General features: G+C 65.4%; 55 protein-coding genes (2 of these 55 cut by a window edge). 31 read left to right on the top strand and 24 right to left on the bottom strand.

Translation table 11 applies throughout. From position 1 onward, the window contains the following. The 9 genes from DSM100688_RS06630 to DSM100688_RS06670 form a co-directional block, all read left to right on the top strand. Positions 1–610, top strand: partial view of an HAD family hydrolase gene (locus tag DSM100688_RS06630; protein ID WP_152358354.1) — the 3' portion only. The gene continues 62 nt to the left of window position 1, outside the view; the window shows 610 of its 672 coding nt (coding positions 63–672); its start codon lies beyond the left edge, outside the window; the stop codon is at positions 608–610. A gap of 200 nt (positions 611–810) precedes the next feature. Beyond that, positions 811–2,430, top strand: coding sequence for an ABC transporter substrate-binding protein (locus DSM100688_RS06635; RefSeq protein ID WP_152358355.1), 1,620 nt, complete (start codon positions 811–813; stop codon positions 2,428–2,430). 6 nt (positions 2,431–2,436) lie between these two features. Continuing rightward, positions 2,437–3,414 carry an ABC transporter permease gene (locus DSM100688_RS06640; RefSeq protein WP_152358356.1) on the top strand — a complete coding sequence of 326 codons (978 nt, stop codon included), beginning with the start codon at positions 2,437–2,439 and terminating at the stop codon, positions 3,412–3,414. Further along, on the top strand, positions 3,411–4,265 hold the full coding sequence (locus tag DSM100688_RS06645) for an ABC transporter permease (RefSeq protein ID WP_152358357.1): 855 nt from the start codon (positions 3,411–3,413) through the stop codon (positions 4,263–4,265). Before DSM100688_RS06640 ends, DSM100688_RS06645 begins: the two co-directional genes overlap by 4 nt. Continuing rightward, positions 4,262–5,095, top strand: coding sequence for an ABC transporter ATP-binding protein (locus DSM100688_RS06650; protein ID WP_152358358.1), 834 nt, complete (start codon positions 4,262–4,264; stop codon positions 5,093–5,095). The genes DSM100688_RS06645 and DSM100688_RS06650 overlap by 4 nt, the downstream gene beginning before the upstream one ends. An 11-nt stretch (positions 5,096–5,106) precedes the next feature. After that, entirely contained in the window at positions 5,107–5,850 is a 744-nt protein-coding gene (locus tag DSM100688_RS06655) for an ABC transporter ATP-binding protein (RefSeq protein ID WP_420837488.1), read from the top strand. 138 nt (positions 5,851–5,988) lie between these two features. Next, complete coding sequence (locus DSM100688_RS06660) at positions 5,989–6,357, top strand: GntR family transcriptional regulator (RefSeq protein WP_152358360.1); 369 nt, start codon at positions 5,989–5,991, stop codon at positions 6,355–6,357. Continuing rightward, a complete protein-coding gene (locus DSM100688_RS06665; protein ID WP_152358361.1) occupies positions 6,354–7,265 on the top strand; it encodes an ATP-binding cassette domain-containing protein in 912 nt (303 codons plus the stop codon). The genes DSM100688_RS06660 and DSM100688_RS06665 overlap by 4 nt, the downstream gene beginning before the upstream one ends. 3 nt (positions 7,266–7,268) lie before the next feature. Further along, entirely contained in the window at positions 7,269–8,216 is a 948-nt protein-coding gene (locus DSM100688_RS06670) for a hypothetical protein (RefSeq protein WP_152358362.1), read from the top strand. Positions 8,217–8,575: 359 nt separating this feature from the next. On the opposite strand, the gene DSM100688_RS06675 is transcribed toward DSM100688_RS06670, so the two are convergent. Beyond that, positions 8,576–9,589, bottom strand: a complete 1,014-nt coding sequence (locus DSM100688_RS06675; RefSeq protein ID WP_163146822.1) for a D-2-hydroxyacid dehydrogenase family protein — start codon at positions 9,587–9,589, stop codon at positions 8,576–8,578. A gap of 200 nt (positions 9,590–9,789) precedes the next feature. On the opposite strand from DSM100688_RS06675, the gene DSM100688_RS06680 reads away from it, so the two are divergent. Further along, the gene (locus tag DSM100688_RS06680; RefSeq protein ID WP_152358364.1) at positions 9,790–10,008 is read left to right on the top strand and encodes a helix-turn-helix transcriptional regulator; all 219 of its coding nucleotides are present in this window, start codon (positions 9,790–9,792) and stop codon (positions 10,006–10,008) included. Between the two features lie 2 nt (positions 10,009–10,010). Then, positions 10,011–10,463, top strand: a complete 453-nt coding sequence (locus DSM100688_RS06685; RefSeq protein WP_152358365.1) for a hypothetical protein — start codon at positions 10,011–10,013, stop codon at positions 10,461–10,463. Positions 10,464–10,652: 189 nt separating this feature from the next. Here the strand turns inward: DSM100688_RS06685 and DSM100688_RS06690 are convergent, their stop codons facing one another. Continuing rightward, positions 10,653–11,060, bottom strand: a complete 408-nt coding sequence (locus DSM100688_RS06690) for a GNAT family N-acetyltransferase (protein WP_152358366.1) — start codon at positions 11,058–11,060, stop codon at positions 10,653–10,655. A gap of 139 nt (positions 11,061–11,199) precedes the next feature. After that, positions 11,200–11,814: a sugar O-acetyltransferase gene (locus tag DSM100688_RS06695; RefSeq protein WP_152358367.1), complete on the bottom strand. Its 615-nt coding sequence runs from the start codon at positions 11,812–11,814 to the stop codon at positions 11,200–11,202. 253 nt (positions 11,815–12,067) lie between these two features. Between DSM100688_RS06695 and DSM100688_RS06700 the strand changes: the two genes are divergently transcribed. The 3 genes from DSM100688_RS06700 (at position 12,068) to DSM100688_RS06710 (ending at position 14,664) form a co-directional block, all read left to right on the top strand. Next, positions 12,068–13,018 carry an SPFH domain-containing protein gene (locus tag DSM100688_RS06700; RefSeq protein ID WP_152358368.1) on the top strand — a complete coding sequence of 317 codons (951 nt, stop codon included), beginning with the start codon at positions 12,068–12,070 and terminating at the stop codon, positions 13,016–13,018. A gap of 355 nt (positions 13,019–13,373) precedes the next feature. Further along, a complete protein-coding gene (locus tag DSM100688_RS06705) occupies positions 13,374–14,348 on the top strand; it encodes a D-2-hydroxyacid dehydrogenase (RefSeq protein ID WP_420837489.1) in 975 nt (324 codons plus the stop codon). 13 nt (positions 14,349–14,361) lie between these two features. Next, positions 14,362–14,664: an acylphosphatase gene (locus DSM100688_RS06710; protein ID WP_152358369.1), complete on the top strand. Its 303-nt coding sequence runs from the start codon at positions 14,362–14,364 to the stop codon at positions 14,662–14,664. A gap of 63 nt (positions 14,665–14,727) precedes the next feature. Here DSM100688_RS06710 and DSM100688_RS06715 read toward each other — a convergent pair whose 3' ends face one another. Then, positions 14,728–15,618: a patatin-like phospholipase family protein gene (locus tag DSM100688_RS06715; protein WP_152358370.1), complete on the bottom strand. Its 891-nt coding sequence runs from the start codon at positions 15,616–15,618 to the stop codon at positions 14,728–14,730. Between the two features lie 71 nt (positions 15,619–15,689). After that, positions 15,690–16,481 (bottom strand): glutamate racemase, encoded by a 792-nt coding sequence (gene murI / locus DSM100688_RS06720; protein WP_152358371.1) that lies wholly within the window; start codon positions 16,479–16,481, stop codon positions 15,690–15,692. Between the two features lie 78 nt (positions 16,482–16,559). On the opposite strand from murI, the gene dapF reads away from it, so the two are divergent. Next, the gene (gene dapF / locus DSM100688_RS06725; protein WP_152358372.1) at positions 16,560–17,459 is read left to right on the top strand and encodes a diaminopimelate epimerase; all 900 of its coding nucleotides are present in this window, start codon (positions 16,560–16,562) and stop codon (positions 17,457–17,459) included. Positions 17,460–17,733: 274 nt separating this feature from the next. On the opposite strand, the gene DSM100688_RS06730 is transcribed toward dapF, so the two are convergent. Next, complete coding sequence (locus DSM100688_RS06730; protein ID WP_152358373.1) at positions 17,734–18,420, bottom strand: vitamin K epoxide reductase family protein; 687 nt, start codon at positions 18,418–18,420, stop codon at positions 17,734–17,736. Positions 18,421–18,493: 73 nt separating this feature from the next. Between DSM100688_RS06730 and DSM100688_RS06735 the strand changes: the two genes are divergently transcribed. Further along, positions 18,494–19,378 carry a PHP domain-containing protein gene (locus tag DSM100688_RS06735; protein WP_152358374.1) on the top strand — a complete coding sequence of 295 codons (885 nt, stop codon included), beginning with the start codon at positions 18,494–18,496 and terminating at the stop codon, positions 19,376–19,378. Between the two features lie 100 nt (positions 19,379–19,478). Here the strand turns inward: DSM100688_RS06735 and DSM100688_RS06740 are convergent, their stop codons facing one another. Next, positions 19,479–19,703, bottom strand: coding sequence for a DUF3107 domain-containing protein (locus tag DSM100688_RS06740; protein WP_152358375.1), 225 nt, complete (start codon positions 19,701–19,703; stop codon positions 19,479–19,481). Between the two features lie 116 nt (positions 19,704–19,819). Continuing rightward, the gene (locus tag DSM100688_RS06745; protein ID WP_420837491.1) at positions 19,820–21,478 is read right to left on the bottom strand and encodes a phosphotransferase; all 1,659 of its coding nucleotides are present in this window, start codon (positions 21,476–21,478) and stop codon (positions 19,820–19,822) included. A 148-nt stretch (positions 21,479–21,626) separates the two neighbouring features. Here DSM100688_RS06745 and DSM100688_RS06750 point away from each other — a divergent pair, with 148 nt between their 5' ends. Then, a complete protein-coding gene (locus DSM100688_RS06750; protein WP_152358376.1) occupies positions 21,627–23,246 on the top strand; it encodes an ATP-dependent helicase in 1,620 nt (539 codons plus the stop codon). 375 nt (positions 23,247–23,621) lie between these two features. Here the strand turns inward: DSM100688_RS06750 and DSM100688_RS06755 are convergent, their stop codons facing one another. From DSM100688_RS06755 to purB, 3 genes are all read right to left on the bottom strand, one after another. Continuing rightward, positions 23,622–23,903, bottom strand: a complete 282-nt coding sequence (locus DSM100688_RS06755) for an HU family DNA-binding protein (protein ID WP_152358377.1) — start codon at positions 23,901–23,903, stop codon at positions 23,622–23,624. 193 nt (positions 23,904–24,096) lie between these two features. Next, complete coding sequence (locus DSM100688_RS06760; RefSeq protein ID WP_239519323.1) at positions 24,097–26,508, bottom strand: lysylphosphatidylglycerol synthase transmembrane domain-containing protein; 2,412 nt, start codon at positions 26,506–26,508, stop codon at positions 24,097–24,099. 226 nt (positions 26,509–26,734) lie between these two features. After that, positions 26,735–28,171: an adenylosuccinate lyase gene (purB, locus tag DSM100688_RS06765; protein WP_152358379.1), complete on the bottom strand. Its 1,437-nt coding sequence runs from the start codon at positions 28,169–28,171 to the stop codon at positions 26,735–26,737. 348 nt (positions 28,172–28,519) lie between these two features. Between purB and DSM100688_RS06770 the strand changes: the two genes are divergently transcribed. The 4 genes from DSM100688_RS06770 (at position 28,520) to DSM100688_RS06785 (ending at position 32,297) form a co-directional block, all read left to right on the top strand. Next, positions 28,520–29,281 carry a response regulator transcription factor gene (locus DSM100688_RS06770; RefSeq protein WP_152358380.1) on the top strand — a complete coding sequence of 254 codons (762 nt, stop codon included), beginning with the start codon at positions 28,520–28,522 and terminating at the stop codon, positions 29,279–29,281. A gap of 276 nt (positions 29,282–29,557) precedes the next feature. Then, a complete protein-coding gene (locus DSM100688_RS06775; RefSeq protein ID WP_152358381.1) occupies positions 29,558–30,505 on the top strand; it encodes an ATP-binding cassette domain-containing protein in 948 nt (315 codons plus the stop codon). Beyond that, complete coding sequence (locus DSM100688_RS06780) at positions 30,502–31,377, top strand: ABC transporter permease subunit (RefSeq protein ID WP_152358382.1); 876 nt, start codon at positions 30,502–30,504, stop codon at positions 31,375–31,377. Before DSM100688_RS06775 ends, DSM100688_RS06780 begins: the two co-directional genes overlap by 4 nt. A gap of 11 nt (positions 31,378–31,388) precedes the next feature. Continuing rightward, positions 31,389–32,297: a sensor histidine kinase gene (locus DSM100688_RS06785; protein WP_152358383.1), complete on the top strand. Its 909-nt coding sequence runs from the start codon at positions 31,389–31,391 to the stop codon at positions 32,295–32,297. On the opposite strand, the gene DSM100688_RS06790 is transcribed toward DSM100688_RS06785, so the two are convergent. The 11 genes from DSM100688_RS06790 to DSM100688_RS06840 form a co-directional block, all read right to left on the bottom strand. Beyond that, positions 32,279–32,557: a helix-turn-helix domain-containing protein gene (locus DSM100688_RS06790; protein WP_152358384.1), complete on the bottom strand. Its 279-nt coding sequence runs from the start codon at positions 32,555–32,557 to the stop codon at positions 32,279–32,281. The two genes, DSM100688_RS06785 and DSM100688_RS06790, sit on opposite strands and share 19 nt — an antisense overlap. Next, positions 32,538–32,903: a type II toxin-antitoxin system RelE/ParE family toxin gene (locus tag DSM100688_RS06795; protein ID WP_152358385.1), complete on the bottom strand. Its 366-nt coding sequence runs from the start codon at positions 32,901–32,903 to the stop codon at positions 32,538–32,540. Before DSM100688_RS06795 ends, DSM100688_RS06790 begins: the two co-directional genes overlap by 20 nt. 60 nt (positions 32,904–32,963) lie before the next feature. After that, positions 32,964–34,559, bottom strand: a complete 1,596-nt coding sequence (locus tag DSM100688_RS06800) for a PGAP1-like alpha/beta domain-containing protein (RefSeq protein ID WP_152358434.1) — start codon at positions 34,557–34,559, stop codon at positions 32,964–32,966. After that, positions 34,559–34,912 (bottom strand): hypothetical protein, encoded by a 354-nt coding sequence (locus DSM100688_RS06805; RefSeq protein WP_152358386.1) that lies wholly within the window; start codon positions 34,910–34,912, stop codon positions 34,559–34,561. Before DSM100688_RS06805 ends, DSM100688_RS06800 begins: the two co-directional genes overlap by 1 nt. A gap of 400 nt (positions 34,913–35,312) precedes the next feature. Next, positions 35,313–36,005 carry a DUF6466 family protein gene (locus DSM100688_RS06810; protein WP_152358387.1) on the bottom strand — a complete coding sequence of 231 codons (693 nt, stop codon included), beginning with the start codon at positions 36,003–36,005 and terminating at the stop codon, positions 35,313–35,315. Continuing rightward, entirely contained in the window at positions 36,002–37,036 is a 1,035-nt protein-coding gene (locus DSM100688_RS06815; protein ID WP_152358435.1) for a vWA domain-containing protein, read from the bottom strand. The genes DSM100688_RS06810 and DSM100688_RS06815 overlap by 4 nt, the downstream gene beginning before the upstream one ends. Positions 37,037–37,077: 41 nt before the next feature. Continuing rightward, positions 37,078–38,163: a vWA domain-containing protein gene (locus tag DSM100688_RS06820; RefSeq protein WP_152358436.1), complete on the bottom strand. Its 1,086-nt coding sequence runs from the start codon at positions 38,161–38,163 to the stop codon at positions 37,078–37,080. 2 nt (positions 38,164–38,165) lie between these two features. Continuing rightward, positions 38,166–38,705 carry a hypothetical protein gene (locus tag DSM100688_RS06825; RefSeq protein ID WP_152358388.1) on the bottom strand — a complete coding sequence of 180 codons (540 nt, stop codon included), beginning with the start codon at positions 38,703–38,705 and terminating at the stop codon, positions 38,166–38,168. Further along, a complete protein-coding gene (locus tag DSM100688_RS06830) occupies positions 38,702–39,700 on the bottom strand; it encodes a DUF58 domain-containing protein (RefSeq protein ID WP_152358437.1) in 999 nt (332 codons plus the stop codon). Before DSM100688_RS06830 ends, DSM100688_RS06825 begins: the two co-directional genes overlap by 4 nt. Positions 39,701–39,771: 71 nt before the next feature. Further along, a complete protein-coding gene (locus DSM100688_RS06835; protein ID WP_152358389.1) occupies positions 39,772–40,842 on the bottom strand; it encodes an AAA family ATPase in 1,071 nt (356 codons plus the stop codon). Positions 40,843–41,063: 221 nt separating this feature from the next. Further along, positions 41,064–41,780, bottom strand: coding sequence for a uracil-DNA glycosylase (locus DSM100688_RS06840; protein WP_152358390.1), 717 nt, complete (start codon positions 41,778–41,780; stop codon positions 41,064–41,066). 128 nt (positions 41,781–41,908) lie between these two features. Here DSM100688_RS06840 and DSM100688_RS06845 point away from each other — a divergent pair, with 128 nt between their 5' ends. From DSM100688_RS06845 to groL, 3 genes are all read left to right on the top strand, one after another. After that, on the top strand, positions 41,909–42,628 hold the full coding sequence (locus DSM100688_RS06845) for a LytR C-terminal domain-containing protein (RefSeq protein WP_152358391.1): 720 nt from the start codon (positions 41,909–41,911) through the stop codon (positions 42,626–42,628). Between the two features lie 177 nt (positions 42,629–42,805). Further along, entirely contained in the window at positions 42,806–43,009 is a 204-nt protein-coding gene (locus DSM100688_RS06850; protein ID WP_152358392.1) for a cold-shock protein, read from the top strand. A 234-nt stretch (positions 43,010–43,243) separates the two neighbouring features. Beyond that, positions 43,244–44,860, top strand: coding sequence for a chaperonin GroEL (gene groL / locus DSM100688_RS06860; protein WP_152358394.1), 1,617 nt, complete (start codon positions 43,244–43,246; stop codon positions 44,858–44,860). 367 nt (positions 44,861–45,227) lie between these two features. Here the strand turns inward: groL and DSM100688_RS06865 are convergent, their stop codons facing one another. Continuing rightward, the gene (locus DSM100688_RS06865; RefSeq protein ID WP_152358395.1) at positions 45,228–45,518 is read right to left on the bottom strand and encodes a WXG100 family type VII secretion target; all 291 of its coding nucleotides are present in this window, start codon (positions 45,516–45,518) and stop codon (positions 45,228–45,230) included. An 83-nt stretch (positions 45,519–45,601) separates the two neighbouring features. Here DSM100688_RS06865 and DSM100688_RS06870 point away from each other — a divergent pair, with 83 nt between their 5' ends. The 5 genes from DSM100688_RS06870 (at position 45,602) to DSM100688_RS06890 (ending at position 51,029) form a co-directional block, all read left to right on the top strand. Continuing rightward, a complete protein-coding gene (locus tag DSM100688_RS06870; protein ID WP_152358396.1) occupies positions 45,602–46,483 on the top strand; it encodes a TPM domain-containing protein in 882 nt (293 codons plus the stop codon). A 56-nt stretch (positions 46,484–46,539) separates the two neighbouring features. Beyond that, the gene (locus DSM100688_RS06875; protein WP_152358397.1) at positions 46,540–47,283 is read left to right on the top strand and encodes a response regulator transcription factor; all 744 of its coding nucleotides are present in this window, start codon (positions 46,540–46,542) and stop codon (positions 47,281–47,283) included. Beyond that, positions 47,280–49,385 (top strand): sensor histidine kinase, encoded by a 2,106-nt coding sequence (locus tag DSM100688_RS06880; protein ID WP_163146788.1) that lies wholly within the window; start codon positions 47,280–47,282, stop codon positions 49,383–49,385. Before DSM100688_RS06875 ends, DSM100688_RS06880 begins: the two co-directional genes overlap by 4 nt. A 92-nt stretch (positions 49,386–49,477) precedes the next feature. Further along, entirely contained in the window at positions 49,478–49,867 is a 390-nt protein-coding gene (locus DSM100688_RS06885) for a cold-shock protein (protein WP_152358398.1), read from the top strand. 1 nt (position 49,868) lies between these two features. Continuing rightward, on the top strand, positions 49,869–51,029 hold the full coding sequence (locus DSM100688_RS06890) for a DUF3027 domain-containing protein (protein ID WP_152358399.1): 1,161 nt from the start codon (positions 49,869–49,871) through the stop codon (positions 51,027–51,029). Between the two features lie 309 nt (positions 51,030–51,338). Here the strand turns inward: DSM100688_RS06890 and DSM100688_RS06895 are convergent, their stop codons facing one another. Continuing rightward, positions 51,339–52,304, bottom strand: a complete 966-nt coding sequence (locus DSM100688_RS06895) for a universal stress protein (protein ID WP_152358400.1) — start codon at positions 52,302–52,304, stop codon at positions 51,339–51,341. A gap of 146 nt (positions 52,305–52,450) precedes the next feature. On the opposite strand from DSM100688_RS06895, the gene DSM100688_RS06900 reads away from it, so the two are divergent. Both DSM100688_RS06900 and DSM100688_RS06905 read left to right on the top strand, forming a co-directional pair. Further along, entirely contained in the window at positions 52,451–55,081 is a 2,631-nt protein-coding gene (locus tag DSM100688_RS06900) for an ATP-dependent Clp protease ATP-binding subunit (protein ID WP_152358401.1), read from the top strand. Between the two features lie 151 nt (positions 55,082–55,232). Next, positions 55,233–56,560, top strand: partial view of an alpha-L-fucosidase gene (locus tag DSM100688_RS06905; RefSeq protein WP_239519309.1) — the 5' portion only. The gene runs 178 nt beyond the window's last position; only the first 1,328 of its 1,506 coding nucleotides appear in the window; it begins with the start codon at positions 55,233–55,235; the stop codon falls past the right edge of the window.

Genomic DNA, 56,560 nt, shown 5'->3' on the forward strand with positions numbered 1-56,560 from the left:
GCTCGTCGATTCCGATCCGCTGTGGGTGACCGCCGAACGGCATTGCGCCGAACGATGCGGCGTGCCGTGGAGCGACGACCTGAGCCTGAAGATGACGGCCGCGCCATTGCCGGTATGCGCGGCGGTACTGCAGGATGCCGGGGTGTCGCTTGACGCGGCGACGATCATCGACGGACTGGTGGCCGACGTCACGGCCATGTACGGCGACGACGTACCGTGGACGCCGGGCGCCTGGGACATGTTGACCGAACTGCGGTCGCGCGGCATCCCCTCGGTATTGGTCACCGGCTCGCCGCGATCATTGGCCGAACACGTCGTCGACGCCGCGCCGCATGCCTCCTTCGTCGGCATCGTCAGCGGTGACGACGACATCGCGCACAAACCGGACCCGGCGCCGTACCTGCGCGGCGCATGGCTCGCGGGAGCGTCGCCCCGGGAATGTCTGGTTTTCGAGGACTCGGTCAGCGGCATCACTGCGGCGCTTGCGGCAGGGGCGCATGCCGTCGGTGTTGATGCGTGCGCGCGCGTTCCGCTGTCGCATGACGCCGGGTATCCGGTGATCGCGTCGCTGCGGGAACTCCGCCGATGCGACGACACGCCGGCGGTGTGATCACGACACGCCTGATGCATTCGGGCAAACCCTCGAATCGGGCTGATCCGCTCAATGCATCAAGCGTGTCGTGATCACATCATCGGCGTGTCGCGCCGGTTCCGACACCCGGCGATACAATGACGGACGGCAGCCGACCCGCAGGCAGCGGGCGGCCAGCCGTTTGATCATATACAGTGCATAACTCAAGAGGAAGAACCATGGCAGACAACACTGGTGCGCACGGGCAGACCGGCGCAACCACCGACGCAAGTCTTGAAAACCGCGCGAAATCAACGAAACGTAACAGCCGTTGGTGGCTGTGGGCCATCGTGGCCGTCATCGCCGTCGTCGCGATCATCATCGGCGTAAATCTCGCCAAACCGAAGTCGTCAACCAATCCGTCCGTCGTCGGCAGCGGCGACAACACGGCCGACACCGTCACCATCGGCCTCAAACTCGCCCCCACGAACCTCGACATCCGCACCACGGCCGGCTCCGCGCTCGACCAGATCCTCATCGGCAACGTGTACGAGGGCATCGTCGCGCGCGACGAGCACAACCAGGTCGTGCCGGCCATCGCGAAAAGCTGGGACGAATCCAAGGACGGCCTGACCTACACGTTCCATCTCAACGAGCACATGACGTTCTCCAACGGCGACGCGCTCACCGCCGAGGACGTCAGCTGGTCGATCAACCAGCTCATCAAGAACCAGTACCACGACGCCGACAGCCTGAGCATGGTCAAGTCCGTCACCGCCGACGACGGCGCGAACACCGTGACGATCACGCTCGCGACGCCCAACTCGAACCTGCTGTGGACGCTCACCGGCCGCGCCGGCCTCGTCTTCGACAAGGACGCGAAGTACGACGCGAAAACCGAAGCGATCGGCTCCGGCCCGTACACCGTCGCCAAGTTCGTCGTCAACGATGCGATCACGCTCAAGGCCAATCCGAAGTACTGGGGCACGCACAAGGCCAAGACCGCGACCGTCGTCGTCAAGTACCTCGCCGACGACAACGCGGCCGTGAACGCGCTCAAGTCCGGCACCGTGCAGGTCCTCGCGCCGATCACCGAAACCCTCGCCGCGCCGTTCGCCAAGGACGCCGCGCACTACACCGTCAAGGCCGGCGACGACACTGACAAATACGTGCTGGCGTTCAACTCGAAGGGCAAGAACACCGCCGACAAGCGCGTGCGCCAGGCCATCCGCTACGCCATCGACCACGAGGAGCTCATCGCCTCGCGCGGCGGTTCCGACAAGGCGCTCGGCGGCCCGATCCCGTCGCTCGACCCCGGCTACGAGGACCTCACCGGCCTCTATCCGCACGATGAGGCCAAGGCCAAGGCGCTCATGTCCGAAGCTGGCTACAGCGAAGCCAAGCCGCTCACGCTCACCCTCACCTATGCGAACATCTACGGCACCGAACTCGGCGACCAGCTGCGCTCGCAGCTCGCCAAGATCGGCATTGACCTCAAGGTTAACGTCGTCGAGTTCTCCACGTGGCTGCAGGACGTGTACACGAACAAGGACTATGACCTTTCGCTCGTCGACCACAACGAAAGCCACGACTTCTACCAGTGGGCCGACTCGACGTACTACTACAACTACGACAACACCGAGGTACAGCGGCTGTACGCGCAGGCGATCGCCGCGACGAGCGACGACAGCCGCGACGAGTTGCTCGCCAAGGCCGCCAAACTCGTGTCCGAGGACGCGCCGGCCGACTGGCTGTTCAACTACCGCGTCACCACCGTCTGGGCGAAGGGCGTGGCCGGCTTCCCGGTCAACCTCAACCAGACGCTGCTGCCGCTGTACGACGTCACCTACGCGAAGTAGCCGCGCATGCGATTCGTCATCCATCGCCTTGCGCTGTTCGTCGCCGCGCTGTTCGGCGTGTCCGTCGTCGTGTTCGCGGCGCTCAGGATCCTGCCGGGCGACGTTGCGTCGGTGATGGCCGGTCTCAACTCGCCGGCGTCGCGCGTCGAGGCGTTGCGCGAGCAGCTCGGACTGAACCGGCCGTTGATCATCCAGTACGTCGACTGGGCTGGCGGGCTGTTGCGCGGCGACTTCGGCACGTCGATCCTGACCGGACGGTCGGTGACGTCGCTCGTCGCCGGCCGTGCGGCGATCACGTTCCCGTTGATCGTGCTTGGTCTGCTGATCGCGTGTCTGATCGGCATTCCGCTCGGCGTGGCGGCGACGCTGGCGCGCTCGTCCGCAGCCCGCGCCGCGTTCCATATCGTCGGCCTGATCGGCGGCGCTATCCCGGCGCTGTGGGGCGGCCTGTTGCTGATCCTGCTGTTCTCTCGCGGCACCGGCCTGATCGGCCTGTTTCCCTCGCAGGGGTTTCCGATGGACGGCTGGGGTGCGCCGGGGGAGGCGCTGTGGTCGCTGGTGCTGCCGGCGCTGTCGGTCGGCATCATCGTCGGCGCGTCGCTCATGCGCTACACGCGTTCGTCGCTGGGCGACATCGCGGCCTCCGGGCATATCGACATGGCGATGGCGTGCGGCATGATGCGCCGGCAGGCCGTGATCCGCGTCGGATTGCGCCTTGCCACGCCGCAGCTCGTGTCGGTGATCGGCCTGACGTTCGCGGAGATGATCACCGGCGTCATGGTCATCGAGAATCTGTTCGCGCTGCCCGGCATCGGCTCCGGCCTCGTCACCGACGTGGGCAACCGCGACCTGATCGCCGTGCAAAGCGAACTGTTTATGCTCGCCTCGTTCTTCCTGGCCGTCGGTCTGATCGTCGACCTGCTGCACCGTGCGCTCGACCCGCGGCTCGCGTCGGCCGATATCGTTGCGGAGGTGGTCGCATGATGGTGGTGCTGCGTGCCATGTGGCGACGTGCCGAGGGCCGGTTCGCGCTGGTCGTGCTCGGCTTGTGGCTGATCGTCGCCGGCGTGTCCTTGTTCTGGACGCCGCGGCCGCTGCTGGAGACCGACGGCTACCATGTGTGGGCGACGCCGTCCGCCGCGCATTGGCTCGGCACCGACGGCACCGGCGCGGATGTGTTCAGTTGGCTGATGGCTGGGTCGCGGACGAATCTGCTGATCGTGGTGCTGACGGTGCTGGTTGCCGCCGTGTTCGGACTGCTGCTGGTCGCCGCGATGGTTGCACGACGGGCGACGGTCGCGGTCGTGTCCGTGGTGATCGTGGACGCGCTGATCTCGATACCGACCGTGCTGCTCGCGCTGATGCTCGCCGTGCCGCTCGGTGCGTCGGTCGTCGTGATCGTCGTCGCCTGCGGATTCGGGTACGGGCTGAACCTGGCGCGTGTCGCGCGTCCGGCCGCGCTGCTGGCCGCGCGATCGTCGTACGTCGAGTCGGCGTTGTCCAACGGTGCGTCCGGATGGTGGATCTTCGTGCGACATATCGTACCGAATATCGTGCCGGTGCTGCTCGTGCAGCTGTCGCTGTCGGCCGGCACGTCCGTGTTGGCGGAAAGCGGGCTCACGTATCTGGGCATCGGCGTGCCGTCGGGCGTGCCGAGCTGGGGGCACTCGCTCGCCACATCGGTCAAATTCATCAACGTGTATCCGCTGACGGTATTGTGGCCCGGTCTGATCGTCACCGTGGTCGTCGTCGCGCTCAATGTCTTCGGCGACGTATTGCGCGATGCGATCGACCCATTGACCAATCCGGCGTTGCGAGAGAGGAGTGGTCGATGAGCGTTGCGATTCGCGGACTGCATGTCGCGATCGGCGGGACGTCCATTATTCAGGACGTGGATATGGATATCGCCGGCGGGGAGCGCGTCGGTCTGGTGGGGTCGTCGGGATCCGGCAAATCGATGATTTCCCGCGCGATTATGGGACTGTTGCCGGCCGAGGCGACGGTGAGTGGTTCGGTTGTGCTGGGCGATCGGCAGGTCATCGGCGCGGACGATGCGACGGTCGCCGACCTGCGCGGCCGATACGTGGGCATGGTGTTCCAGAATCCGGGATCGTCGTTGAATCCGGTGATGACCGTCGCCCAGCAGATCGCGCTGCCATTGCGGCTGCACTACGATCTGAACCGCGCCGAACGGCTCGACCGCGTGCGCGCGATGCTTGACAAGGTCGGCCTGCCGGGCGACGTGATGGGCAAGTATCCGCACCAGCTGTCCGGCGGCCAGCAACAGCGCGTCGGCATCGCGACCGCGTTGATCACGTCGCCGCGATTCATCATCGCCGACGAGCCGACCACCGCGCTCGACTCGATCGTTCAGCGGCAGATCGTGGATCTGCTCGTCTCGCTGGTCGACGACGCCGGCGCGTCCATGCTGTTCATCACCCACGATTTCGCCGTGCTCTCCCGCGCCACCACGCGCTGCTACGTGCTCGCCGATGGCGCGATCGTCGACTCCGGTGCCACCGCCGACCTGCTTGCGCGGCCGGCCGTTCCTGCGACCGTCCGTCTCGTTTCCGCGGCCCGCGCGTTGTCGCTGACCGCCGCGTCGCCGGTCGCCGCGCTCTCGACCGCCTCGCCCTTGACCGCCGAGTCCTCAACCGCCGAATGATGGGGATGACCATGACCACCGCACCGTTCCTCTCCGTCCGCAACATCGACAAATTCTTCGGCAGCCGCGCCGCGCGTCGGCAGGTGCTCTTCGACGTGTCCGCCGACGTGCGTCCGGGCGAATGCCTCGCCGTCATCGGCGGCTCCGGTTCAGGCAAATCCACGCTCACCCGCATCATGCTCGGTCTTGAAACCGCCGACGCCGGCACCGTTGACTACGCCGGCGGCGATGTGCGCCGCGAATCCGGACTGGTCTTTCAGGACCCGTTCGCCTCGCTCGACCCACGCTGGCGCGTCGCGCGGTCCGTCGCCGAACCGCTGCTGATCCAACGCCGCGACCTCTCCCGCGCCGACATCGACGCGCGGGCGGCGCTCGCGTTGCGTACCGTCGGCCTCGACCCTGACGTGTTCGCGAGCCGGTATCCGATCGATCTGTCCGGCGGGCAGGCGCAACGCGTCACCATCGCGCGCGCGATCGTCAACGAGCCGAAGGTCATCCTCGCCGACGAGCCGATGAGCGCCATCGACGTGGCCGCGCGCATCCAGATCCTTGACGCCTTCGCCACTATTCGTGAAACACATCGTGAAACGGCAATCATCATGGTGTCGCACGATCTCGGCGTCGTCCGGCACCTCGCCGACCGCATCCTGGTGTTGCATGACGGCCGCGTCGAGGAATGCGGTCCGACCGCCGCGGTGCTCGGCGATCCGCAATCCGCTTACACCCGGCGGCTCATCGCCGCCGCGTCGCTGTAACGCGGCATACGCGACGATGTGAGGCGGTTGACGGGGCGTCGCTTTGGTTATATGGTTAGTTACATAAGTAATGAACCAATGAGGTTGTGCCGTCGCAGGCGCGGCGCAATCGGCGGCTCAAGGAGGTGACCGCCACCCGTGCATTTCGACGATTCCAACGGCGTCCCGCTGTTCCGGCAGGTCGCCGACCAACTCAACGAGGCGATCATCGCCGGCACCTATCGCGAAGGCGACCAGGTGCCCAGCACCACGGAAATCTCCTCGGCCTACCGCATCAACCCGGCGACCGTGCTCAAGGGCATGAACCTGCTCGTCGAACAAGGACTGCTCGACAAACGCCGCGGACTGGGCATGTTCGTCGCTCCGGGCGCGGCCGGGCGGGCGAGAGCCGCCAAACGCGAGGAATTCCTGAACGAACAGGTCCCGCGGTTCATCACCGAAGCCAAACGGCTCGGCATCGCCGCCGACGAACTCGCCGCCATTATCGAGAAAGGCTACCGATCATGAGCCTCACCGTCACCAATCTCACCAAGACCTACGGCAAAACCGCCAAACCGGCGCTCGACCACGTCGGTCTCACCCTGCGACCCGCCATCTACGGTCTGTTCGGCCGCAACGGCGCCGGCAAATCCACGTTGCTGTCCCTGATCGCCAACCGTCTGCTGCCTACCGGCGGCATGGTCATGCTCGACGATGCCGACGTGCGCGACAACGAGGCCGCGCAGGGACGCATCTACCTCGCCAACGAAACCCGACCGTTCCTCTGGCCGGTGCGCCTGAGCACGATCTTCCGTCGCGAGGAACGCTACTACGGCGGCTTCGACTGGGGATTCTGCTCACGCATGCTCGCCGCATTCGGCATCGCGCCGGGCGTGGCATATGGCAACTTGTCGCTCGGGCAGCGGCAGATCGTGCATGTCGTCGCCGCGCTGTGCGTGCCGGTCGACGTGCTGCTGCTCGACGAGCCGGTGGGTGGCTTCGACGCGGCAAACCGCGAACTGTTCTACCGGTTCCTGCTCGAATCCTATGCCGAACGGCCGCGCATCGTCGTCGTCTCGACGCATATCATCGACGAAATCGCACAGGTCATCGAACGTGTGATCATCCTCGACCAAGGCCATGTCGTGGACGAATTCGCCACCGAAGCGGTCGGCTCGCATGCCGCGGTGCTGACGGGCGATGCGGATGCGGTGGACGAATTCGTCGCGGAGACCGGTCTTCCGGTTCTCGCGCGGGAACGGATGGGGCGGATCGCCAGCGTGACCATACGCGGCGTGATCGACGCGAACGACCTGCCGGAAGGCATCGTCGCCAGCGGACTCGGATTACAGGACTATGTCATTGCGGTGACCGGCCGGCCGGATGGCACCGCGGCCGAACCGACGGCAATGACAACGGACGCAGGGGAGCGGTGAACCATGATCGGACCACAATCTCATCTCAGCCGCCAATTCGTCGCGATGGCGAAACGCTGCGCGATTCTGTACGCGGTGATGCTCGTCATCCCGCTGGTGAGGATCGGCATCTCCGCATACCGTGTGTATACGGTGCTCACAGGGTTGCCCCCTGCGTACATCGAAGTCCCCGTGGATACCGAGACGCGCATGTTCTCGTCCCTGTTCCTGGTCGGCGTGATCTGGTTCGTCGGATTCTTCGATGTCGAACTGTGCCACGGCGTGTCCCGCCGGTCGTTCGCGAACGTTGGCATGATCGCGAACGTGGCGATCGCCGCCGCGACGACGCTCATCCTCATGCCGGTGCAGTATGCGGGCGCGTCGCTGAGGCTGTCCGCAAGGGCCATGACGGAACCGCAGCTGGAATCCCTGTACCGGTCGCCATTGGGCGTGCTGCTGTATCTGCAGGGCGGGCGGTCGGATCGGTTCCAGTTCGCGGGAACCGATTGCCCGATCGGCACGCTGGCGAATCGTGCGGCATGCAGCGAACCGGCTGCCGTGCCGTTCGGCTGGCTGTACATGTCGATGAAGATGTTCTCGATGATGCTGATCGTCGCCTCGCTAGGCATGCTGGCTGGGGTGCTGGTCGCATGGGTGTTCAACGGTTCCGTGCTGCGTTGGACGGGCGGTTCGCTGCTGCTGATCGCGGTGGTCGCCGTATACACTGTGTTCAGTCCGTGGTGGTATTCCGGTGACCAGTACGACGGAGCGATGCCGCGGACGCTGTACTGGATGCGTAATCTGTTGTCCGGCAGCGTGATCCGTTATGTGGGCGAGCGGCAGGTCATTTCGTATGTTGCGTGGATTCCATTCGTGTTCTCGATTCTGGTGTTCGCGGTATGTGCGTTCGCTGTGGATCGGATGACCGCGCGGCGTGAAATCCACCCGGTGCGAGGCCGTCTGATCGTCTGATCGGCTTTGGCTGCCCGATGGTCGACCCGGAGCGCTGTATGACATCTTCTTGTTGAGTTACGGTCGTCTCCGAGGAGAAAAACGACCGTAACTCAATGAGAAAACGACAATGATGTTGAGCTACGGTCGTTTTCGGGGTCGGTGGAGGCCGTAATTCAACAGTGGGGCGACGATAATGCTGAGTTACGGCCGCCTTAAGGGTGGAAAACGACCGTAACTCACGGTCGGGGACGTGTTGTTGCTGAGTTACGGCCTTCTATGGGGTGAACGACGGCCGTAACTCAATGGCGGTGTGGCGTTGTTGCTGGGTTACGGTCGTTTCCGTGCATGGGATGGCCGTGGCCTATTGTCGACGATGGTCAGTTCGCCACGTTGAAGTCGCCGCCGGTGAAGAATGATGCGACCGACTGCACGACCTGCTTGGTAAGGCTCACATATGCCTCGTCGTTACGCCACGCCACGTGCGGGGTGAGGATGATGCCCGGAACGGTGCGCAGCGGATCATCCATCGGCAGCGGCTCACGTTCGTACACATCCAGCGCTGCGCGGATGTCACCGCGCAGCAGTCGCGCCGTCAATGCGCCCGGTTCGATGATCTCCGCCCGCGCGGTGTTGACGAACAGCGTCCCCGGCCGCATCCGGTTGAGCTGCGTCGCCGTCACGATGCCGGCCGTCGATTCCAGCAGCGGCAGATGCAGACTCACGATATCCGATCGCTCCATGAGATCGCCCATATCGTCGATCAACTCCACGCCGAGAGCATTCGCTACGGTCGGATCGACATGTGAGTTCCATGCGGCCACATGCATGCCGAAGCCGTTCGCGATCCGCGCCACCGTCTGCCCGATGCCGCCGAATCCGACCAGTCCCAAGGTCTTGCCGTGCAGCGCATAGCCTTCCGCGCCGGTCCAGTCGCCGGCCTTCACCTCAGCATCCAGACGACCAACCTCGCGGGCCAGTTCCAAGATCAATGCGAACGTATGCTCCGCCACCGCATGATCGCCGTAATGCACGATATTGCACACGCGCACGTCGCGTTCGCGGGTCTTCGTCATGTTGATGTAGCTCGCCACGCCCGTGCCGCCGAACGCAAAGCAGCGTACATGGCCGGTGCCGCCGTCGAAGCCGCAGAACCGGTTGAGCATCGCATCGGGGATGTGGAAACCGATCACCATCACCGCGTCCGCGTCGGCGGTTCGCGCGAGCAGTGTCTCCTCGTCCGACGTGCGGTCCGTATACATGCGCACGCGCGCGATGTCGTGCAGCATCGGCAGATTCGTGCGGAACGGTTCGATCATCGCGTCGAACACCGTCGGCATCACCACCAGCGGCAGGTCGGTGCGGTCGGGTTGCGTTTCGATGATGTGCGGCATGGATTGCTGTTCGCTCATGTCTTTACTGTAATGCGACATATCGAACGGCCGTCGACGCGCCGTATGGCGGAGGCGGTCTCTGCCTGACTATAGTATGAAGGTAACTTCACATGAAGCGTGCTTCAGTTGGTAATCGAACGATGATCGCCGGTGACGTTGCGCAATGTCGCCGGCGGCATGACGGGAGGTGATGCGGGTCGATGAAGACCAAGGTTCGTGAATACCGGAACCGGGCGGGCATGACGCAACAGGAGTTGGCGGATGCGGTGCATGTGTCGTCGCGCACGATCATCTCGATCGAGAAGGAGCAGTACAACCCCTCGCTCATGCTGGCCTACCGGTTAGCCAGGGTATTCGGCACGACCGTCGAAGACCTGTGCCTGCTCGAGGAAAACAGCCGTATCGAAGACGAAGGATGACGATGATGACACGGAGAATACGAAGCCGTAAGGCGTTGCGTGCCGCGGTCTGCATGGCGTTGGCCGCGGTGTTGGAGCTCATCTTGGTCATGGGCGTCGATGACGGGGATTCCGGCCGGTATCCATGGTCGCCGGCGCTGCACTGGATCACGTTCGTGATGTTCTTGCTCAGCGCGGCCATGTGGCTGTGCGCCGCCTATTCGGAGACGGCCGCAATCGCGTTTGGCGCCATGAAACCGGTGGATGAACGCGATCGGGAGATGCTGACCAAGGCGAACGCGAAGGCGCTGCAGGTGCTGGAGATCCTGATGCTGGCAGGATCGATGACCGCCCTGTTCGCCGGTCTCGGCATGGACAGTCTCGTGCTGTCCGTCATCGGACTGACCGTACTGGTGTGCGGATGGCTTGCGCTCGCCCTGCAGGTCGGACTGGCATGGTGGTATCAGCGCTGTTGAGCTGCGAGACACGAGATCGATGAGATGCTGTCCGGTGGTGCATCCGCCATGCGGATACGCCGGGTGCGTCTGCCGTTCAATGCCGAAGGGCGCGTAATACCGGAGCTTGATGCATGTCAGTCGACACGTCATCGATCCGGCTTGTCATCTCCGGGTGTCATCGGTTCGGTCTGCTACTGGTTCGGTTCGTCACCAGTTTGGATTGACGGTTTGCATGGCCACGCCGTCGGTCATGACCTTGAAGCCGAAGCGCTCGTAGAACGATGCGTTTTTGCGTTCCTCCGGCATGACCTCGACGTAGAAGAAGTCGCGGTACTTCTCCTGGATCATGCGCACCATGTGCCCGGCGATACCCTGCCCCTGATACTCGGGATCGACGAGCACGTAATGCATGTACGCCAGCATCGCGCCGTCGTCTAGCGCGCGCACCAGACCGACCAGACGGTCGCCGTCCCATGCCGAGATCACTGTCGACGATCCTATCAGCGCCCGGTAGAGCTGATCCGGATATTCGCCGGAGACCCAGCCGACGGAGCGGAACAGCCGCTGGACCTGATCTTTGGTGAACGTGCGTTCCTCGGTATAGGTGATGGTCATGGCTGGCTCCTTGTCTTCGATAGGCGAATGTGCCGTGGCGGTGCCGATCGCATGCGGCCAATGGATGGTCGCGTGCGATCGCATGTGATCGCACGCGACCCCTATGCCCGCCTATCGTATGGTATGGGCGATCGTGTGATCAGATATCGTCCGGAATGCGACGGTCGCGCCAGTAGTATTCGCGGTCGTGGTCGTTGATCTCGCGCACCACGTGGCATGGTGTGCCGAAGGCGACGGCGTCCGCCGGGATGTCCTTGGTCACGAGGCTGCATGCGCCGATCACCGCGTTGTCGCCGATCGTCACGCCGGGTAGCACGGTCACGTTCGCGCCGATCCACACGTTGCGGCCGATATGGATCGGCTCGGAGAACTGGGCGACGCGTTCGCGCAGATCCGGGCGGATCGGATGACCGGTGGTCACCAGCGTGACATTCGGACCGATCATCGTGTGATCGCCGATGAAGATTTCGCCGTCGTCCACCAGCGTCAGGTTGAAGTTCGCGTAGGCGTGCGCGCCCCAATGCGTGCCACATCCCCAATTCGCATGCACCGGAAGCTCCACGTACGCCCCCTCGCCGAATTCGGCGAAGAACGCATGCAAGAGTTCGGCACGCCGCGGATCGCCGGGCATGGTGGCGTTGAGCTCCTGTTGGAGCCGCATTTGCTTCTGCTGCGCCGCGCCCATTTCGGGGTCATCGCAGAAATAGATGCCGGGGGAGTGCATCAGGTCCAGTACGCGCTGGGGAACGGTCATCGGTCACCTCGTCGTTGGTCGTAGTTGCGTTGCCGCCGTCCGGCCTCGTCGTCCGGTCGATGGCATCGTTGCCAGCATAGTGGGTGATGTCAACCGTCGTTATCATAACAGCGTTGCAGGTGATGCTGGCGCGCCGCGGACGATCACGGTACGCACCCGTCCACGAGGCCGGGCGATTCGCGACGGCGGCTGATACGATGGGAACCGTGAGCCGGCGCTGAAGACGGTGCCGGCCGGCAAGGAAGGGGACATCATGCCTTTTGATTTCACGGGGCCGATCATCACGGTCGTGGTACTGGTCGTCGTCATCGCCCTGCTGAGTGCGGCGATCTTCGTCGTGCCGCAACAGCAGGCGTACATCATCGAACGGTTCGGCAAATTCCACAAGGTGCAGTTCGCCGGCATCCATGCGCGCATCCCGTTCGTGGACCGCATCGCCACCAAGACCAACATGCGCGTCAGCCAGCTCAACGTGCAGCTCGAAACCAAGACGCTCGACAACGTGTTCGTCACCGTGGTCGCCTCCACGCAGTTCCGCGTGAACGCCGAGAACGTGGCCACCGCATACTACGAGCTGCGCGATCCGGCCGGCCAGCTGCGCTCCTACATGGAGGATGCGCTGCGTTCCGCGATCCCGGCGCTCACCCTCGACGACGCGTTCGCCCGCAAGGACGACGTGGCGTTCGACGTGCAGAAGACCGTCGGCAACGAGATGGCACGCTTCGGCTTCACCGTCGTCAAGACCCTGATCACCGCCATCGACCCGTCGCCGCAGGTCAAGAACGCGATGGATTCGATCAACGCCGCCCAGCGCGAGAAGGAGGCCACGCGCCAGCGCGCCGAGGCACAGCGCATCCAGATCGAGACGCAGGCCGCCGCCGAAGCCGAAAAGACCCGTCTGCAGGGCGAGGGCCAGGCCAATTACCGCCGCGAGATCGCCAACGGCATCGTCGACCAGATCAAGTCGCTGCAGGCCGTGGGCATGAACATCAACGACGTGAACAATGTCGTGCTGTTCAACCAGTACCTCGACGTGATGCGTTCCCTCTCCGAATCAAAGAACGCGAAGACCGTCGTGCTGCCGAGCGCCACGCCCGGCGGCTACGAGGCACTCTACCGCCAGATCACCGAGGCGATGCTCACCGCCAACGAAACCAAGGCCGACGGCGATGCGCCGTCCGGAGTGACTTCCGCCGCGAAGTAGCCGTCCTGCCGCACGACGGTGCGACCAAGGCCGCGATCCCGCGCAACACCGGGATCGCGGCCTTTCCTATTTGCTGTCTGCTGCACTCGTCAAACGACCGTAACTCAGCATCATCGGCGGTCTTTCATTGAGTTGCGGCCGTTTTTGTGCCGGAAAACGACCGTAACTCAATAGGAGAGTCGCAATACTGTTGCGTTACGGTCGTATCGGCCTCGGGAAACGGCCGTAACTCAACATGAAGGACGTGTAGTTGTTGAGTTACGGCCGGACTGCGGTCGGTGCGTGATGCTGAACGAGCGTGACTCCGCCAGACGGGTACGGCGGAATACGTATGCCGCGGCCTACAATGGGCCGTATGAGCAAGACGATCATCAACTGCCTGCCGCTGACCGACGAGGAGCTGCGGGCGTTTTACGATGCGGTCGCAGGCACCGGCGTGCGTCAGGAATTCGCGGGCGTCGCCGCCCAACGCGGCATGATGGGCTGGAAGGCCATCGTACCGGCCGAACTCAGGGAAAGTGCCACGGCCGTGATCGGCAACATTCCGCCCGACGAATGCGCGCAGTACCCGCATCTCGAATGGCTGCAGACCTGGAGCGCTGGCGTCGATCGGTACCTCGCGCCCGGCGTGCTGGGGGAGCGAACGCAGGTCACGAACGCGACTGGCGCGTACGGCCAGACCGTCGCCGAGCATCTGTTCGCGATGATGTGGTCGCTGATGAGGAACATCCCCATGTACGCGCGCCAGCAGACCGAGCGGCGATGGCACGACCTCGGGGCCGCGCTGAGCCCGGCCGGGGCGACGGTGCTCGTGATCGGCACCGGCGACATCGGCTCGCATTTCGCGACATTGTGCAAGGCGGTCGGCGCGCATACGGTCGGCGTGCGCCGTGACACAACCCGTCCGGCGGACGGCATCGACGAGATGCACGGATTCGACGAGCTCGACACCCTGCTGCCCGCCGCCGACGTGGTGGCGATGGCCGTGCCGGCCACGGCGGACACGTATCATCTCATCGACGGACAGCGCCTGACGCTCATGAAATCCACGGCTATCCTGCTCAACGCCGGCCGCGGCACCGCCATCGACCCGCGTGCGCTCGCCCGCGCCCTGTCCGAAGACCAGCTGCACGGCGTCGGCCTTGACGTGACCGAACCTGAGCCGCTGCCCGCCGACAGCCCGTTATGGGCCGAACCGCACTGCCTGATCACCCCGCACGTCGCCGGTGGCAACCATCTGGCCGTCACGGAGGATCGCATCATCGCGATCGCGCTCGACAACGTACGGCGCTATGCGCATGGCGAGGCGCTCGCCAACCGACGTCGGTAGAGGCTGGTGAAGCATGACCGATACCGATGAGACGACCATGATCCGCATCCATGCCGTCGTCACCGGCATGGTGCAGGGTGTGGGATTCCGGTACTCCGCGGTCGAACAGGCGCGCAGACTCGGCGTGGGCGGCTGGGTGCGCAACCGACTCGATGGCTCGGTCGAGGTCGAGGCACAGGGGAGCGCGGCCGCGCTCGCCCAGTTCATCTCGTGGCTTAAGGTCGGCCCGCGGTGGTCGCAGGTCGAGCATGTCGCGGTGACGGGGATTCCCGTTGAACCGGAGCGTGGCGCGTTCGGCGTCCGTGCCGATCGCTAGCTGGTGTGCTCCCCTCGGTCGGCGAAGTCGACTGAGGGGAGCAATGGGACGACGCCCCGCGCATCACCCCGCCAAAAACGCCGGAATCGCCTCGGCTGCTGCATATCCAGCGCGATACATGCGCTCCAGCCCCTCGAACGACTTGCTCAGCGTCGACAATCCGTACAGGCTCTCCGGCGCGAGGATCAGCACGCGGCCGTCCTGCTCGTACTCCTTGGCCAGCGCCACCTCGTCGTTGTACGTCTTGTAGCGTTCCAGCAGCCGTTCCGCCGCAGCCGGATATGAGTGCCGCAGAATGCGCGCCGGCGCGATGTCCTTCTTCTGCTCGCGCAGCACGTCCTTCAGTCGGGTCAGCACCAGCACCACGCGGTCGTAGCCGTCGTCCAAGGCCTTCTGCACCGGCACCGGGTCGGCGATGCCGCCGTCAAAATACGGCACCCCGTCGATCACATACGGCTCGCACGCCACCGGCACCGCACTCGACGCCTTCATGATGTCGAAGTCGTCGTAATGCACGTCCGACTTGTCGAAGTACTTGGCCGACCCATCTCGCGCGTCGCACGCGACCACGGTGAACCCGGTCGGGTTCGCCTCGAACGCCGCGTAATCGACTGGATACTCGCCGTCGTGGTTGCTCAGCGTGCCGTACACGTAGTCGAGGTTCGCGAAATTGTGGTTCCTCACGAACGAGTCGAAGCTCGCGTATTCCTTGCGGAACGCGTATTCCGTGTAGAACTTGTGGTTGCGGCCGTGCTGGCGCGCGATGAACGACACCATGTTCGCGCTGCCCGCGGAAACGCCGTAGCAGTGGTCGAAGTCGATGCCGTCCTCCTGGCACCGGTCCATCACGCCCGCGCCGAAGATCGCGCGGAATCCGCCGCCCACGTCGATCAGCGCCGTCCGGTGTCGCGGTGCCGTCGCCTGCATGTCAGCCGTGTCAGCCGTATCAGTCATACCAACCCCCAATCCGCCGTATGTCTCGCCTGAGCTTACGTGCCCAGCCGGGACAAACCGGCGGCGTCCGGTCAGGAATGCAACAGTTCGCGCGACAATGTCGCAATGCGCGCGCTCGGATCGGAGTTGGCGAGTTCCACGCCGCCGTCCGCATCCTCGGGTGCGAGTTTGCCCAACGACTCGAGCACGACGCCGAGATGCCGCACCGTGCCTTCGTTGCCGTCGATGATCGCGGTCGCATCGGGCAGCAGCTCGCGGAAATAGTCGCGATAGAACACGAAATGCGTGCAGCCGAGCACCACCGCATCGATCGAGTCGAGATCGTACTGGTCGAAATAGCCGTGCAGCGTGCGCATCACGAGATCATGGTCGCCCAGCCGGCCGTGCTCGACGATCTCCACCAAACCCGGGCACGGCTCGGGGAAGATCGTATTCTCGGATTTGAACCGGTCCATGAGCGCGGCGAACTTGTGCTCGCGTAACGTCAGCGGCGTCGCGGCGACGATCACCCGCTGCGGCGTGTGCGTGCCGTCCGCACGGTCGCCGCGGTCGCACGCCACCTTCAGCGCCGGTTCCATGCCGATGATCGGCATGTCGTAGTGGTCGCGCAGATCGTTCACCGCCGCCGACGTCGCCGTATTGCACGCGATCACCACCGCCTTGACGCCCTGCCGCACGAACCGTTCCACGATCGCGAAACTCAAGGCCCGCACCTGCTCCGGCGTCTTCGTGCCGTACGGCGCGTTCGCCGAATCGCCGAAGTACAACACCCGCTCGTGCGGCATGTCATGCGCGATCTGACGCGCCACCGAAATGCCGCCCAACCCGGAATCGAACACGCCGATCGGTGCCGTCGAAGCCATGCCGTTGCCTCCCCGAGAAACCAAGATATGTGGACGTTCACTAGAGTACTCCGCACGACCCGCGCTAGAGTAACGGTCATGAGCATTCCGCAGGTTGTCTACAAAGCCCACGCCACGGGCAACGATTTCGTCGTCTACGCCGATCCGACCGGCGACTACGAACCCACGCCGGACGAGATACGGTTCCTGTGCGACCGTCACTTCGGCATCGGCGGCGACGGGCTGATCCGTCTCGCGCATCCGGACGACGTGTCCGATCTGACCGCCGAACAGGTCGCCGAAGCCGCGGCCGGCGGTGCCGAGTGGTTCATGGACTACCGCAACGCGGACGGCAGCCTGGCCGAGATGTGCGGCAACGGCACACGCGCGACCGCGCTGTTCGCACAGCGGCAGGGCTACGCCGAACCGGCCGGCGGTGCGCCGTTCAGGCTCGGCACCCGCGCCGGCGTGAAGACGCTCACCTCGCTGGGTGAGGTGGCCGGATTCGGCAGGGACGTGTTCCAGGTGGACATGGGCGCGTGGAAGCGCGGTGAGACGGACGCGTTCGGAGTGACGATTCCCGGCACGGACGGTTCGGCGCGCGGCACGTTCGTGGACATGGGCAATCCGCATGTGGTGGCGGTGATCGAGGATTCGTTCGCGACGCTGCCGCCGGTCGAACAGTTGGATTTGGTGACGAAACCGGAGGTGAGCCCGGCGCTTGAATCCGACCAGAACGTCGAGTTCGTGCGTATCGATGACATGGATGAGACGGCGGACGCCGGCGAGGCGACGATGCGCGTGAACGAGCGCGGCTGCGGCGAGACGCTGTCGTGCGGCACCGGCCTGTGCGCGACCGGCGTGACGCTGCGTGCGAAGACCGGCATCGGCCACTGGACGATCACCGTGCGCGGCGGCACGCTGCGTGTCGACGTGACCGACGACGATGTCACGCTCACCGGTTCGGCGACGCTCGTCGGCCGTATCGAACTGCTGTAGTCGTATGTAGTCGTATGTAGTCGTATGTAGTCGTATGTGTCATCGTCGTCTGCGTACATACGATCTGCACATACGTCAACGGACATCCAGCCGATTCCGTATGCCGAATCGGCTGTATGTCCGTTGACGTATGTGTGCGGGAGCGACGACGGGCGATCATGACAGTCGTCATTCCTTAACGGATGTATAACCCCTTAACGGACATCCAGCCGATCGCACCACGTGAATCGGCTGGATGTCCGTTAAGGGGTGAGCGCGCGAGGACGCGCGGCCATCACGCGAACAGCGCCGCACCGTCCTTGACGACGATCAGCACCACGATCGCAAGTACCCACACCACGTCGACCATGAGATCGTAGTTGAGCCGGTAGTACGTACGCAGCCCGCGCGCACGCGACGGCAGCCCTTGCACGGTCACGGTCGCATGACTCAACGCCATGAACTGCACGGTCGTCGAGAACATGAGCGCGAGGCACCACGGGCACAGCGCATTGATCACGAACAGCGACTGCGATGTCAGCCAGTACGAATACGCGATCGCGGCGAGCCCGCCCAGCCACGTGCACGTCGCGAACCAACGCGGCACGGCCACGCGCGCCAAGCCGATCACCGCGATCGTCACGAACACCGATTCGGCGGCGATGCCGAAGAACGCGTTCGGATAGCTCAATCCGCCGAACTTGACGATCTCCGCCTGCCATGACTGCGCAACCGCCGAACAGGACAGCACGCTGTTGATGTCGCAGTCGAGGATCTGGTTGGGGTCGCGCGCGAGCTTGAGCGTTTCGGCCGACAGCACGAACGAGACGACCAGTGCCGCAGCGGACGCGACGAGCATGACCAGATACGTCCACGTCGCGGCATGCCGCCAGCCGCGCGGTTCGTCGGGCGCGCCGCCCGTCGTCTCCGCCTCGTCGATCAGTGGGGCGTTCGTCGTGTCCGTGGTTCGTTCGTTCGTCATCTCAGGATCCTTCCGCTCGTTGACGGCATGTCATACGGCATGGTTGTGGCTGAGTTCAGATTACGATGGTCGTATGACTCGTTTCGACATTCCTTCCGAACCGCCGCGTACGGGCTGGGACATCCACTGCCATACGGTGTTCTCCGATGGCACGGCGACGCCGGCCGCACTGGTCGATCTGGCCAAGGAAACCGGACTCGAGGGCGTGGGCATCTCCGACCACGACACGACCGCCGGATGGGTGGCCGCCGAAACCGCGGCGCGCCGGTGCGGCATGCCGCTGCTGCGCGGTACGGAGATCACCGCCGACGACGAGGGCGTTTCGGTGCACATGCTCGCCTTCCAGTACGATCCGCGCAGCCGGCACATCTGCGAGCTGTTCGAAACGACGCGCGCATCGCGGCTCAAGCGAGTGCGGCGTATGGTCGACCTGCTGTCCGAGGATTACCCGATCACATGGGAGAGCGTGCTGCGGCAGGTCAAGGAGGGGACGAAGACGACGGTCGGGCGGCCGCACATCGCCGACGCGCTCGTGGCGGCCGGTGTGTATCCGACCCGGTCCGACGCGTTCGCGGACGTGGTGAGCACATCGAGCAAATACTATATTCCGACGCCGTCGCCGAGCACGCACGAGGTGGTGCATGCCGTGGGCGAGGCCGGCGGCGTGACGATCATCGCGCACCCCGGCGATCTGAGCCGCAATCCGCGGCTGCTGTCGGACCGGCAGATCGAACGGCTGATCGGCGAAGGATTGGATGGTCTGGAGGTGTGGCATCGCGGCAATCCGCCCGAGCAGCGTGCGCGGCTGTTGGCGATCGCGCGCCGGCACGGGCTGCTGGTGACCGGCGGCTCCGACTGGCATGGCGCCGGCAAGCCGAACGTGCTGGGGGAGAACCTCACCGATGCGGCCACGGTGGCCGAGATCGTGCGACGTGGCGCGATTCCGCTGTGGCGGTGAGGCGCGCGGCCGCATACGCAAGAACGGGGACCGTCCTATCGACGGTCCCCGTTTGTCGTGCAGTGCGGCTTGTGACGAGTCCACCGCGCGATTCGCTGGTTTACAGCGCGCCGAATCCGACGGCGTGCTTGGTTTCCGAGCCGACGATCGCATAGCCGAGCGCGTCGGCCGGCACGATGATATGACGGCCCTTGTCGTCGGTCAGTTCGATCGGCTGATGGTCGGCGACCGCCTTGCCGATCACCGCGTTCACCTCGTCGGCGTTCTGCTCGGTGCTGAACGTGACGGTACGCGCCACGTTGCGGATGCCCAGTTCGATGTCCATGATGCTCCTTTTTCGTTAGATTGATCGTCGTCGGGCCGGCGACTGCCCGCCCGACGGTTGGTCATGATTGCCATTGTGCCAGCGATCGCGTCGCGGGGACGGTTCGCCGGCGTCCATTACGCTTTCGGCGTGCGATCGCCGGTATCGTCGTTGTCGTCGTGCGCCGGTTGGCTTGCCGGCTGATGTGCCGCCGCAACGGCCGGCTGACTGGTGGACGATACCGCCGATGTCGCCGATACGGCCGGCGCGGACGGATTCGTCGCCGGCCGTACGACCTGACCGGTGCCGGTCGTCAGCCCCTGTCGCAGCATGCGCGCGTGCGTCGCCGTCTCCAGTCCGAGCTGCGCGTCACGCAGCGCACGCTCCTCCTGCTCGAGCAGCGGGATCGCGATGGTCGGCGCCGCATCGACGCGCGGTTCGCTGTCGTTGGTGTCGTCGGCCAGCTCGTCGACGATGCCCTCGCTCATCACGCTGCCGGTGAGCGGATTGAACGCGATCGTCGCGGACGATACGGCGGCGTCCGCGTACGTGCCGGCGGCGTACGTCTGCGGACGCGTCGAACCGGTCGCCTGCGGTGCCGCGGCACGGGCGGCGGCACCGGCCACCACGTCGGCGGAGCCGGTGCGGTCCAAGTCACCGGTCGAATCGGACGGATCGGTGGACTCGACGCCGACCGGACGCTGCGCCGCACCGGCGGCACCCGCCGCGGCCGCCCGCCGGCGTTCGTTCTCGTTGAGCAGCGTGCCCACGGTGATCGTCGACGGAGGCTTCTGCCCGCTCGCCGCGGCGCCGGCGGCCTTCGGCTGGCCGGCCGCGGCCCCGGAACGCTGCTTGATGACGCCGAGCTGGTGCGCCAGCCGATCCACCTGCGCCTTGAACTGCATGATCTTCACGTTGTCGGCGCGGTTCAACGCCTGAATGAATTCGCCCACTTGCTCCATCTGCAGCCACAGATTGGCGCGCAGCATGATCAGATCATCCAACCGCGACCCCATCATGCGCCCGTAGGCGGCAAGCACCGCATTGCGATGCGATTCATCGAGCTTGGCGAAGATCCACGCCAGATCACGCGCCGGATCATTGACCTGCATGCGCTGCCAGTTGGAGATCGCGGTGATCGTCGAACCGGAGAACAGCACGTCGCCGTCCTCGAACCCGCCGTGCACGAAGCACGTGGAGAACGACCACAGCCCTTCCGTGCCGATGATCCGCTCCCAGCTGCCGGTGATTTCCGACGGAATATGGCCGGCCGCGCGCAGTCGTGTGATCCACGCCGTCAACTGCGCGTGGATCTGCCCGGTCGTGAACGCCGGCCAGCCGCCCGTCTGGGCGACGGACGCGGGCAGACGATGGATCGCGCCGATCGCCGTGCCGATCGCCGAACAGTCGTCCAACGTGAGCAGGTCGAGGTTGCGCGCCTGACCGTCCTGATGCGCGATGACCATCACCGCCTGCGTGCCGGTCGGGCCGTTCGCCTGCGAACCGTCGTTGAATGCCAACACCTGATCGAGCGCAATGCCGAGCCCGCCCGGTTCGCGGGCCTGCGCCAACGTGCCGGCCGCGCGCACACGGGCCGCGAGCCGCTTGCGGCCGGCCTCGCCGTCGGACGCGTACACGTCGTACAGACGGCCGGCGGAATCCTGCACCACGGCGAAATCAATGCCGTTCGCCGAATCCACGGCATTCGACGGCGTACCCGCGCGCACCCCGGCGACGACGATGTTCGGCATGACCGCGGAGGTGAGGGCCGCCAACTTGAGCTTGCTTCGATCAATCACAGTACTACCCTAATACATCCCGGGGCTCAACCAGGGTCGATCGTGCCGCAATTCGCACGGCAATACGGGCGATTTCCGCCGCCGACGCCTCCGCCGGCGCGCGCGGCGGGACGCCGAGGGGCAGAGCGCCTGCCACAATGGGCTCATGAACTCAACGGCGGACGACATTCTCCAAGGTCTGGACGAGGCGCAGCGCACGGCCGCGACCACCGTGCACGGCCCCGTGCGCATCATCGCGGGCGCGGGAGCCGGCAAGACGCGCACTGTCACGCGGCGCATCGCCTACGCCTGCGCCAGCGGGGCATGGGATCCGGCCGGCACGCTCGCCGTCACCTTCTCGGTCAAGGCCGCCGCGGAGATGCGTTCGCGACTTGGCCGGCTCGGCGTCGGCGATGCGGTGCGGGCCGCCACGTTCCACTCCGCCGCGCTCAGCCAGCTGCGGCACGTGTGGGAGGACATCTGTGACGCGCCGTTTCCGCACGTCGCTGACGATCAGGAACCGCGCCGACTCGTCGACACCGCGTTGCAGCGCGTCTGCGGTGGCGCGACAAACGGTGAGCCCGCGGATATGCTCACCGTGCGCGACGTGCAGGCCGAGATCAACTGGGCGAAGGTGTCGCTCATCGCTCCCGACGACTACCAGCGCGTCTGCGCCGCCACGCATCGCCGCCCGCCGGCCGGGCTCGACCCGCAGCGGTTCGCCGACGTCTATCTCGCGTACGAGCAGGAGAAGACCGCACGCGGGCTCATCGACTTCGACGACATCCTGCTCATCGCCTGCCATGTGCTCGACGAGTTCGACGAGGCCGCCGAGTCGATCCGCCGGTCGATCCGGTGGCTCACGGTCGACGAATACCAGGACGTCTCGCCGCTGCAGCACCGACTGATGACCCTGTGGCTGGACGATAACCGCAACGTGTGCGTCGTCGGCGACCCCGCGCAAACGATCTACTCGTTCGCCGGCGCCAGCAGTTATGATCTACTCGCTTTCGCCGACCAGTTCGGCAAGCCGGCAGCCGACGTGAGCCTCAACACCGACTATCGCTCGACGCCGCAGATCGTGGCGTATGCGAACCGGGTGCTCGCCAAGTCTCCGGTGCGGCAGGATTACCTGCGGTTGACGTCCGCGCGTCAGGACGGCGCGCGCGTCGCGCACACCGTATACGACACCGACGCCGACGAGGCGCGCGGCGTGGCCGGACGCCTCGCGCGGCTGGTGCGGCAGGGCGTCAATCCGGCGGACTGCGCGGTGCTGACCCGCATCAACGCGCAGCAGCGGGCGGTCTGCGCGGCGCTGCGCGAGGCGGGGCTGCGATATCGCGTGCGGCGTGACGCCGGATGGTCCGGCGCCGGGGCGGATCTGGCCGAGGACGCGGTGGCGCGGCAGGCGTTGATGGATGCGCTGGCGGCGGGGGAGCGGCCCGGGAGCGGCGGACGTGACGGTGCCGCCGGTGCCGGGGGCGTTGATGGTGACGGACACGGCGACGGTGCGGGTGCTGGTCGTGGTGCGGTTGCGGCGCTGGGTGCGGTGACCGTGTCGACCGTGCACGCCTCGAAGGGTCTGGAGTTCCGGCACGTGTTCGTGATCGGCTGTTCGGAAGGGTTGATGCCGTACGGTTCGCCGGCCGGTGGCGACGCGTTGGAGGAGGAGCGGCGGCTCATGTACGTGGCCGTGACCCGTGCCGAGGACAGCCTGCACATGTCGTACGCGCGTACCAAGGATGGCGCCGGCGGCCGTCCCCGCACCGTCAGCCGATTCCTGTGACTCCGCTCCACGGAGCCGTCCCGCCTACCCCAACGGACATACAGCCGAAAAAGTGGTCCGGATCGGCTGTATGTCCGTTGAGGGGAAGGCTGATTCCCAGAAGACCTTCCTCCTCTTTCCGGCTCACCATCCCTAACGGACATACAGCCGATTTCGACGGTGTTTTCGGCTGTATGTCCGTTGAAGGGGGATGAGGGATGAAGGGCGGGAACGGTCTGTTGAGGTATTGGTCCCCTCCCTTTAACGGACATACAGCCGATTTTCCTGCCCGAATCGGCTGTATGTCCGCTAAAAGGGGAGCAGGCATAGAAAAAGCCCCGACCTCCGATGGTCGGGGCTTTCATATCGCCCATAGGGGCCGCCGAGCGGAACCGCTTACTCGGTGACGGCCTTCTTCAGCAGGGAGCCGGCGGACAGCTTCACGCCGTAGGTGGCCGGGATCTCGATGGTCTCGCCAGTGCGCGGGTTGCGGCCGGTGCGGGCGGCGCGCTTGACACGCTCGGCAGAGAACAGGCCGGTCAGCTTCAGGCCCTCACCGGAGCGCATGGCCTCGATGAACACGTCCTGGAAGGCGTTGACAGCCGCCTCGGCCTGAGCCTTGGTCAGGTTGGACTTCTGGGCGATCTTCGAGACGAGATCAGACTTGTTGTATGCCATAAAGCATCCTTCTTGAGTCAGGGGATGGTCCTCCTAGGTCGAACCATCCACACGTTCATACTGAATAATAGCGCACGATCGGGCCAAATTCCGCATTTTTCAAGGGTTTTCGCGTGAATTTGTCCCGAAAGCGGTCATCGCGCGCATCCGGGGACCGACCGCATCGTCATCGCCGACCCCCCATCCCCGGCGATCAGATCAGCCCGCGACGGTCCAGCCATTTCATCGCGACGGCGCCCAACGGAATACGGATCCAGAAGAACACCACGCGGTACAGCAGCGTCGCCGACAACGCCACGCCCGCGGGCACGCCCATCGCGCCGAACGACACCGTCAACGCCGCTTCGACGCCGCCCAGACCGCCCGGCGTCGGCACCGAAGAACCGACCGCATTGGCGATCATGAAGATGAAGAACGTCTCGATCGGATTGGTCATCTGGCCGAACGCCAGCAGCGCCGCCCAGAATCCCAGACCGGTCGCCACGTTGAGCACCAGCATGCCCGCGATGCTCGGCAGCAGCTTCACCGGATCGGACAGGATGTCGACCAGCTGCCGCGCATACGTCTTCACCAGCGGCAGCACGGTGCGCGCGACGAAATGCCGCACCGGCGGAATCATCATCGCCACGGCCAGCAGCATCAGCGCCACGCCCAGCACCACGATCAGCGTGTTCGTCGGAATCATGCTGCTCAACGCGTCGCTGCCGGTGAACAGACCCACCGCCAGCGTCAGCAGCACGGTGCCCGCGTAATACACCACCAGCACGGCACCCATGATCGCGGTCGCCGCCGTGTTGCGATACCCGCTTTTACGCAGGAACTGCAGGTTCACGAACGCCGGACCGACGCCGGCCGGCATCGACACCATCGCGAAGCTCTGCGCCACCTGCGACATGAACACGCCCGCGGGATCGCGCCGGTCGCGGTCCACGAACGCACCCAGTTCGAGCGCCGATCCGAGCCATGCGACCAGACCGAGCAGCAGACAGACGGCCGCCATCATCGGATTCGCGTTGCGCACCGCCGCGATCGCCTCGTCCGGTTTGAGCTGCGTGAACATCACCGACACCGCGACCACGAGCAGCGCCAGACCAACGAACGAGCGCAGGCTGAACCGCGACAACGTCACCGGTTCGATCGTCTCGGCCGTGTCCTCCGGCACCAGGTCGCGCAGCCGGGCGCGCAGATCGTCCAGCACATGGCCGTTCCACCCGTCCAACGCGCGGGTGGCCTTCGGCACGGCGGTCTTCTGGACGAACGGGATCAGCCCGGCCAGCGTGTCGGCGCCCCATACGAGCCGGCCCGCCGCCACCGCCCGTTCGGTGCCGATCAGCGCGGACAGCAATGCCAGCAGCTGCACCTGATCGAGCGCGACATTTGCGGCCGTGCTCGCGTCGTCGCCGTTCTGCCATCCGGCGATGATCGGCGTGCCGGACTCCAGCCGCGCCAGCGCGTCCGGCGTGATGCGCCGGTGCGTGTACCCGCGGCGGTTCGCCACCGACAGGAACCGCATGAGCGCGATGGCGTCGTCGTCGGTGAGCGTGTTGAGATTGCATTCGTGCATGATGTCGCTGCCCTGCAGCACGAGGATCGATGACTCGCCGGTGTCGGCCACGCCGTAGACGCGCGGCGTCGGCAGCCCGCAGTTCTTCAGCCCCAGGATCATCGCCATGTGATGCTGCGTCGCCTCGCGCGGCGAACGGTCGCGGCGCATGGACACGCCGGTGAACCGGATCCACTGCCACAGCTGGCGCATGTAGCCGGCGGTGTGCAGTTGGCTGTCGAGCACGGAGATCACGAAATGACGGCCGCGGTCGTCCTCGGCGTCGTAACGGCGCGACCGTTCGACCAGATCGTCGTCGAGCACTGCACGGGGCGTCGCGCCGGACGCGTCGGCGTCGCGGTCGATCTGGCGTGACAGGTGTGTCAGATGCAGATCGATGCCCGCCAACGCCTGCGTGAGTTCGGTGCCCCACGCGCCCTGGTTCTTCGTGCCGACCGCGAACCGCAGCAGCATGCCGATCAGACGGCCGACGGCGAACGACACCAGCACGCCGGACACGGAGTTGATCGACAGCAGCACCAGTAGCGCGGCCACGGTGTACAGGATGTTCCAGCCCCATTTGACGGTGGAGCGCGTGCGGCGCGGGCCCGCGGCGGTCAGCAGCGCCGCCGCCCCCGCATAGAAGTCCGGCAGCAGACTGGAGCCGGTCCAGCTGTTGGGCGAGCTCAGCGCCGCGATCAGCGTGGCGTCGCCGAAATGCGACATGGCCAATGAAATGCCCCAGACCGCGCCCAGCGAACCGAACATCGCCAGCACCGACAGCGCGGCCTGCATCCACGCGCGATTCAGCAGCAGCTGCGCGACCACCATCACCACGATCGACACAATGGCCAGCTGCTGCAGCAGCGTGGTCGGCAGGTCGACCATCCAGTTGAGCGCCTGCCCGGCGGTATGCGCGTCCGTCTCCACGCCGGTGGTGATGCCGCGCAGATACATGGCCGACAGCATGGCGACCGCCGCAAGGATGACGGCGGCGCCGGCCCGCAGCAGATCGCCGACGTCGTGGATGCGTTTCGGCGGCACGTCGTCGATGATCGGCATGCCGGACGGCCGTGTCCGCTCGTCCGCGGAGATCGGCCGGTCCGGGTGGATCGGGGACGGCGACGGAATATCGTGCGTAGAACGCGATTCCGCCGGCGAGCCGGTGTGCTCGTCGGCGGAATCGGTCGCATGTTTCTGATCGGTCATCAGAACCCTTCGCGATTGACTACATCAGTGCGTCGGTTGCACGCCGGCCCATCCGGCCGCCACGCAACCGACCGTCCGGTCAGCGATCGAAGTCGACCAGCTTGCTCGCGACGCCCGTGTACGTGGCCGGGGTGAGCGCCTTGAGGCGCGCCGCGGTCTGCGGGTCGAAGGACTGCTGGTCGATGAACGCCTCGACCTGCTCCTTGTTGATCTCGTGGCCGCGCATAAGCTCCTTGACCTTCTCGTACGGCTTGTCCATGCCGGGCAGGCCGCGCAGCTCGCAGGCGCGCATGGCGGTCTGGATCGGCTCGCCGAGCACCTCCCAGTTCTCGTCGAGCTCGCGTGAGATCACGTGGTCGTTCGGGTGAATGGACTTCAGACCGCCCATCAGGTTGTACAGGGCCAGCTGCGAGTAGCCGAGCGCGGAGCCGATGTTGCGCTGCGTGGTCGAATCGGTCAGATCGCGCTGCCAACGGGACTCCACGAGCGTGGCCGACAGGGTGTCGAGCAGCGAGCAGGAGATCTCGAAGTTCGCCTCCGCGTTCTCGAAACGGATCGGGTTGACCTTGTGCGGCATCGTGGACGAACCGGTGGCGCCCTTGACCGGCACCTGCGCGAACACGCCACGGGAGATGTACATCCACACGTCCACGCACAGGTTGTGCATGATACGGTTCGCGTGGGAAACCGTGCTGTACAGCTCGGCCTGCCAGTCGTGGGATTCGATCTGCGTGGTCAGCGGGTTCCAGGTCAGCCCCATGCGGTTGGTGACGAACTCGCGGGAGACGGCGATCCAGTCGACGTCCGGGCAGGCGGCCAGATGTGCGCCGAACGTGCCGGTCGCGCCATTGATCTTGCCCAGATATTCCTGGGCCTCGATGTGCTTGAGCTGGCGGTTGAGACGGTAGACATACACCGCGAGCTCCTTGCCGAGTGTGGTCGGCGTGGCCGGCTGACCGTGGGTGAGGCTCAGCAGCGGCATATCACGGTATTCGTTTGCTTTTTCGGCCAGATGGTCGATGATCTCCTTGAATGCCGGAGTCCACACGTGTTCCATTGCGTTCTTCACGCAACGGGCGATCGACAGGTTGTTGATGTCCTCGGACGTGCAAGCGAAGTGCACAAGGGTCTTCAGAGCGTCGTTGATGTTGGTGAGCTCTTCCGGAGCTTTGTCGATCTGGTCGTCGATGTAGTATTCCACGGCCTTCACGTCGTGGTGGGTGACGGCCTCATGCGCGGCGTGCTGCTTGATGCCCTCAGCGCCGAAGTCCTCGGGGATCGCGCGCAGGAACGCCTTCTCGGCCTCGGTGAACGGCTTGACACCGTCAACGATCGGCTGGTTGCCGTTGCCATCGAAGCCGTTGGCCAGCAGGATCATCCATTCAACCTCGACGCGCATGCGCTCGCGGTTCAGGGCCGGCTCGCTCAGGTATTCAACGAGCGGGGCGGTGGCGTTGTGATAACGACCGTCGAGCGGGGTCAATGCGATTGCGGGGGAAATATCAGTAAGCTTCATGGATTCTAGGGTACTTCCAGCCGTGAACCGGGCGCGGCACGGTGTCGGTGCGCCCGTTATGGACGTTTCCGCCGGCGGCTTCGGCAATACCGTACGGATGGACGCCGTCAGCGTACGTTTCTGCCGGAGACGTCAGCAACAACGTACGTTGATGACGTCCATTCGTACGTTTTCGCAGGGAACGTCAGCAGAAACGTACATGAAGCGGCCGCCAATGTACGGTATTGCAGGATCGTCTGCGAAAACGTACGGTAAGGAGTCGTTAATGTACGTTTTTGCAGACGGCTTCGGCGACAACGTACCGTGCTCGGGGCGCGGTACTGTGGAACGGTGCGGAAGGAGGGCGACATGGGCGCACGGATACTGGTGATCGAGGACGATGCGGACATCAACGAGGTGACGTGCACGCAGCTCGTGCGTTCCGGGTTCGACTGCACGGCCGCGTATTCCGGTTCCGAGGCGCGGCTGTTGCTGGAACGCGGGACGGCGGAGCCGTCGGATGACCACGGCGAGGCCGAGTGCGGCTTCGACTGCATCGTCACCGATCTTATGCTGCCCGGCATGAGCGGCGAGCGGCTGATTACGATGCTGCGCGAGCGCGGAGCCGGCGTGCCGATCATCGTGATCTCCGCGCGCGACACTGTCGCCGACCGTGTCGCGGTGCTGGGACTCGGCGCCGACGACTACCTTGTCAAACCGTTCGATCTGGACGAACTCGTCGTCCGCGTCCAGGCGCAGCTGCGCGGTCGCGGATACGGCCGCACCGCGTCGTCTACTATCCCCGCGACCGGAACCGCAGCGGGATCCACACAACCCGTGCTCACCGCCGGCCGCTGGACGCTCGATCCGACCGCCCGCACCTTCGCCATCGATCACGAGTCGGTGAGCCTCACCAACACCGAATTCGCCATCGTCGAACTGCTGATGGCCCACCCGCACACGGTCTTCACGAAACAGCAGGTCTACGAACTGTGCTGGAACGAACCGTACATGGTCGACGACAACACCGTCACCGCGCATGTGAGCAAGATCCGCGCCAAACTCAAGCCCTCCGGCACCGACATGTACATCAGAACCGTCTGGGGACTCGGTTTCAAACTCGATGCGTGATCGCGCGACGTACGGCATGCGCGAACCGTCACTGAGTGCGCGCAATCGGCGCGCGTGCGCGTACGCAGTGACGATTCGGGCGGTTCCATCATCACTGCGTACGCGCGGCCGTCGTGATCGCGCGCACGCAGTGACGGTTCCGGAACCGCCGCATACCCGGCCGTCATACTTTCGCAAGACTTTCGCGAGACTTCCGTACGACGTATGCGACGGTTGCGCAAGAACCGCTTCGTACAGTGGGACCCGTCACCACAACCTTACGAGAAAGGAACGGCCATGGATGCGATTCGTGCGCGGGCGCTGTCCAAAACCTACGCCGGCAACCGCGTGGTCGACGATCTCGACATGACCGTGCCGCAGGGCGCGATCTACGGGTTCGTCGGCAAGAACGGCGCCGGCAAATCCACCGTCATGAAGATGATCGCCGGACTGACCACGCCCGGCGGCGGCGAGATCACACTGTTCGGCAATGCGTCCGGCGAAAACGGCGACGTGCCCGGCGACGTGCGGCGCGTCGGCGCATTGATCGAAAACCCCGGCCTGCTGCCGCACCTGAGCGCGTTCGACACGATGATGGCGCAGGCGCTCGCCCTCGGCGTCGCCGACCCGAAACCCGTCTGCCGTGCGCTGCTTGAGCAGGTCGGCCTCGGCAACGTCGGCCGCAAGAAGACCGGCGGCTTCTCGCTCGGCATGAAACAGCGGCTCGGACTGGCACTCGCCCTCGTCGGCGGACCGGACCTGCTGCTGCTCGACGAGCCGCTCAACGGCCTCGACCCGGACGGTGCGCGCACCATGCGCAACTACCTCGTCCGGCTCAACCAACAGCGTGGCATCACCATCGTCATCAGCTCGCATGTCCTCGACCAGCTCGAACGCATGTGCACCCACTACGGCGTCATCGCACACGGCCACATGGTGCGCGAGATGACCGCCGAACAGGCGCAGGCCGAATGCGGCGACAGCCTCACCGTGCGCACCGCCGACACTGCGGCCGCGCTCGCGATCCTCGAAGACCGGCTGCCGAGCGACCCGGCCGATCCGGTGCGCTTCGCCGCCGAACCGGACGGTTCGATCACCATCGCCGGCGGTTTCGACGCGGCCGAGGTCTCGCGGCTGCTGCACGACACGAACCAGACCGTCCTCGAACTCGCCGCGAAATCGCGCGACATGGAGGACTATTTCGTCGCCCTCATGGACGACACCCGCACGGAAGGGAGCCGATGATGTTCAACCTGTTGCGATCCGACCTGTACCGCCTTGTCCACGGCCGCAAATTCTGGGTCGTCACCGCGTCGGTCGTCCTGCTGACCGCCGGCCTGCTCACCACGCTGATGCTGCTCGGCGCCGCCACCGGAGCCGCACAGACCGACACCGACGGCGTCACCGTCACGGCCAACGCCACATCCGGATTGGCGGCGTCCGCACGCATGATGGACTCGCACACCGCGATGCTGTCCAGCTCGGGGATGGGCGGCGGCTCCATGCTGGCCATGTTCGTCGCGGTGCTTGCCGTGCTCGTCGTGATGGACGACTGGGATGCCGGCTTCGTCAAGAACCTGCTCGCCGGCCGACGCAGCCGGATGGTCTACGCCGCCGACCGGCTGCTGCTGTCGGCGCTGCTGACCGCATGGAACGTGGCCGTGGCGATCGCCTCGCTGGAACTGACGTGCCTGGCGCTCGGCGTCCGGTTCCGCCACGCGGAAAGCCTCGGCACCTATCTGGCGTTCTGCGGGCTGAAGACGCTGGGCGTGATCACGTTCGTGATGGTCGCCGTCGCGTTGGCGATGATCGCACGCAGCAAGGCGTTCGGCGTCGCCGCCGCGGTGCTCGTCGGTGCGGGCGTCATGGGATCGCTGCTGAACATCGTCCTGTCGATGATCGCCGCGTATGCGCCGTGGGTCGGTCGGCTGACGCCATGGCTGCCCTCGAACACCGTGAAGCTGTACGCCGACGGCGCCGGCCTGTTCGCCACGACGGCCGGCGGCGTGTCGCTCGGCATGCCGGTCTGGGCGCACGCGCTGATCTGCTTCGTCGGCTGGATCGTCCTGTCCGTCGGTGCGACACTGCTCGTCAATCGCCGTCGCGACGTGTGCTGACAATCGATGCCATGATGATGGTGGGACTGCTGGTCGGCCTGATCGCGGGAATCGTGATCGGGGCGGCCGTGTACGGGCGCGAGATGCGGCGGATGGCGCGGTTCCTGCGTGAACGGCCGGCCGGGAGCAACGCGCGGCTGACCGTGCGGTTGCCGGGCGGGGCGAGCCGTGAACTGGCGCGTGCGATCAACGCGCAGCTGGACGCGATCCAGTCCGAGCGGATCGCCGCGATGACCAAGACGCAAGAGTTCCAGCGGGACCTGTCGTCGCTCGCACATGACGTGCGCACGCCGCTCATGGGCGCGCAGGGGCATATCCAGCTCGCCATGACGGAGGATCTGCCTGCGGACGACGAACGACATCTGACGGCGGCGCTGCAACGATTGGACGACGTGCGCGGGCTGCTCGACCAGCTGTTCGCCTATGCGCGGGCGAACGATCCCGACCGCACGCTCGACCTCGAGCCGGTCGCCGTACAGCCGCTCGTGGCCGAGGTGCTCGTCGGCCATTACCCCGAATTCGAGGAGCGCGGCTGGGAGCCGGCCGTCGATTTCGCTGACGAACGCTTCATGCTGGAGGCCGATCGGACCGCGTTGCGGCGCATCGTCGACAACCTCGTCACCAACGCGCTGCGTCACGGCGACGGGGCGCCGACGATCCGCCAGCGCGGCGACGCGATCGTCTTCGCCAATCCGGTCAGCGACGAGGCCGCCGCGGCCATCGACCCGAATCGGTTGTTCGACCGGTTCTATCAGGCCGACGACACGCGTGGCACGCGCGGCTCGGGCCTTGGTCTCGCTGTTGCCCAATCCCTTGCCCGTGCCATGCGTCTGCGTCTGACCGCCACCCTCGAGCACAGCCCGGGCGCGGGTGCCGTGCTGGCGCTGTCGCTCGCCGCGGATCAGACGAACGCTGTCTGAAACGTTTTGCCCATCGCCGCGGCGAGTCGGGTCAGCGTGAAGATCGTCGGCGAAGCCTCGCCATGCTCGATGTTGATGATCGTGCTTTTCGCCACGCCGCTCTGCTGTGACAGGGCGTCCATGCTCATGCCGACTTCGTCCCGGGCATTGGCAAGTTGGATTCCCACCGTCATTTGGGCCATATAGCCGTTGATGAGTTCGGCCATCTCGGGATCCTGCATGGCTTCATCGAACATGTCGTCAAATGATTGCGTCGGCATCGTGTTCCTCCTGATATCGATCCATGATGTGATGCGCGGTGTTGAGCTCTCGTTTCGGCGTCTTTTGCGTTTTCTTGGTGAAACCGTGGGTGATGACGCACATATCGCCTTGGATGAAGAAGAACGGAGCGCGTTGGATGTTGCTTCCGAATTGCGAACGGATCTCCCATATGTCGGCGTCGAGCTTTTTCACCCAGCCCTGCTGGAGCGCAATGCCGATCCCGAACAGTTCGATGTTTCTGATGGTGGCGTAGACCTTGGCGCGATCGTTACGTCTGAGTCCGCCCATCCATTCCACGAATGGCGACGTTCCCTCCTTGGTCTGGTAATACCGGAATTTCGGCATGACGTTCCTTCCGTAATGGTAGTGAATTCACTACCGAATGTCAATGATGTGGGTGATGGGTCATTCGCCATCACCGAGGGCGTCCATGTCAATGCGACGCTCCGACGGGGCGGTGGTGACGCCGGCGTGCATCATGCGGCCGCGATAGTAGCGGGTTTCCTCCAGTTCGCCGTCGATGACCTGCCGGAAATGCCGCTCGTGCTCGATCACGGCCGGGGAACCGAGATCGGTGGCGTTCTGATAGGCCGCCTGATGGTATTTGAGCCAGTGGGTGATCTCCTTGCCGTCCGCGGCGTCGCGGACCTCCGCGGCCCGGTAGCCACGTTGCCATGAGGACGCGGTGTCGCCGGGCGTGCACGAACCGTCGGCATTGACCGTGTCGATCGACGATCCGGCCGTCTGCGTCGCGTATCCGTGTATGGTCAGCCAGTTGTCGGTCGACGGATTCGACGCGCCGTCGAGCGCGGCGACCAGTTCGTCGTCGATCTCGATGCTCGTCACCCATGTCGATGACGGAATCGGATGGTTGGCGACCGGCGATCCGGCCGTCACGACATGCTCGATGGTGTAGTCGTCGCACATGTCCGCCGCGATCGCCGCAGCCACGATGCCGCCCTGCGAATGGCCGATCAACGCGACCGGCTCATCACTGCCGATACCGGCCTGCCGCATCGCTTCGACGACCATGCGCGCGCTGTCCGCGTTCATGCGGCGCGTCGGGCTGTCGCTCATCAGCTCCACGTTCTGCGGCCAGCCGAACGGCGAATCGTCCTGCCCGTCCGTACCGGGGATCGTCACCAGCCAGCCGACCGTGCCGTCCGCCCGTCGGTATCGTTGGATCGCGATCGTCGCGTAATCCAAACCGCTGCCCAGATCGACCTTGCCGAGCCGTTCCTCGGCCAGACGGCGCAGATGCTCCAACGACTGCGCTACCGATGCGGATTCGCCGACCACGGCCACGTCGGTCGTCACCTCCTCGACATGCAGCTCGGTGCCTTGGACGAGCCCGTGCAACGGTGCGCTGACGCCGGCGATCCGTTCGGCGGCGGCATTCACCTCATCGGTACGCAACAGGCTGCGGATCGGCCCGATACCGGCGATGGCACTGGCCGCGGCACCCAGTAGCCCCTCCTGCGCGCGGGCCGACGATGTCAACCCCCACACGGGATTGAACCGTCTCTCTACCGCCGAACCGAACAGCATGCCACCGCCGGTCAGTGCGCCCGCGCCGATGGCCGTATAGGCCGGCGCCGCCATGCCGACGCTCTGCAGCAGTTCGGTCATCAGCCGCGTCATCCGCGATTCCGAAGTCTCGTACAGCGCGTGCGCACGGATCAGCAACGCCGCCAGATCGGACAGATCGTCGCCGATCGACCGGCATGCGCGCGCATGGTCGGTGCATCGTTGGATGAGTTGGCCGTAGGGGAGCGTGGCATGGCCGTTGCCGTTCGCGTATTCCGACGCGAGTGTGGGGCACAGCGGGACGCTGACCCGATGGCGGCTGAGCTGGAGCGCGGCGGTGGACCATGCGATCGAGGCGGTGCGCCAGCTTGCGGCCGCATCGTCGAGCATCCGTGCGACGGCGGTGTACTCTTCACGCGTCGCCGCGTTGTGCCGTCGGCCGCCGGATATGGTGGAGGTGACCTGCCAGCCCATCATGCACCGCCGATCCAGGTGAGTCGTTCGGTGGCCGCGACGTCGTTTTCGAGTTGCCGTGCGGCGTCGACGCAGCGGACGAGTCGCTGGCGGAACAGGACGGCCGCGTTGCCGTCCCAGGAGATCGTCGCGGACCGGATGTGTGCGGCGGCGGTCCGATCGACGACGGTGCGTACGGCCCGGGACTGGACCGCGACGAGATCACGGCTTGCGGCGGTCATGGCGTGGCACGCGCAGGAGTACGGGGACGGATAGACGGGTGCGCCGAAGTATGACGTGGGCGATGCGACGTCGAACGGCGAGGACGGGGTGGCGAAGGGAGAGGATGACGTGGGGAAGGTTGCGGTGTTCATGATTCCATGCAACCGGAGCGACATGGCGGGTGTCCAGCGCGAACGGGGTATGTGGTCGAACGGTATCGGTTATCCACACCCCGGCGTGTCGTCCACAATCCACGTGCATAACCGGTCGTTTCCCCGCCCGGGCCCACACTCCTCAACGGACATCCAGCCGAAAAATCACGCGAATCGGCTGGTTGTCCGTTAAGGGGGATGGGCAAAAGTTCCGAAGGTGTTCCAGGATTTTCGCAGCCGCACCCCTTACGGACATCCAGCCGAAAAGGGAGCCCGAATCGGCTGGATGTCCGTTGAGGATGAGGCCGGAATGGCAATAGCCGTCCCGCAAGACTCACAGTCCTACTTCTTTACGGACATACAGCCGATTCGGGCTCCCTTTTCGGCTGGATGTCCGTCACTACCACGGCTTGGAGGTGTTGCCGGTGTTGTTGGTGACGGTGGAGTCGTCGGTCTGATCGTTGGTGTCGGCATCGGTCGTCGATTGGCCGTTCGTCTTGAGCAGCTCCTCCACCTGCCGTCGCTGTTCGTCGGTGAGGCCGCCATCGTTCGTGGCGCCGTCCGATGATGAGGACGACTGTTCCGATTGGCTGGACTGCCCCGACGACGAGGACGACTGCTGTTTCGATGCCTGTTGTTCGTCGAGCTTGTGCTTGATCAGCTGCGTGAGCTTGCCGGAGACCGCCATATTGTCGCCGATCGCCTTGCGCAGGGACGGCAGCAGCACGGCGTCGGCCGCGCCGGCATCCGCGAACTGTGCGTCGGTCTGCGCCTGCAGGGTGTCGAGTTTCGCATAATCCGGCGCATCGCCGTTCACCGCGGCGATGTTCGCGGTCAGACTGGCCGTCGCCCGGTTGAACGTGGACGCCGCGCGCAGATTCACCGCCGCGAGCATCGCTACGACCAGCGCGACGGCCGCGATGACGCCGAGCACGATGCGCAGCGGCAGTCCGGCGCGCGCCCGTACGCCGCGGCCACGGCCGGCGGTATCGCCCGCATTGCGTGCGTCGCGTCGCCCCTCGCCGTGCACCGCGCCCCGCGTCGTTGTCTGCACGTCGTCGATCATCCGCGTCCCTCGTCGTCCCGTCTTCACAGCAGCCTCCTTGACATCGCGATCCACGCGCCCAGCTCCCACGCCAGCAATCCCAGCACGGCCGCGGCCAACGGCCACACCACCGGCGTGACGCGCGTGCGCCGTTTCACCGTGCGCATCACCTGCCATTGCGTCGATGCCTGCTTCGACACGCCGGCGGCCATGGTGTCGTGCGCGTCGACATGCAGATACGTGCCGCTGATCTCGTCCGCGATCGCCCGCAGCGTCGTCTCGTCCAGCTTCGACACGCCCGCCTTGCCGGTGTCGGGATCGACCACCCACGAACCGGAGCCACTGCCGGAACCGTCGCCGGATGTGCCGTCGCGGATCACCGGGATCCTGCCGCCCGCCGTCGAGCCGACACCGACCGTGAACCCGTCGTTCAGATACTTGCGCAGCGTCGAATACGATCGCCGTGTCACGTCGCTCGTCTGTTCGCCGTCGCTGATGAGATACAGGATGATCGCATCGTCCGGCCGCGACTCGCGGATCGTCTTGAGATTGAGCAGCAGTTGGTCGAGCGGCGCGTCGAGGCTCGAACCGGACGATGTGGACGTCGATTCGACGGCCAGCGTATCCGCCCAGTTGCCGATCGCGTTGGCGTCCGGCGTCAACGGCACATCCACCGTGGCCGACGCGCCGAACCGCAGGCCGAGGAAACTCGCATCGGGATACAGCGCCGTGATGTCCGAAACCGCCGACCGTGCCGCATCGAGGCGGCTGACCGTCGCGTCGGAACCGTAGTGCGCGTCCGACACGGCCATCGATCCGGTCACGTCGACCGCGATCACCACGTCGGTCGCGTTCACGGCGCGACTGTCGGTGGACGACGTGACGCTCGGCGTGAGGATCATCAGCGCGACCAACAGACACAATACGGCGCGGCGTACGCAGGCCGCAGCCGTTTCGTCGCTGGCGCCGCGGCGACGCACGTGCAGCACGACGCCGCACACGGCCAGCGCGGCCATCGCCACGGCCAGCACGATGCCGGCCGGCCAGCCGAGCGCGGGGGAGAAGGTGAAGCCGGTCACGTCGGCCGGCAGTATGGATGACGACATATGCCATGTTCCGGTCATCGGCGCAACCTCCAAGCCATGATCATCCAACCGGCGATCAGCACCGCCAACGCGAGCGCCCACCAGCCCGGCGCGTCCGTCACCGCGGCCCGCACCGCCTGCTCGCCGACGGCCTGCCGCCGCCGGTCGATCTCGCGCACCAGTCCGTCGACGCTGCCGCCGTCGGACTGCGTGAGGAACATGCCGCCATACCGTTCGATCAGCCGCCGCATGTCGACGGTGGTCGTCTCCGATTCGCTCGACTTCGGCCCGGAGAACAGGCCGTCGACCGTGATGCCCGCGCCGGACACCAGCTTCAGCGCAGCGTCGAGCGTATACGTCGGATCGCCGGACACCACGTTGTCGGTGGCGAGCACGATCGACGCGGCACGCTGCCGTTCGCCGTCCGTGCCGTCCGCCGACCCGTAGGCAAACCCGGGCAGCATCGCGGCGCAGCTGACCACGCCGTCGCCGATCAGCGACGTCGCGTCCTTGCGGTTCTGCGTGCCGTCGAGCCAATCCGAGATCCGCTGGTACTGCCTGTCGCTCATCTTGTCGATATCGTCCTGCGTTTCGACGCCCTTGAGCGTCGTCGCGGCGTCATTGAGCTCGCGTTCGACCAGATCGTAGTCGTCGGTGAGCGGGAAGACCGTACGCGACGTCGAATTGAAGATGCTCAGGCCGATGCGTTCGCCTTGGAACCGCGAGACGAGATCGAGATATGTTTCGATCACCTCGCGGTCGTACGGCAATGTGGAACCGGACACGTCGAGGCACAGCACGATGTCGCGCCGGCTGGAACGCTCCTCGCTCTGATCCACCGTGGACGGACGGGCCACGAGCGCGACGCACAACACGGTCGCTGCCGCCAGCAACGCCACGGCGCACCGGTTCAGCACGCGCCAACGGCGCAGCATCCGCGCCGCATGTTCAGTGGCGAAATCATCGTCCAACGAGAACACCGGCGCGGCGTCGTCCTCCGACCGCCGTGCGCCGCCGGACCACACCGCGACGACCAGCACGACGGCCACCGCGCACAGCGCGCCCGCCGCCGCGGCCCACGGCCACTGCCACGACAGGGTCTGCCATGAGGATGCGGCCATCGTCATCGTCTCCACCTTTCCACCAGATTCGACACCCAACCGGCCGCCTCGTCCACGTCGATCGCGCCGGCATGGGCGTCCCGCGCGGCATCCGCGAACTCGGCCGGATACAGGGCTTCGATCGTCTGCCGCAGCAGATCGAGACCCGCACGGTTGCCGGGCGTGCGCGGCAGCATCGACAGGTCGCGCAACGTGCTGGCATCCAGACGTTCGCCGGTCGCCTGCGTGGCGAACCGACGGGTCAGCCGCGCCAGTTCGACGAACGCCGACTCGCGGTCCAGCGTGCCGGCATGGTACCGGTCGACGACGTCGTTGATCAGCGTGCGCCAACGGTCGGCCGACGCGGTCTCGCCATGCGCGCCATGATGGACGGCGGCATGCGTGACGCGACGCGGCCTCGACAGGACGACGACGAGCGCGATCGCCGCGACGGCCGTAACCACGGCCACGATGATCGCGATGACCAGCGGCGTCGCCAGCGCGACGGGACCGGTCGGCGTCAGATCGAATACGGATGCGGACAGTATGCTTGTCGGATTCATCGCACGCCTCCGGAACCGGCATCGGATGCGCCCGGCGTCTCGGCCATCGCCGGCGTCGACGATCCGGCCTGCATCTGGTGATATGCGGACGACACCGAGGCCAGCGACACCAGCCGCACGAACTCGTCGAACATCGCCGCGCTGGAATCCGCGCGGATCATCCGCGAACCGCACCGGTTGAGTTCGGTACGCAACGCGGACGCGACGAACTCGCGATGCGTCCGCACCTGCTGCGCGGACACGGCGTCGCGTAGGAACGCGGGCAGACGACGGCCGTTCACGCCGTCGACCGCCGCATGCGGGCCGACCGCGAACGGATTGAGCGTCGCCACGTCGATGAGCACGAGCGGATGCGTGCGCGCGATCCGGCCGATCGCCGCCACATGCCGCTTGGACAGGGCATGTTCGTCGGTGGCGAGCACAACCAGCGCATCGCGGTCGCGGATGCGCCGCGCATACGCCAACAGCGCGTCGATGTTGCGCTCATGATGCCATTCACGTTCCAACGCCCGGTCGAGCGTGCGCTCGAACTGGCCGAACCCGCCGTTGAACGGAATGCGCGTGATGCTTGCCGCATCGCCGAACACCAGCGAAATATCGTCGGACCGGCGTAGCGACAATGCCGCGAACATGCGCAGCGCGTTCGCGGCGACCTCATACGCACGCTCGCCGCGGCCGCAGGCCCCCGTCATCTGCCGTCCCACGTCCAACAGCAGCCAGACGCGGCTCGTGGCGCGCCGTTCGCGGTTCACCACCATCGGCCGGCCCATGCGCGCGCTCGACTTCCAATCGATCAGACGGGCCTCGTCGCCGGGCTCGTAGGCGTGGATGTCCATCACGTCGTCCCCGCCGCCGCGACGGCCGGACGCATGCTCGCCCTCCAGCAGGCCCAACGCCCGACGTACCGTGGGCAGACTCAGCGACGTGCCCAGCGCCTCGATCCTGCGGCGTACGGCGTCGCCGCTCGTCGCGTCCGCGCCGTGTGCGTTAGTCATGCCGCGAGTGCCGGTGCTGGTCATGCCGTGCGTGCCGGTGCCGTCCGTGCGATGCGTACCATCGGCTCCGATCATGGAACGGGAACCGCCTTGACGATCGAATCGACCACCTGATCGGCGGTCACGCCGTCCGCCAACGCCTCGAACGTGAGGATGATACGGTGGCGCAGCACCTCGAACGCGAACGCCTTGACATCCTCCGGCACCACATAGTCGCGGCCGGCCAGCAGCGCGTTCGCCTGACCGATGCGCATCAGCGCGATCGACGCGCGCGGGCTCGCGCCAAGCCGCACCAGCTGCGCCAGTCCCTTGACCGGCCGGGAGCCGGCGCCGCGCGACGTGGCCGCGATATCGACCGCATACCGCATGATCGCATCCGACACGTGCACGCGCTTGGCCGCCGCGCGCAGGAACTCTACGTCGCGGATCGAGATCACGTCGGCACCCAGCGCGGTCGTATCCAACGTGTCCGAGCCGCGGCGGGTGAGCATCGCCAGCATGCGGGCCTCCTCGTCCGCGCTCGGATAGGTCATCACCGCCTTCATCATGAACCGGTCCATCTGCGCCTCGGGCAGGTTGAACGTGCCCTCCTCCTCGATGGGGTTCTGCGTGGCGATCACCATGAACGGCTTGGGCAGCGCGATGCGCTCGCCACCGATCGTCGTCGCGCCCTCGGCCATCGCCTCGAGCATTGCCGACTGGGTTTTCGCGTTGGACCGGTTGATCTCGTCGAGCAGCACGAAATTGGCGTGGATCGGGCCGATCTGCGTGGAGAAGCGCTGCGTGGCGAAGTCGAACACCTGCGTGCCCACCAGATCGGACGGCATGAGATCAGGCGTGCATTGGACGCGTTTGAACGTGCCGGACACGGATGTGGCCAGCGTCTGCGCCGCCGTGGTCTTCGCCAGACCCGGCACCGATTCGATGAGGATATGGCCGCCGGCCACCAGCGTGGTGATCAGCGATTCGCGCAGATTGTCCTGGCCGACCAGCGTGGAGGCGAACCGCGTGCGGATGCGGTTCGCCAGTTCGCGCGCGCGGGCCGTGTCGTCGGCCGGCAGTGGCGCGGTCGCGACGGGCTGCTGCGGTGCCGCCGGGACCGGTTGCGGGGGAAGATTCGGTTGCATGGGGAATAAAGGCATGCGCCCTACTGTAACCGCTGTGGCTGAGATTACGCCGACGGCAGCGGTCCTGCGATTGCGGTCACGCTGCGCGTGCGTTCTGTTGGCTCGCCTGTCGGCTCGCACGCTGCCTACGAACGGCTCTACCGTTCGCCTGACGGCAGCGGTCCTGCGATTGCGGTCACGCTGCGCGTGCGTTCTGTTGGCTCGCCTGTCGGCTCGCACGCTGCCTACGAACAGCTCTACTGTTCGCTTGACGGCAGCGTCCAATCGACCGGCTCGGCGCCCATGGCGACGAGGGCGGCGTTGGCGCGCGAGAACGGCTTCGATCCGAAGAATCCCCGCGAGGCGGACAGCGGGCTTGGGTGCGGCGATTTGATGATCACCGCGTTCGTCAACAGCGGCTCGAGGCTCTGCGCGTTGCGGCCCCACAGGATCGCCACCAGCGGCTTCGGCTTGCCGTCGGCGTCGGTGCGGGCGTTGAGCGCGCGGATCGCCTCCTCGGTGATCTTCTCCCAGCCCTTGCCCTGATGGCTGTTCGGGCGGCCCACACCCACCGTCAGACATCTGTTGAGCAGCATCACGCCGCGTTCGGTCCACGGGGTCAGATCGCCGTTGGCCGGCATCGGCACGCCGAGATCGTCCACGAGTTCCTTGTAGATGTTGATCAGGCTTTTCGGCAGCGGACGCACGTTCGGCGCCACGCAGAAGCTCAGTCCCACCGGGTGGCCGGGCGTCGGGTAGGGATCCTGTCCGACGATAAGCACCTTGATCGAGTCGAAAGGAATGGTGAAAGCGCGCAGGATGTTGCGGCTCGCCGGCAGGTAGGGCCGCCCGGCGGCCAGTTCGGCGCGCAGAAAGTCGCCCATGCGGTGCACGTCGGGTTCGACCGGCGCGAGCGCCTGCGCCCAACCGGCCTCGACGAGCGCGGATAGCGGTTTGATATGCGATGCGTCCATACGGGCTACTGTAGGCGGACCGTCGGAACGTCGCGGGAACGGGCCGGCGCGGCCGCGTGGCGCGCCCCGGTGCGCGGCTTGGGGCAAGGTGCGGTTAGACTCGTGCATAGTTTGACGGAAGGGCCGATATGACGAAACACGATGTGAACACCTACGATTCGTACGCGCGCGACCTGTTCGACGAGCCGCCGGCCGGTCCGGTCGGCGTGCATCGCGGTCCCCGTTCCGTCGGCGCCCGTGCGTTGCCGTACGTCGTCGTCCTGATCATCGCGCTGGTCGCCGGTGCGCTGGTTTGGAGCCTGATGACCGGCGAGTTCTCGAAGATCACCGGTCTGGGCGGCACCTCCGCGAATACGGCGCAGACCAGCGGCACGTCGTCCGATACGACGAAGGACGATACGGCGACGAACGGCACGTCGTCCGACGACTCGCCGAAGTCTGACGCGACAAACGATGCGTCGTCGGATACGAATGACGATGCGAAGACGAACGGCGACCAGTCCTCCGACTCGACGCAGTCGAACGATCAGTCGAACCAGTCCGATCAGTCGAACGACCAGTCCGATCAGAGCTCGCAGGTCAACAAGGCCACGTCCGTGCGCGTCGTGAACGCGGCCGGCATCAACGGCTACGCGGCGCAGAAGAAGGCGGTGCTCGACGCCGCCGGCTACACCGCCGTGCAGGCGGCGAACCCGACGACCTCCACGCTGCCGACCAGTACCGTCGTGTGGTACCAGAACGAAAGCGACAAGGCTACTGCCGAGGATGTGGCCGCCGCGCTCGGCATCACCGACGTGCAGCAGACCACCGGCCTCGACGTGCCCGTCGTGGTGGTGCTCGTCAACTGACCGGTCGGTCGGTCCGGCGGCCGATCAAGGGCCATATCTTCCCGTTCGCGCAACTATGCGCGCATTCGTCCCGTGCGTCGCTACAATGGTAGAGTCGCAAGGCTGGGGGAGTGCGATTTGTGCTGTGTGTGTTCCCATAATGTCTGCGGCGTTCGAATGTCCAAAGAAAGAATGGTTATGGCACACGGAACCGTGAAGTTCTTCAACGCCGGCAAGGGCTACGGCTTCATCAACCCGGATGATGGTGGCGATGATGTTTTCGTCCATTATTCGGTGATTCAGGCCGATGGCTTCAAGACGTTGGAGGAAGGGGAGAAGGTCGAGTACGAGGCCGAGCATGGCCCCAAGGGCATGCAGGCCACCAGGGTGATCAAGCTGTAGGGATCATCGTCGACATCGAATCCTTGCAAGGCCCCGGACGGAACGCCGTCCGGGGCCTTTTTCATGCCATGAGCGCAATCGCCGCGCACACGGTTGGCACTCGGGGCCCGAGAGTGCTAATCTCCCAATTAGCACTCGGAGGTCGAGAGTGATAACCGGCAGCTGACGGCCGGCGATCGCCCGCGGCTCTCGCAGTGGGAACAACTACCGTGAAGTCATGTGGAGGAATCAACCATGGCAAAGATCATTTCGTACGACGAGGAAGCTCGCCAGGGAATGCTTGCGGGTCTTGACAAGCTCGCCGACACCGTCAAGGTCACGCTGGGCCCGAAGGGCCGCAACGTCGTGCTCGACAAGTCCTATGGCGCGCCGACCATCACCAACGATGGCGTGTCCATCGCCAAGGAGATCGACCTTGAGGATCCGTTCGAGCGCATCGGTGCCGAGCTGGTCAAGGAAGTCGCCAAGAAGACCGACGACGTCGCCGGCGACGGCACCACCACCGCTACCGTGCTGGCGCAGGCCCTCGTGCATGAAGGTCTGAAGAACGTGGCCGCCGGTTCCAACCCGATCGCCCTGCGTCGCGGCATCGAGAAGGCCTCCGACACCATCGTCAAGGAGCTCGTCGCCGCCGCCAAGGACGTCGAGACCAAGGACCAGATCGCCGCGACCGCGACCATCTCCGCCGCGGATCCGGAAGTCGGCGAGAAGATCGCCGAGGCCCTCGACAAGGTCGGCCAGGATGGCGTCGTGACCGTCGAGGACAACAACCGCTTCGGCCTTGACCTCGAGTTCACCGAGGGCATGCGCTTCGACAAGGGCTACATCGCCCCGTACTTCGTCACCAACGCCGAGGACCAGACCGCGGTGCTCGAGGATCCGTACATCCTCCTCACCTCCGGCAAGGTCTCCAGCCAGCAGGATGTCGTGCACATCGCCGAGCTGGTCATGAAGACCGGCAAGCCGCTGCTGATCATCGCCGAGGACGTCGACGGCGAAGCCCTGCCGACCCTCATCCTGAACAACATCCGCGGCACCTTCAAGTCCTGCGCCGTCAAGGCCCCGGGCTTCGGCGACCGCCGCAAGGCCATGCTGCAGGATATGGCCATCCTGACCGGCGCGCAGGTCGTGTCCGACGAGCTGGGCCTCAAGCTCGACTCCGTCGATCTCGACGTGCTCGGCCACGCCAAGAAGGTCATCGTCTCCAAGGACGAGACCACCATCGTGCAGGGCGCAGGCTCCAAGGAGGATATCGACGCCCGCGTGTCCCAGATCCGCGCCGAGATCGAGAACACCGACTCCGACTACGATCGTGAGAAGCTGCAGGAGCGTCTCGCCAAGCTGGCCGGCGGCGTCGCCGTCATCAAGGTCGGTGCCGCCACCGAGGTCGAGGCCAAGGAGCGTAAGCACCGCATCGAGGACGCCGTGCGCAACGCCAAGGCCGCCATCGAGGAAGGCCTGCTGCCGGGTGGTGGCGTGGCCCTCGTTCAGGCTGCCGCCAAGGCCGAGAAGGACGTCAAGCTCGAAGGCGACGAGGCCACCGGTGCCGCGATCGTGTTCCGCGCCATCGAGGCCCCGATCAAGCAGATCGCCGAGAACGCCGGCCTGTCCGGTGACGTGGTCATCGACAAGGTTCGTTCCCTGCCTGACGGCCAGGGCCTGAACGCCGCGACCAACACCTACGAGGATCTGCTGGCCGCCGGTGTCACCGACCCGGTCAAGGTCACCCGTTCCGCGCTGCAGAACGCCGCTTCCATCGCCGGCCTGTTCCTGACCACCGAAGCCGTGGTCGCCAACAAGCCGGAGCCGAAGACCGCCGCTCCGGCCGCCGGCGCCGACATGGGCTACTGATCCGACCTGTCGGATAGCTGAGCCATAGCGCTGAAGAGCACCGACTGGTGCTGAGGGAGACGCCCCCGTAAGGGGTGTCTCCCTTTTTTCGTTGCCGTTTCTTCTTCACCCGTTCCCCTAACGGACATACAGCCGATTTGATGGTGGAAATCGACTGTATGTCCGTTAAGGGAACGGGCGGAGGAGTTGATAGGACTTATGCGTCGTATGATCCGTACCGACTGCGCAACTCCTTCGGTGGTCCTTCCCTCCCAACGGACATACAGCCGATTGATGGGGTCGAATCGGCTGTATGTCCGTTAGGGGTGGGGCGTCCGTGGGGAACGGACGCCCCGTGGGAGGCGGACATTCCCCACCGGAGTGGGGTTTAGCCGGCGAAGAGGCGCGCTGCCTGCGCCTCGGCGTCGGCGTAGACCATCGAGGCCGAGGCCAGCGCACGCTGGATCGATTCGAGCGACGCCTCCATCTGCAGCTGCGCGGCCCGCCATTGTTCGGCGACCGACGCGAACTGTGTCGCGGCGCCGCCGCGCCACACGCTCTGCAGATTGTTGAGGTTCGCGTACATGCCGTTGACGGCCTGCCGGATCGAGGCGACGGATGCGTTGACCGCTGCGGACGAGGACTGGATCTGTTCGGAATCCACTTGATACTGCGGCATGATGTTCTCCTTCCAAGAACGGGTTGTGTGTGATTATGCCGGCGGTCGGACCCTTGGCGAACCCGGCCGCTAATGTGGACGATATGACAAATCGAGCAATCGCAGACGGAAAAACGACCTATGTGGTCGAAAGGTATCGGCACGGCGTGTCGCCAGTATTCGCAGTGCTTGCGCTGATCGTGACGATGATCATGTGCATCGGATTCTCGCCGATCGCGCTGGCCGACGACGCCGCCGGCAGCGATCCGGAGACCACGACGACGGACACGTCCGGCACCACGTCCACGGTCACCGACGACATCACCGACGTCAGCAACCTGCTCGGTTCCGACCTGACCAAGGTCTCCGACGCGATCGTCACCACCAAACAGGAGACCGGCGTCAGCGTGCGTCTCATGTACCTGCCGACCTTCGGCAGCAAGAACAACCCGCAGCAATGGGCCAGCAAGGTGCTCGAGGACATCCACCCCGACCCCAACACCGTGATGCTGGCCGTGGCGTCCGACGACGGCAACCTCGTCGTGGCCGTGTCGTCGAACTCCGATGAGTGGCTCAAGAAGCAGCAGACCGTGGATGACCTGTCGAAGGTCGCCACCGACCCGCTGCTCAAGGACACGCCGGACTGGGCCGGTTCGGCCACGGCGATGATGGACGAGATCGTCAAGCTCAAGAAGACCTCGACCTCGTCGTCCAGCGTGATGATCGGCGTGATCGTGTTCGCCGTCGTCCTGGTCGTCCTGATCGCCGTGATCGTCGCGACGGTGCTGATCAGACGTCGTATCAAGCGCAAGGTGCTGCGGATGGCCGCCGAACGCAAGCGGAAGCCGTCGCCGTCCGCAACCGGCGACGATGCGCGCGGTGCGGCCGGCGACGATATGGCCGGCGATGCGAACGACGACGAACGTCCGCTGACCCGCAAGGAGATCCGCATGCGTCGCAAGGCCGGTATGTGGAAGAACGAGTAGGACAAGCCCAGCCGACATTCAGGAAACCTACAGCAAAGCGCGACATGCTGGGAGACATGAGTAAGCCTATTGAAGCATCGATCGTTGTCGTCGACGACGAGCCCTCCATCCGTGAACTGCTCGTCGCATCCCTGCATTTCGCTGGTTTCGAAGTCGCCACCGCGGCGTCCGGCTCCGAAGCCATCGAAGTCATCGAAAAAACCCAGCCCGACCTCATCGTGCTGGACGTGATGCTCCCGGACATCGACGGCTTCACCGTCACCCGCCGCATCCGTCAGGAAGGCATCACCGCGCCCGTGCTGTTCCTCACCGCGCGTGACGACACGCAGGACAAGGTCATGGGCTTGACCGTCGGCGGCGACGACTACGTCACCAAGCCGTTCAGCCTCGAGGAAGTCGTCGCTCGCATCCGCGCGATCCTGCGCCGCACCCGCGAGCAGGTCGAGGACGATCCGATCATCCGCGTCGGCGATCTCGAGATCAACGAGGATTCGCACGATGTGTCGCGCGCCGGCCAGCCGATCGACCTGAGCCCCACCGAATACAAGTTGCTGCGCTACCTCATGGACAACGAAGGCCGCGTGCTCTCCAAGGCGCAGATCCTCGACCACGTCTGGCAGTATGACTGGGGCGGCGACGCGGCGATCGTCGAATCGTACATCTCGTATCTGCGCAAGAAGGTCGACGGCGTCACCTACACCGACGCGAACGGCGAAACCCGCAAGGTTACGCCGCTTATCGAAACCAAGCGCGGCATCGGCTACATGATCCGCGAACCGAAGACCGCACCCGGCGCATGAGCAGCGGCAACCAGCAACCCACGGGCGGCGCGACCCCGACCGGCACTCCGGCGGGCGCGCCGCAGCCGTCTTCCACCGGACTGCCGCAGCAGGGCACCGTTCCGCCGTTCGCACCGTCATCGGCCACGGCCACGGCCACGGCAGCCGCGCCGCACCGGCCGAACTGGTTCCAGCGCCACGTGCGCCGCCGCATCGACGCGGTTCCGCTGAGCACCAAACTCGTCGCCTGCATCATCGTGCTGCTCACCATCGGTTCGTTCGCACTGTCGTTCTCGATCCGTCAGCTGGTCAGCAACTACCTGCTCGAAAAAATCGATAAGCAGCTCAGCAACCAGAGCGAACTCGTCGTCAACGCGGCGGACATCCTCGCCAAAACCGACCCGAGTCAATCCAGCTTCGGCCTGAACGACTATTACGTGCAGCTGCGCGGTCTCGACTACAAGATCGTGCGCGTGCCGCTCAAACCCACCTCCGCGAACGGGTCGAGCATCGCGCCGGTGCTGCCGGCGGACGGTTCGATGGGATCGGTGGAGCTCGGCGTGCCGTTCACCACCACCGCGGTTGTGACCACCGAAACGCCGGTTTCGCAGAATTCGCAGAACGGCGGCAACAGCAACGGCAACGGTGGCAACAGCCAGAGCAACGATGCGCAGAACAGTCAGAACAACCAAAACGACGGCCAGAACAGCAACGATCAGGATTCGCAGAGCGGCCAGAACAACCAGAACTCGCAGAACGGCCAATCCGGCACACAGGGCCAGACCCACGTCACCGTGACCAAGATCAACTCACCGTGGCGTGTGCTCGTGCTGCCGATCGTCGACAAGGACACGGGCGCGCCCACCGGTTACGCGTTCATCGGCCTGCCGCTCAAGGACGTCGTCGACACCACCAACACGCTTACGCGGTACAGCGCGATGGTCGGCATCGCAGTCGTGCTGCTCGGCGCGGTGATCGGCACGCTGCTCGTGCAGACCACGCTCACGCCGCTCAAGCGCATCGAGAAGACCGCGGCGAAGATCGCGGCCGGCGACCTGAGCCAGCGCGTGCCATCCGCACCCGAAAACACCGAGGTCGGCTCGCTCGCCGCGTCCCTGAACGCCATGCTCACTCGCATCGAGCAAAGCTTCCACGAGCAACAGGAGACCACCGAGAAGATGAAACGGTTCGTCTCCGACGCCAGCCACGAGCTGCGCACGCCGCTCGCCGCCATCCACGGCTACGCGGAACTGTACAAGATGCAGCGTGAGTTCCCAGGGGCCTTGGAGCGTGCCGACGAGTCGATCGAACACATCGAGGCGTCCAGCGCCCGCATGACCGTGCTCGTCGAGGATCTGCTTTCCCTGGCCCGACTTGACGAAGGCCGTGGCATCGACCTGACCCAGCAGGTGCCGCTCACCTCGATCGTGTCCGATGCGGCCGACGACCTGCACGCCCTCGACCCCGAACGCGGCATCCGCGAGGGCTCGCTCGAACTGCGGCATGCGCAGGACGGCTCCGGTTCGCGGTTCGCGTTCGTCGAGGGGACGATGCCGCAGGTCACGCTCACCGGCGATGGTTCGCGGCTGCGGCAGGTCGTCACCAACATCGTCGGCAACATCCACCGCTACACGCCGGCCGACTCGCCGGTCGAGGTGTCGGTGAGCGTGCTGCCCGCGTCGATCAGCCCCGAATCGCTGTCGCGCATGCCCGCCACCGAGGCGTCGATGCGCCATTTGGTCGAGGCCATCGAGGTCGGCCAGTCGATGCAGGTCGGCATGAACTACGCGATCATCCGCTTCGTCGACCACGGCCCCGGCGTGCCCGAGGCGTCGCGCTCGCAGATCTTCGAACGGTTCTACACCGCCGACCCGTCGCGCGCCCGGCTCAAGGGCGGCACCGGCCTCGGCATGGCGATCGCGCAGTCCGTGGTCAAGGCGCACCGCGGGTTCATCTGCGCCACCGGCACCGACGGCGGCGGACTGACCCTCACCGTCGTGCTGCCCATCGCGCCGGTCGAGCCGAGGGTCGCCGCGGCCACGGGCATGGCCGGCACCGTGGGCCCGACGGACGACGCGCGGCGCAAAGGTGCTAAGCCCGACAAGAAAAGCCGCGCGCGCTGAGCAGGGTTTGAGGTAAACTGTATCTTCGGTTTAACGAGCCGGCGGGCATGGGGCCCGTCGGCGAGCGAGGCGAAGAACGAGGTGTGAATACGATGCCCAGTGGACGAGTTCGTTGGTTCGACGCGAACAAGGGATACGGTTTCATCATCAACGATGAAGGCAAGGACGTGTTCCTGCCGGCCGTCGCGTTGCCGGCCGGCGTCACCACGCTGCGCAAGAACGCGAAGGTCGAGTACTCCGTCGTCGACGGTCGCCGCGGGCCGCAGGCCATGGGCGTGACACTCGTGGAGTCCGCGCCGTCGCTGGTCAAGGCCACCCGGCCGAAGCCGGACGACATGGCCGCCATCGTCGAGGATCTCATCAAGCTGCTCGACGCGGCCGGCAACGATCTGCGCCGCCATCACTACCCGTCCGCTGCCGACAGCAGGAAACTGGCCACGCTCATGCGTGCCGTGGCCGACAACTTCGACGTACAGGACTGATATGCCCGAAACGACACTCGACCCAACCGAGATCGCCCAGTCGGTCGCCGTCGCGTCGGCGGACGCCCCCGAACAGGTGGGCGCGTTCGTCACGTCGACGGAACTCGGCGACGGTGTGACCGACTTCCGTTTCGACTGCCTGATGAAAGGCTACGAAGGCTGGCAGTGGTCCGTCACGTTGTTCCATGACGTCGAACTCGACCGGTGGACCGTGGACGAGACCTCGCTGGTGCCCACCGACGCCGCGTTGCGGCCGCCGGCGTGGGTGCCGTGGAAGGACCGGCTGGAGCCGACCGATCTGTCGGTGACCGATTCGATCGGTACGGATCCCGATGATCCGCGCATCGAGGACGGGTTCCGCGAGACGGATGATATCGGCGTTGCTGATGATGGCGCCGTTGACGGGGATGCTGATGGTGCGGCCGTTGCGGTTGATGCCGCTGCGTCGGCTGCTGCGACGTCCGTCGATGCAGCGTCTGTCGATACCGCGTCTGCCGATACGACGACCGCCGTCACGACCGGGAGCGCGACGGCGAACGCCGATGGTACCGTCGGCGACGCACAGGATGGTATGACGACGGCTGGGTCCGTCGCGGATACGGCCGCGTCGCAGTCGGATACTGCTGCGGCCGTGGCCGTTGGCGACGCCGCGGCGACGGATGGCGAGACCGAGGCCCCCGCGACGACATCCGCGCAGGACGTCGAGGACGCGGTCAAGGAATTCGACCTGTCGCGCCGGCATGTGCTCAGCCCGTTGGGTCGTGCGCAGGCCGCCAAGCGCTGGTACGAGGGACAGCACGGCCCGAAGTCGCTGTCCACGAAGACCGCGGACGGCAACGTGTGCGCGAACTGCGGCTTCTTCATCCAGCTCAAGGGCGAACTCAACATGATGTTCGGCGTGTGCGCGAACAAGTGGAGCCCCGACGACGGCCGCGTCGTGTCGGTGGATCACGGCTGCGGCGAGCATTCGGAGATCGATCCGCCGGAGCCGACGCATCTGTGGATCCAGTCCAAGCCCGCCTACGATGATCTGCACATCGACGTGGTGGAGCAGGCGCCGCGCGAGGAGCGTGGGCTGGTCGAACTGATCGAGCGGCTCAACGAGGCCGGCATCAAGGTGGGCAAGGGCGTCATCGTCCTCAAGTCCCAGTTGCCGGAATAGCAACGCCATAACGTAAACATAACGGACATACAGCCAATTCCACCCCGGAAATCGGCTGTATGTCCGTTACGTGTTTATGCATCATGTGTTGATTAGTGCTGCTGCCTGTTTTTCTGCTGTTTGATCGGCATTGCCGATCAACGAATCACGTGTGTCCTGCTTCGTGATGGCCACCTTCCCCTTCAACGGACATACAGCCGATTCCGGGGGTGAAATCGGCTGTATGTCCGTTGAAGGGGAAGGGAGTGGCCGGAGGGAGGAGACGTGGTCGGCCGCTCCACACGAAGAGATGGGGGCGGCGGAAGCCGGTCAGTGGACGACGGTGAGGGTGCACTCGGCGAGGGTGACGAGCTGCTTCGACACCGAGCCGAGGAAGTGCGCGTCGAATCCGGACAGGCCGCGCGACCCCACCACCAGATGGCTGGCGTACCGCGACGCGGCGATCAGCCCCTTGGCCGCGGAGATATGGAACGCATGCGCCTGCACCTCCACGCCGTCGAAGAGCGAATCGTCGTCGCGCATGATCCCGTCCAGCAGTTGCTCGGCGCGTTTCTGCCCCTCGGCGACCGGCGCGACCGCGTTCTCATATCCCGGCACCACGCCCAGATCCTTGAGCTGCCAGCAGAACAGCACATGCAACGGCACGCCATGCACGTGCGCCTCATGCGCGGCGAATTCCAACGCGCGCCGCGACGTCGCCGAACCGTCCACGCCGACGACCACCGGCCGTCCGCCGGAACCCGACTCGGGCCGGGCATACCCCGTCGCCGCATCGCCCGGCGTCAACGCGTTCGCGATCGCGTCCTGCATACTCTCGTCCTCGTCGGTGAAGATGCGCACCACCGTCACCGGCACCGTCGCCTCCTCGGCGAGCGACGCGGAGAACGACCCCGTGAACCAGCGCGCCACACGACCCAACGACCGGCGGCCGACCACGATCTGCTGCGCGTCCTTGCCGATCCGCAGCAACGCCGCCGTACCGGACGCATGCATCGACGTCAGCGTCACGTCGTCGCCGTCCACGTCATCCAAACCGGACACGGCCTCGTCGACCCACGTGCGCAGCCGTTCCGTGATCCGCGCGCGCAGCCGCTCCCAGCCCTCCTCGCTGTCGGGTTCGGAACCCATATCCCACGAACGTGTCCATCCGTACACCGCATTCACGCGCTGCCCGGTCAGCTGCGCCTCACGCAACGCCCAGCGCAACGCGGCGAAGGACTCGTCGGAACCGTCTACGCCGACCACGATGTCGGACGTCGTCATATTGTCAGCCATGATGCCTCCTTTGCGCAACGTGCATAACAACTACGTCCAGCATAACGTTTTGCGTTGCGTCCACAGCGCAATTCGTGGAAGACACGCAATAAACGTCACCGCGAATCGGTAGAGTGTTATGAACTAACAAGAGTGGAAGGACAAGCATGTTCGAACGGTTTACCGACCGTGCCCGTCGCGTCATCGTGTTGGCGCAGGAAGAGGCTCGTGCCCTCCAGCACAACTACATCGGCACCGAGCATCTGCTGCTCGGTCTGATCCGCGAAGGTGAGGGAGTCGCCGCCAAGGCGCTCGCCTCCAAGGGCGTGACCCTGGAGGACACCCGCAAGCAGGTCGAAGAGATGATCGGCAAGGGCAACGCGTCGCCCGGCGGCCACATACCCTTCACGCCGCACGCCAAGCAGGTGCTGGAACTGTCGCTGCGCGAGGCGCTGCAGCTGGGCCACAGCTACATCGGCACCGAGCATATCCTGCTCGGTCTGATCCGCGAGGGCGAAGGCGTGGGCACGCAGGTGCTCATCAAGATGGACGTCGATCTGGGCGAGCTGCGCTCGACGACGATCGATATGATCCGCGGCAATTCCGTGTCCGGCGACGCCCAGAACAAGGGCGATCTCGCGAACGCCGGCGGCGTGCAGGACAAGAGCCGCCAGACCGGCTCCGCGATCCTCGACCAGTTCGGCCGCAACCTGACCGCCGAAGCCGCGGCAGGCAAGCTCGACCCGGTCATCGGCCGTTCCAAGGAAATCGAACGCGTGATGGTCGTGCTGTCTCGTCGCACCAAGAACAACCCGGTGCTGATCGGCGAGCCCGGCGTCGGCAAGACCGCTGTCGTCGAAGGCCTCGCGCAGAAGATCAACGCGGGCGACGTGCCGGAGACGCTGAAAGGTAAGCAGGTCTACTCGCTCGATCTCGGTTCGATGGTGGCCGGCTCGCGCTACCGCGGCGACTTCGAGGAGCGTCTCAAGAAGGTGCTCAAGGAGATCAAGACCCGCGGCGACATCGTGCTGTTCATCGACGAGATCCACACGATCGTCGGCGCCGGCTCGGCCGACGGTGCGCTCGGCGCATCCGATATGCTCAAGCCGATGCTCGCGCGCGGCGAACTGCAGACCATCGGCGCGACCACGACCGACGAATACCGCAAGTACATCGAGAAGGACGCGGCGCTCGAACGCCGCTTCCAGCCGATCCAGGTGCACGAGCCGTCGATCGCGGAGACCATCGAGATCCTCAAGGGCCTGCGTTCGCGCTACGAGAACCACCACAAGGTGACGATCACCGACGGCGCGCTGCAGGCCGCCGCCGAACTGTCGGCGCGCTACATTCAGGACCGTAACCTGCCGGACAAGGCGATCGACCTGATCGACGAGGCCGGCGCGCGTCTGCGCATCAAGCGCCTCACCGCGCCGCCGGAGCTCAAGGATCTCGACAACCGCATCGCCAAGCTCGCCGCCGAAAAGGACGAGGCCATCAAGGGCCAGGACTTCGAGAAGGCCGCCAAGCTGCGCGACAGCCAGGAGAAGCTCGAGACCGAGCGCAAGGACAAGGAGACCGCCTGGAAGCAGGGTGAATCCGATGTCAAGATGGTCGTGGACGAGGACGTGATCGCCGAGGTGATCTCGAACACCACGGGCATCCCGGTGTTCAAGCTCACGCAGGCCGAATCCAAGAAGCTCATGAACATGGAGGCCGAGTTGCACAAGCGCATCATCGGCCAGGACGAGGCCGTGTCGGCGCTGTCGCGTTCGATCCGCCGCGCCCGCGTGGGCTTGAAGGACCCGAAGCGCCCCGCCGGTTCGTTCATCTTCGCCGGTCCGACCGGCGTCGGCAAGACCGAGCTGGCCAAGGCGCTCGCCGAGTTCCTGTTCGATGATGAGGACGCGCTCATCCGCGTGGATATGTCCGAGTTCTCCGAGAAGTACGCCGCGTCGCGTCTGTTCGGCGCGCCCCCGGGATACGTCGGCTACGAGGAGGGTGGCGAGCTCACCGAGAAGGTGCGCCGCAAGCCGTTCTCCGTCGTGCTGTTCGACGAGATCGAGAAGGCGCATCCGGACATCTTCAACACGCTGCTGCAGGTGCTCGACGACGGTCATCTGACCGACGGCCAGGGACGCAAGGTGGACTTCAAGAACACCATCATCATCCTGACCACCAACCTCGGCACGCGCGACATCGCGAAGATGGCGAACACAGGCTTCAACCTCGGCTCCAACACCGAGTCGAGCTACCAGCGCATGAAGGACCAGGTGAGCACGGAGCTCAAGCAGCAGTTCCGCCCCGAGTTCCTCAACCGTCTGGATGACATCATCGTGTTCAAGCAGCTCACCGAGCCGCAGGTGCGCCAGATCGTCGACCTTGACGTCAAGCAGCTCAACGACCGTCTGTTCGACCGCCACATGTCGCTCGAACTGACCGACGCGGCCAAGGACCTGCTCGCGCAGAAGGGCTTCGACCCGCTGCTCGGCGCGCGTCCGCTGCGCCGTGTCATCCAGCGCGACATCGAGGATGCGATCTCCGAGAAGATCCTCCTGGGCGAGCTCAAGGACGGCCAGAAGGTGACCGTCGACGCCGAAGGTGACAACGTGCTGGAGGAGGAGTTCACCTTCAAGGGCGAGGACTTCGAAGAGCCGGCCGCCGCGCAGAGCGACGCGTCAAGTGATGCGCAGCCGGCCGACGGCGCGGAGAATCAGCCTGAGCTGGTCGATGCCGCCGCGTCTGGTGCCGGTACCGGCGACTCTGGCGACGCTCCGTCCGCGGACGGCGACGCCGAGTGATATCGGATCCGTCGATCGTCCGGCCGAGTGAACGACCGATCGCCTGACCGATCGTCCGACCGTCCGTGACAATGGGCCGTGGTTCCACGCGAACCACGGCCCATTGTCGTACAATCGAGACGATTCACACGATCAAGGAGACGATGCGGTCATGACAATCCCGGAAACCAACGACGAGATGCGACGCGACCTCGCGGCGATCGACGAGGTGATCGCGCACGGCCGATATAAGGACGACTGGGCGTCGCTGCAGCAACATCGCACGCCGCAATGGTTCGAGGATGCGAAATTCGGCATCTTCATCCACTGGGGCGTCTATTCGGTGCCCGCGTTCGGCAGCGAATGGTATTCGCGCAACATGTATATTCAGGGGTCGAAGGAATTCGAGCACCATGTGGCGACCTACGGGCCGCAGAAGGAGTTCGGATACAAGGACTTTATCCCGATGTTCACCGCGCCGCGTTTCGACCCGGACGCGTGGGCCGACCTGTTCACGCGCACCGGTGCGCGGTACGTGGTGCCGGTCGCCGAACACCATGATGGCTTCCAGATGTACCGCAGCCGCCTGTCACATTGGAACGCGGCGGAGATGGGGCCGAAACGCGACGTGCTCGGCGAGCTGACGCAGGCGTTCCATGAGCGGGGACTCGTGAACGGTGCGTCGTCGCACCGCGTCGAACACTGGTGGTTCATGGGCCACGGCAAGGAATTCGACAGCGACATCCACGAGCCGTTGCGCCGCGGCGACTTCTACTGGCCGGCTATGCCCGAGCCGGACCACATGGACCAGCACAGCACGCCCGCGCCCACCGCCGAGTTCCTCGAGGACTGGCTGCTGCGCTGCTGCGAGATCGTCGACGAGTACCGGCCGAAGGTGCTGTATTTCGACTGGTGGATCCTGCACGAGGCCGTTCAGCCGTATCTCAAGAAGTTCGCCGCGTACTATTACGACCGCGCGGACGAGTGGGGCGAGGAGGTCACGATCTGCTACAAGCAGGACTCGTTCATGTTCGGCACCGCCACGCCGGACATCGAACGTGGCCAGCTCGCCGACGCCAAGCCGTATCATTGGCAGACCGACACGGCGATCGCGTTGAACTCGTGGTGCTACACCGAGCACAACGAGTATCGCCCTGCCGCCGAGATCCTGCAGGATCTGGTCGACATCGTCTCCAAGAACGGCAATTTGCTGCTCAACGTCGGGCCGAAGGCCGATGGCACGTTCGGCGAGGAGGATCTGGCCGTGCTCACCGCGATCGGCGACTGGCTGCGCGTCAACGGCGAGGCGATCTACGGATCGAAGCCGTGGAAGCGGTTCGGCGAAGGGCCGACGCAGATCATCGAAGGCCAGTTCTCCGACGGCGTGAAGAAGCATTTCACCTCGCGCGACGTGCGGTACACGGTGAACGGCGGCAATCTGTACGCCATCGCCCTGCGGCCGGCCGCCGACGGCGTGTACCGGTTCGAGCGGCTCAAGGA

The sequence above is a fragment of the Bifidobacterium ramosum genome (assembly GCF_009299505.1).
Lineage (GTDB): Bacteria > Actinomycetota > Actinomycetes > Actinomycetales > Bifidobacteriaceae > Bifidobacterium > Bifidobacterium ramosum.

Bases quoted from the DNA above. Each gene is read 5' to 3' on its own strand.
- DSM100688_RS06635 (WP_152358355.1), top strand. From the start codon at position 811: ATGGCAGACAACACTGGTGCGCACGGGCAGACCGGCGCAACCACCGAC.
- DSM100688_RS06640 (WP_152358356.1), top strand. From the start codon at position 2,437: ATGCGATTCGTCATCCATCGCCTTGCGCTGTTCGTCGCCGCGCTGTTC.
- DSM100688_RS06645 (WP_152358357.1), top strand. From the start codon at position 3,411: ATGATGGTGGTGCTGCGTGCCATGTGGCGACGTGCCGAGGGCCGGTTC.
- DSM100688_RS06650 (WP_152358358.1), top strand. From the start codon at position 4,262: ATGAGCGTTGCGATTCGCGGACTGCATGTCGCGATCGGCGGGACGTCC.
- DSM100688_RS06655 (WP_420837488.1), top strand. From the start codon at position 5,107: ATGACCACCGCACCGTTCCTCTCCGTCCGCAACATCGACAAATTCTTC.
- DSM100688_RS06665 (WP_152358361.1), top strand. From the start codon at position 6,354: ATGAGCCTCACCGTCACCAATCTCACCAAGACCTACGGCAAAACCGCC.
- DSM100688_RS06670 (WP_152358362.1), top strand. From the start codon at position 7,269: ATGATCGGACCACAATCTCATCTCAGCCGCCAATTCGTCGCGATGGCG.
- DSM100688_RS06675 (WP_163146822.1), bottom strand. From the start codon at position 9,589: ATGCCGCACATCATCGAAACGCAACCCGACCGCACCGACCTGCCGCTG.
- DSM100688_RS06680 (WP_152358364.1), top strand. From the start codon at position 9,790: ATGAAGACCAAGGTTCGTGAATACCGGAACCGGGCGGGCATGACGCAA.
- DSM100688_RS06685 (WP_152358365.1), top strand. From the start codon at position 10,011: ATGATGACACGGAGAATACGAAGCCGTAAGGCGTTGCGTGCCGCGGTC.
- DSM100688_RS06690 (WP_152358366.1), bottom strand. From the start codon at position 11,060: ATGACCATCACCTATACCGAGGAACGCACGTTCACCAAAGATCAGGTC.
- DSM100688_RS06695 (WP_152358367.1), bottom strand. From the start codon at position 11,814: ATGACCGTTCCCCAGCGCGTACTGGACCTGATGCACTCCCCCGGCATC.
- DSM100688_RS06700 (WP_152358368.1), top strand. From the start codon at position 12,068: ATGCCTTTTGATTTCACGGGGCCGATCATCACGGTCGTGGTACTGGTC.
- DSM100688_RS06705 (WP_420837489.1), top strand. From the start codon at position 13,374: ATGAGCAAGACGATCATCAACTGCCTGCCGCTGACCGACGAGGAGCTG.
- DSM100688_RS06710 (WP_152358369.1), top strand. From the start codon at position 14,362: ATGACCGATACCGATGAGACGACCATGATCCGCATCCATGCCGTCGTC.
- DSM100688_RS06715 (WP_152358370.1), bottom strand. From the start codon at position 15,618: ATGACTGATACGGCTGACACGGCTGACATGCAGGCGACGGCACCGCGA.
- murI (WP_152358371.1), bottom strand. From the start codon at position 16,481: ATGGCTTCGACGGCACCGATCGGCGTGTTCGATTCCGGGTTGGGCGGC.
- dapF (WP_152358372.1), top strand. From the start codon at position 16,560: ATGAGCATTCCGCAGGTTGTCTACAAAGCCCACGCCACGGGCAACGAT.
- DSM100688_RS06730 (WP_152358373.1), bottom strand. From the start codon at position 18,420: ATGACGAACGAACGAACCACGGACACGACGAACGCCCCACTGATCGAC.
- DSM100688_RS06735 (WP_152358374.1), top strand. From the start codon at position 18,494: ATGACTCGTTTCGACATTCCTTCCGAACCGCCGCGTACGGGCTGGGAC.
- DSM100688_RS06740 (WP_152358375.1), bottom strand. From the start codon at position 19,703: ATGGACATCGAACTGGGCATCCGCAACGTGGCGCGTACCGTCACGTTC.
- DSM100688_RS06750 (WP_152358376.1), top strand. From the start codon at position 21,627: ATGAACTCAACGGCGGACGACATTCTCCAAGGTCTGGACGAGGCGCAG.
- DSM100688_RS06755 (WP_152358377.1), bottom strand. From the start codon at position 23,903: ATGGCATACAACAAGTCTGATCTCGTCTCGAAGATCGCCCAGAAGTCC.
- DSM100688_RS06760 (WP_239519323.1), bottom strand. From the start codon at position 26,508: ATGCCGATCATCGACGACGTGCCGCCGAAACGCATCCACGACGTCGGC.
- purB (WP_152358379.1), bottom strand. From the start codon at position 28,171: ATGAAGCTTACTGATATTTCCCCCGCAATCGCATTGACCCCGCTCGAC.
- DSM100688_RS06770 (WP_152358380.1), top strand. From the start codon at position 28,520: ATGGGCGCACGGATACTGGTGATCGAGGACGATGCGGACATCAACGAG.
- DSM100688_RS06775 (WP_152358381.1), top strand. From the start codon at position 29,558: ATGGATGCGATTCGTGCGCGGGCGCTGTCCAAAACCTACGCCGGCAAC.
- DSM100688_RS06780 (WP_152358382.1), top strand. From the start codon at position 30,502: ATGATGTTCAACCTGTTGCGATCCGACCTGTACCGCCTTGTCCACGGC.
- DSM100688_RS06785 (WP_152358383.1), top strand. From the start codon at position 31,389: ATGATGATGGTGGGACTGCTGGTCGGCCTGATCGCGGGAATCGTGATC.
- DSM100688_RS06790 (WP_152358384.1), bottom strand. From the start codon at position 32,557: ATGCCGACGCAATCATTTGACGACATGTTCGATGAAGCCATGCAGGAT.
- DSM100688_RS06795 (WP_152358385.1), bottom strand. From the start codon at position 32,903: ATGCCGAAATTCCGGTATTACCAGACCAAGGAGGGAACGTCGCCATTC.
- DSM100688_RS06800 (WP_152358434.1), bottom strand. From the start codon at position 34,559: ATGGGCTGGCAGGTCACCTCCACCATATCCGGCGGCCGACGGCACAAC.
- DSM100688_RS06805 (WP_152358386.1), bottom strand. From the start codon at position 34,912: ATGAACACCGCAACCTTCCCCACGTCATCCTCTCCCTTCGCCACCCCG.
- DSM100688_RS06820 (WP_152358436.1), bottom strand. From the start codon at position 38,163: ATGGCCGCATCCTCATGGCAGACCCTGTCGTGGCAGTGGCCGTGGGCC.
- DSM100688_RS06825 (WP_152358388.1), bottom strand. From the start codon at position 38,705: ATGAATCCGACAAGCATACTGTCCGCATCCGTATTCGATCTGACGCCG.
- DSM100688_RS06830 (WP_152358437.1), bottom strand. From the start codon at position 39,700: ATGACTAACGCACACGGCGCGGACGCGACGAGCGGCGACGCCGTACGC.
- DSM100688_RS06835 (WP_152358389.1), bottom strand. From the start codon at position 40,842: ATGCCTTTATTCCCCATGCAACCGAATCTTCCCCCGCAACCGGTCCCG.
- DSM100688_RS06840 (WP_152358390.1), bottom strand. From the start codon at position 41,780: ATGGACGCATCGCATATCAAACCGCTATCCGCGCTCGTCGAGGCCGGT.
- DSM100688_RS06845 (WP_152358391.1), top strand. From the start codon at position 41,909: ATGACGAAACACGATGTGAACACCTACGATTCGTACGCGCGCGACCTG.
- DSM100688_RS06850 (WP_152358392.1), top strand. From the start codon at position 42,806: ATGGCACACGGAACCGTGAAGTTCTTCAACGCCGGCAAGGGCTACGGC.
- groL (WP_152358394.1), top strand. From the start codon at position 43,244: ATGGCAAAGATCATTTCGTACGACGAGGAAGCTCGCCAGGGAATGCTT.
- DSM100688_RS06865 (WP_152358395.1), bottom strand. From the start codon at position 45,518: ATGCCGCAGTATCAAGTGGATTCCGAACAGATCCAGTCCTCGTCCGCA.
- DSM100688_RS06870 (WP_152358396.1), top strand. From the start codon at position 45,602: ATGACAAATCGAGCAATCGCAGACGGAAAAACGACCTATGTGGTCGAA.
- DSM100688_RS06875 (WP_152358397.1), top strand. From the start codon at position 46,540: ATGAGTAAGCCTATTGAAGCATCGATCGTTGTCGTCGACGACGAGCCC.
- DSM100688_RS06880 (WP_163146788.1), top strand. From the start codon at position 47,280: ATGAGCAGCGGCAACCAGCAACCCACGGGCGGCGCGACCCCGACCGGC.
- DSM100688_RS06885 (WP_152358398.1), top strand. From the start codon at position 49,478: ATGCCCAGTGGACGAGTTCGTTGGTTCGACGCGAACAAGGGATACGGT.
- DSM100688_RS06890 (WP_152358399.1), top strand. From the start codon at position 49,869: ATGCCCGAAACGACACTCGACCCAACCGAGATCGCCCAGTCGGTCGCC.
- DSM100688_RS06895 (WP_152358400.1), bottom strand. From the start codon at position 52,304: ATGGCTGACAATATGACGACGTCCGACATCGTGGTCGGCGTAGACGGT.
- DSM100688_RS06900 (WP_152358401.1), top strand. From the start codon at position 52,451: ATGTTCGAACGGTTTACCGACCGTGCCCGTCGCGTCATCGTGTTGGCG.